50 protein-coding genes and 2 pseudogenes (1 of these 52 running past the window's edge) are annotated in these 57,671 nt (G+C 57.1%); 14 read left to right on the forward strand and 38 right to left on the reverse strand.

Going from position 1 to position 57,671, the window contains the following annotated elements; genetic code table 11:
• The first annotated feature begins 50 nt into the window (after window positions 1-50).
• The gene (locus FTE24_RS05285; protein WP_150228963.1) at window positions 51-389 is read left to right on the forward strand and encodes a cupin domain-containing protein; all 339 of its coding nucleotides are present in this window, start codon (window positions 51-53) and stop codon (window positions 387-389) included.
• Window positions 390-426: 37 nt separating this feature from the next.
• Here FTE24_RS05285 and FTE24_RS05290 read toward each other — a convergent pair whose 3' ends face one another.
• Window positions 427-1,464 carry an alpha/beta hydrolase gene (locus tag FTE24_RS05290; RefSeq protein WP_150228961.1) on the reverse strand — a complete coding sequence of 346 codons (1,038 nt, stop codon included), beginning with the start codon at window positions 1,462-1,464 and terminating at the stop codon, window positions 427-429.
• A gap of 323 nt (window positions 1,465-1,787) precedes the next feature.
• Window positions 1,788-2,138 (reverse strand): ArsR/SmtB family transcription factor, encoded by a 351-nt coding sequence (locus FTE24_RS05295; protein ID WP_150228959.1) that lies wholly within the window; start codon window positions 2,136-2,138, stop codon window positions 1,788-1,790.
• Between the two features lie 120 nt (window positions 2,139-2,258).
• On the opposite strand from FTE24_RS05295, the gene FTE24_RS05300 reads away from it, so the two are divergent.
• A complete protein-coding gene (locus tag FTE24_RS05300; protein ID WP_150228957.1) occupies window positions 2,259-3,641 on the forward strand; it encodes an MFS transporter in 1,383 nt (460 codons plus the stop codon).
• A gap of 76 nt (window positions 3,642-3,717) precedes the next feature.
• On the opposite strand, the gene FTE24_RS05305 is transcribed toward FTE24_RS05300, so the two are convergent.
• Window positions 3,718-4,557, reverse strand: a complete 840-nt coding sequence (locus FTE24_RS05305; RefSeq protein ID WP_150228955.1) for a MerR family transcriptional regulator — start codon at window positions 4,555-4,557, stop codon at window positions 3,718-3,720.
• Between the two features lie 151 nt (window positions 4,558-4,708).
• Here FTE24_RS05305 and FTE24_RS05310 point away from each other — a divergent pair, with 151 nt between their 5' ends.
• The gene (locus FTE24_RS05310; protein WP_150228953.1) at window positions 4,709-6,208 is read left to right on the forward strand and encodes an MFS transporter; all 1,500 of its coding nucleotides are present in this window, start codon (window positions 4,709-4,711) and stop codon (window positions 6,206-6,208) included.
• Between the two features lie 6 nt (window positions 6,209-6,214).
• Here the strand turns inward: FTE24_RS05310 and FTE24_RS05315 are convergent, their stop codons facing one another.
• A complete protein-coding gene (locus FTE24_RS05315; RefSeq protein WP_150228951.1) occupies window positions 6,215-6,394 on the reverse strand; it encodes a hypothetical protein in 180 nt (59 codons plus the stop codon).
• Window positions 6,395-6,795: 401 nt separating this feature from the next.
• Between FTE24_RS05315 and hcp the strand changes: the two genes are divergently transcribed.
• Both hcp and FTE24_RS05325 read left to right on the forward strand, forming a co-directional pair.
• Entirely contained in the window at window positions 6,796-8,436 is a 1,641-nt protein-coding gene (gene hcp / locus FTE24_RS05320) for a hydroxylamine reductase (RefSeq protein WP_150230632.1), read from the forward strand.
• Window positions 8,437-8,591: 155 nt separating this feature from the next.
• Window positions 8,592-10,715 (forward strand): S-layer homology domain-containing protein, encoded by a 2,124-nt coding sequence (locus FTE24_RS05325; protein WP_150228949.1) that lies wholly within the window; start codon window positions 8,592-8,594, stop codon window positions 10,713-10,715.
• 96 nt (window positions 10,716-10,811) lie between these two features.
• Here the strand turns inward: FTE24_RS05325 and FTE24_RS05330 are convergent, their stop codons facing one another.
• Window positions 10,812-11,450, reverse strand: a complete 639-nt coding sequence (locus FTE24_RS05330) for a hypothetical protein (RefSeq protein WP_150228948.1) — start codon at window positions 11,448-11,450, stop codon at window positions 10,812-10,814.
• A 135-nt stretch (window positions 11,451-11,585) separates the two neighbouring features.
• Between FTE24_RS05330 and FTE24_RS05335 the strand changes: the two genes are divergently transcribed.
• Entirely contained in the window at window positions 11,586-11,825 is a 240-nt protein-coding gene (locus FTE24_RS05335; protein WP_150228946.1) for a hypothetical protein, read from the forward strand.
• Here the strand turns inward: FTE24_RS05335 and FTE24_RS05340 are convergent.
• The 3 genes from FTE24_RS05340 to FTE24_RS05350 form a co-directional block, all read right to left on the reverse strand.
• Window positions 11,822-12,853, reverse strand: a complete 1,032-nt coding sequence (locus FTE24_RS05340) for a hypothetical protein (RefSeq protein WP_150228944.1) — start codon at window positions 12,851-12,853, stop codon at window positions 11,822-11,824. The genes FTE24_RS05335 and FTE24_RS05340 overlap by 4 nt on opposite strands.
• Window positions 12,854-12,952: 99 nt before the next feature.
• Entirely contained in the window at window positions 12,953-13,984 is a 1,032-nt protein-coding gene (locus FTE24_RS05345) for a hypothetical protein (protein ID WP_150228942.1), read from the reverse strand.
• Window positions 13,985-14,011: 27 nt separating this feature from the next.
• The gene (locus FTE24_RS05350) at window positions 14,012-14,632 is read right to left on the reverse strand and encodes a TetR/AcrR family transcriptional regulator (RefSeq protein ID WP_160441658.1); all 621 of its coding nucleotides are present in this window, start codon (window positions 14,630-14,632) and stop codon (window positions 14,012-14,014) included.
• A 207-nt stretch (window positions 14,633-14,839) separates the two neighbouring features.
• Between FTE24_RS05350 and FTE24_RS05355 the strand changes: the two genes are divergently transcribed.
• The 3 genes from FTE24_RS05355 to FTE24_RS05365 all read left to right on the forward strand — a co-directional run bounded on the left by FTE24_RS05355 (window position 14,840) and on the right by FTE24_RS05365 (window position 18,163).
• On the forward strand, window positions 14,840-16,177 hold the full coding sequence (locus tag FTE24_RS05355) for an aldehyde dehydrogenase (RefSeq protein ID WP_150228939.1): 1,338 nt from the start codon (window positions 14,840-14,842) through the stop codon (window positions 16,175-16,177).
• 278 nt (window positions 16,178-16,455) lie between these two features.
• Window positions 16,456-16,989 (forward strand): RNA polymerase sigma factor, encoded by a 534-nt coding sequence (locus FTE24_RS05360; RefSeq protein WP_150228937.1) that lies wholly within the window; start codon window positions 16,456-16,458, stop codon window positions 16,987-16,989.
• Entirely contained in the window at window positions 16,976-18,163 is a 1,188-nt protein-coding gene (locus FTE24_RS05365; RefSeq protein ID WP_150228935.1) for a DUF4179 domain-containing protein, read from the forward strand. The genes FTE24_RS05360 and FTE24_RS05365 overlap by 14 nt, the downstream gene beginning before the upstream one ends.
• Window positions 18,164-18,307: 144 nt before the next feature.
• On the opposite strand, the gene ric is transcribed toward FTE24_RS05365, so the two are convergent.
• The 3 genes from ric to FTE24_RS05380 all read right to left on the reverse strand — a co-directional run bounded on the left by ric (window position 18,308) and on the right by FTE24_RS05380 (window position 20,531).
• Window positions 18,308-19,018, reverse strand: a complete 711-nt coding sequence (gene ric / locus FTE24_RS05370; RefSeq protein WP_150228933.1) for an iron-sulfur cluster repair di-iron protein — start codon at window positions 19,016-19,018, stop codon at window positions 18,308-18,310.
• Between the two features lie 115 nt (window positions 19,019-19,133).
• Window positions 19,134-19,928 (reverse strand): RNA ligase family protein, encoded by a 795-nt coding sequence (locus tag FTE24_RS05375; protein ID WP_237401644.1) that lies wholly within the window; start codon window positions 19,926-19,928, stop codon window positions 19,134-19,136.
• 18 nt (window positions 19,929-19,946) lie between these two features.
• Window positions 19,947-20,531, reverse strand: coding sequence for a TetR/AcrR family transcriptional regulator (locus FTE24_RS05380; RefSeq protein WP_150228931.1), 585 nt, complete (start codon window positions 20,529-20,531; stop codon window positions 19,947-19,949).
• 277 nt (window positions 20,532-20,808) lie between these two features.
• On the opposite strand from FTE24_RS05380, the gene FTE24_RS05385 reads away from it, so the two are divergent.
• Window positions 20,809-22,242 carry a DHA2 family efflux MFS transporter permease subunit gene (locus FTE24_RS05385; RefSeq protein ID WP_150228929.1) on the forward strand — a complete coding sequence of 478 codons (1,434 nt, stop codon included), beginning with the start codon at window positions 20,809-20,811 and terminating at the stop codon, window positions 22,240-22,242.
• A gap of 160 nt (window positions 22,243-22,402) precedes the next feature.
• Here FTE24_RS05385 and FTE24_RS05390 read toward each other — a convergent pair.
• A pseudogene (locus FTE24_RS05390) lies at window positions 22,403-22,504 on the reverse strand (IS3 family transposase); the annotation flags it as partial.
• Between the two features lie 237 nt (window positions 22,505-22,741).
• Here FTE24_RS05390 and FTE24_RS05395 point away from each other — a divergent pair.
• Complete coding sequence (locus FTE24_RS05395; protein ID WP_150228924.1) at window positions 22,742-23,386, forward strand: hypothetical protein; 645 nt, start codon at window positions 22,742-22,744, stop codon at window positions 23,384-23,386.
• 561 nt (window positions 23,387-23,947) lie between these two features.
• Here FTE24_RS05395 and FTE24_RS05400 read toward each other — a convergent pair.
• The 4 genes from FTE24_RS05400 to FTE24_RS05415 form a co-directional block, all read right to left on the reverse strand.
• Entirely contained in the window at window positions 23,948-24,538 is a 591-nt protein-coding gene (locus FTE24_RS05400) for a GNAT family N-acetyltransferase (protein ID WP_150228922.1), read from the reverse strand.
• 136 nt (window positions 24,539-24,674) lie between these two features.
• Window positions 24,675-25,031, reverse strand: a complete 357-nt coding sequence (locus FTE24_RS05405; protein WP_150228920.1) for an MmcQ/YjbR family DNA-binding protein — start codon at window positions 25,029-25,031, stop codon at window positions 24,675-24,677.
• 12 nt (window positions 25,032-25,043) lie between these two features.
• A complete protein-coding gene (locus tag FTE24_RS05410) occupies window positions 25,044-25,193 on the reverse strand; it encodes a hypothetical protein (protein ID WP_160441660.1) in 150 nt (49 codons plus the stop codon).
• A 90-nt stretch (window positions 25,194-25,283) separates the two neighbouring features.
• Window positions 25,284-25,934, reverse strand: coding sequence for a sugar O-acetyltransferase (locus tag FTE24_RS05415; protein ID WP_150228919.1), 651 nt, complete (start codon window positions 25,932-25,934; stop codon window positions 25,284-25,286).
• A gap of 175 nt (window positions 25,935-26,109) precedes the next feature.
• Between FTE24_RS05415 and FTE24_RS05420 the strand changes: the two genes are divergently transcribed.
• On the forward strand, window positions 26,110-26,550 hold the full coding sequence (locus FTE24_RS05420) for a hypothetical protein (RefSeq protein ID WP_150228917.1): 441 nt from the start codon (window positions 26,110-26,112) through the stop codon (window positions 26,548-26,550).
• Window positions 26,547-29,006: a molybdopterin-dependent oxidoreductase gene (locus FTE24_RS05425; protein WP_150228916.1), complete on the forward strand. Its 2,460-nt coding sequence runs from the start codon at window positions 26,547-26,549 to the stop codon at window positions 29,004-29,006. Before FTE24_RS05420 ends, FTE24_RS05425 begins: the two co-directional genes overlap by 4 nt.
• Before the next feature lie 2,101 nt (window positions 29,007-31,107).
• Here the strand turns inward: FTE24_RS05425 and FTE24_RS05430 are convergent.
• From FTE24_RS05430 to FTE24_RS05480, 12 genes and pseudogenes are all read right to left on the reverse strand, one after another.
• Window positions 31,108-33,918, reverse strand: a complete 2,811-nt coding sequence (locus FTE24_RS05430; RefSeq protein WP_150228914.1) for a sugar-binding domain-containing protein — start codon at window positions 33,916-33,918, stop codon at window positions 31,108-31,110.
• A gap of 273 nt (window positions 33,919-34,191) precedes the next feature.
• Window positions 34,192-35,487 carry an arsenite/antimonite efflux transporter gene (locus tag FTE24_RS05435; protein ID WP_150228912.1) on the reverse strand — a complete coding sequence of 432 codons (1,296 nt, stop codon included), beginning with the start codon at window positions 35,485-35,487 and terminating at the stop codon, window positions 34,192-34,194.
• Between the two features lie 198 nt (window positions 35,488-35,685).
• Complete coding sequence (locus FTE24_RS05440; protein WP_150228910.1) at window positions 35,686-36,903, reverse strand: MFS transporter; 1,218 nt, start codon at window positions 36,901-36,903, stop codon at window positions 35,686-35,688.
• A gap of 77 nt (window positions 36,904-36,980) precedes the next feature.
• Complete coding sequence (locus FTE24_RS05445) at window positions 36,981-38,090, reverse strand: ROK family transcriptional regulator (RefSeq protein ID WP_150228908.1); 1,110 nt, start codon at window positions 38,088-38,090, stop codon at window positions 36,981-36,983.
• A gap of 260 nt (window positions 38,091-38,350) precedes the next feature.
• Window positions 38,351-39,532, reverse strand: a complete 1,182-nt coding sequence (locus FTE24_RS05450) for an aminotransferase class I/II-fold pyridoxal phosphate-dependent enzyme (RefSeq protein WP_237401654.1) — start codon at window positions 39,530-39,532, stop codon at window positions 38,351-38,353.
• Window positions 39,533-39,700: 168 nt separating this feature from the next.
• A pseudogene (locus tag FTE24_RS23200) lies at window positions 39,701-40,102 on the reverse strand (GNAT family N-acetyltransferase); the annotation flags it as partial.
• Window positions 40,103-40,107: 5 nt separating this feature from the next.
• The gene (locus FTE24_RS05455; RefSeq protein ID WP_150228905.1) at window positions 40,108-40,533 is read right to left on the reverse strand and encodes an NUDIX hydrolase; all 426 of its coding nucleotides are present in this window, start codon (window positions 40,531-40,533) and stop codon (window positions 40,108-40,110) included.
• Window positions 40,534-40,546: 13 nt separating this feature from the next.
• The gene (locus tag FTE24_RS05460; RefSeq protein ID WP_150228903.1) at window positions 40,547-41,032 is read right to left on the reverse strand and encodes a DMT family transporter; all 486 of its coding nucleotides are present in this window, start codon (window positions 41,030-41,032) and stop codon (window positions 40,547-40,549) included.
• A 71-nt stretch (window positions 41,033-41,103) separates the two neighbouring features.
• Complete coding sequence (locus FTE24_RS05465; protein ID WP_150228901.1) at window positions 41,104-41,805, reverse strand: Crp/Fnr family transcriptional regulator; 702 nt, start codon at window positions 41,803-41,805, stop codon at window positions 41,104-41,106.
• A 24-nt stretch (window positions 41,806-41,829) separates the two neighbouring features.
• Window positions 41,830-42,255, reverse strand: a complete 426-nt coding sequence (locus tag FTE24_RS05470) for a DMT family transporter (RefSeq protein WP_150230628.1) — start codon at window positions 42,253-42,255, stop codon at window positions 41,830-41,832.
• Window positions 42,256-42,444: 189 nt separating this feature from the next.
• Window positions 42,445-43,413 (reverse strand): alpha/beta hydrolase, encoded by a 969-nt coding sequence (locus FTE24_RS05475; protein WP_337190016.1) that lies wholly within the window; start codon window positions 43,411-43,413, stop codon window positions 42,445-42,447.
• 15 nt (window positions 43,414-43,428) lie between these two features.
• Window positions 43,429-43,893, reverse strand: coding sequence for a DinB family protein (locus tag FTE24_RS05480; RefSeq protein WP_150228900.1), 465 nt, complete (start codon window positions 43,891-43,893; stop codon window positions 43,429-43,431).
• Window positions 43,894-44,088: 195 nt separating this feature from the next.
• Here FTE24_RS05480 and FTE24_RS05485 point away from each other — a divergent pair, with 195 nt between their 5' ends.
• Window positions 44,089-45,276, forward strand: a complete 1,188-nt coding sequence (locus FTE24_RS05485) for a cytochrome P450 family protein (protein WP_150228898.1) — start codon at window positions 44,089-44,091, stop codon at window positions 45,274-45,276.
• Window positions 45,277-45,534: 258 nt separating this feature from the next.
• On the opposite strand, the gene FTE24_RS05490 is transcribed toward FTE24_RS05485, so the two are convergent.
• The 10 genes from FTE24_RS05490 to FTE24_RS05535 form a co-directional block, all read right to left on the reverse strand.
• Window positions 45,535-48,087 (reverse strand): diguanylate cyclase domain-containing protein, encoded by a 2,553-nt coding sequence (locus FTE24_RS05490; protein ID WP_150228896.1) that lies wholly within the window; start codon window positions 48,085-48,087, stop codon window positions 45,535-45,537.
• A gap of 51 nt (window positions 48,088-48,138) precedes the next feature.
• The gene (locus FTE24_RS05495) at window positions 48,139-48,744 is read right to left on the reverse strand and encodes a biliverdin-producing heme oxygenase (RefSeq protein WP_150228894.1); all 606 of its coding nucleotides are present in this window, start codon (window positions 48,742-48,744) and stop codon (window positions 48,139-48,141) included.
• Between the two features lie 272 nt (window positions 48,745-49,016).
• The gene (locus tag FTE24_RS05500; RefSeq protein ID WP_141449725.1) at window positions 49,017-49,586 is read right to left on the reverse strand and encodes a GNAT family N-acetyltransferase; all 570 of its coding nucleotides are present in this window, start codon (window positions 49,584-49,586) and stop codon (window positions 49,017-49,019) included.
• Between the two features lie 1,554 nt (window positions 49,587-51,140).
• Window positions 51,141-51,635, reverse strand: coding sequence for a chemotaxis protein CheW (locus FTE24_RS05505; RefSeq protein ID WP_160441662.1), 495 nt, complete (start codon window positions 51,633-51,635; stop codon window positions 51,141-51,143).
• Window positions 51,636-51,700: 65 nt separating this feature from the next.
• On the reverse strand, window positions 51,701-52,540 hold the full coding sequence (rhaD, locus tag FTE24_RS05510) for a rhamnulose-1-phosphate aldolase (protein ID WP_150228890.1): 840 nt from the start codon (window positions 52,538-52,540) through the stop codon (window positions 51,701-51,703).
• Entirely contained in the window at window positions 52,537-53,814 is a 1,278-nt protein-coding gene (gene rhaA, locus FTE24_RS05515; protein WP_150228888.1) for an L-rhamnose isomerase, read from the reverse strand. Before rhaA ends, rhaD begins: the two co-directional genes overlap by 4 nt.
• On the reverse strand, window positions 53,811-55,292 hold the full coding sequence (gene rhaB / locus FTE24_RS05520) for a rhamnulokinase (protein ID WP_150228886.1): 1,482 nt from the start codon (window positions 55,290-55,292) through the stop codon (window positions 53,811-53,813). The genes rhaA and rhaB overlap by 4 nt, the downstream gene beginning before the upstream one ends.
• A gap of 633 nt (window positions 55,293-55,925) precedes the next feature.
• Window positions 55,926-56,081: a hypothetical protein gene (locus FTE24_RS05525; RefSeq protein ID WP_160441663.1), complete on the reverse strand. Its 156-nt coding sequence runs from the start codon at window positions 56,079-56,081 to the stop codon at window positions 55,926-55,928.
• Between the two features lie 223 nt (window positions 56,082-56,304).
• Window positions 56,305-56,916, reverse strand: coding sequence for a hypothetical protein (locus FTE24_RS05530; RefSeq protein WP_150228881.1), 612 nt, complete (start codon window positions 56,914-56,916; stop codon window positions 56,305-56,307).
• Window positions 56,917-57,522: 606 nt separating this feature from the next.
• Window positions 57,523-57,671 carry the end of a hypothetical protein gene (locus tag FTE24_RS05535; RefSeq protein WP_150228879.1) on the reverse strand. It continues 664 nt past the right edge of the window, so 149 of the gene's 813 nt are visible here — the last part of the coding sequence; its start codon lies off the right edge, out of view — the gene reads right to left on this strand; its stop codon occupies window positions 57,523-57,525.

Genomic DNA, 57,671 nt, shown 5'->3' on the forward strand with positions numbered 1-57,671 from the left:
AGTAAAGACTTTCGTTCATAGCTGTTATCCGAATCCGGGGAGTGGATCTTATGCACCAGCAAGCGCTTCAAGCTTTTCAGGAATACCGGGAAGACCGGTTCACCAAAAAAATCGTCTTCAAGGAACAAGACCATGTCGTCTTCGTGCTGAATTTCGCGCCCGGCCAAACGCTGCCCGCGCACAACCATCCCGGCGCAACCGTCTATCTGACGGTGCTCGAAGGCCGCGGCTTCATGATCGCGGACGATCGGGAGACGCCGGTTACGGTCGGCGATCTCGTGCAGGTCGCCGGCCACGAATCGTTCGCTTACCGCGGCGGCGCCGTCAACTCCAGCTTGTCGGTCGTGCTGATCCGCACGTCGGGCGAAGCGTACGCGCAGGAAGGTTGAACCGGAACTTTCCCCGGTTCAACACAAGTATAGATGTTTATACCCGATCGGACGGGTACAGCCGAATTTGGTCGAAACTCGCGTTCGCCCAATCCGTGAATTCTTTTTTCCAATACGCGTACGGCTTGAGGCTCATCACTTTGTCCATGAAGCTTCCCCGCTCGCAGTCCCCGAATCCGTGGTCGGCGCCTTCGATCGCAAGCAGCCGGTTCGGAACGCCGTGCGCGTCCAGCGCCCGCTGATACGCCCGTACGCCTTCGCTGCCGAGCAGGTGGTCATGGTCGCCGTAACAGAGAAACTGCGGCGGGTGCCCCGCACGCACATGCTGCGCCAGCGAATAATGGTCCAGCAGCCGCTCGCGTTCCGCCGGATCTTCGGCATCTTCCCGGCTGAACATCGAGATCGCGATCGACGGAAGATCCGTGCACGAGATCAGCGGATAGATCAGCCCGGCCAGCGCGAGGGAATCGTCTGTCCGGTCGATCGAATCGGCCGTATACCCGGCGTATTCGACAGGCAAGCCGCGTCGCAGCGTAATGAGGGAAGACACCAGATGGCCGCCGGCGGAAAAGCCGACCGCTCCGATCTTGGCCGGATCGATGCCGTACCCCGGCGCATGATACCGCACGTAACGGACGGCGCGCTGCATATCGAGCATCGGGATAGGCACTTTGTACGGATTAAGCCGGTAATCGAGCACGAACGCGGAAATGCCGGCTTCGTTCAACGAACGGGCGACGCCTTCGCCTTCATGCTTGACGTCTTTGGTCATGTAGCCGCCGCCCGGCACGACGATGACCGCCCGGTCGCTGCCCGGCGCCATGTACGGGGTCAGCGTGGGTTGGTCGTCATACGTCTCCCTGCCTTCTCCGTGCCGAATCTCGGCCGCATACGTCGCCTCGTGAACCCAGTGGCGGCGTTTGCTGTTGTACTCGTCTTTTTTCAGCACCGCAAGCGCTTTGAGTCCAGACAACGCTTCGGAAGGATGCTTGTTTTTGAGCTCCAGCTCGTCGAATTTGCTTTGTCCGGTGTTGTGTGGAACGGAGTCGCCCCAAATAGGAAGTTTGATTGCCATGTTGTCAGCCTCTCTTTCTCGGTATATGCGGTGCGAGTAGGACGGGGACTCTTTTATTCCTGCGTAATCGCCTTAACCGGAGGAAGGCCCCTTGACTCATTCTGGCGAAAGCGGTTTTTACTCTTTTTATTAAACGATACATATATATTGTTTGGCGATAAAAGAGAAGCGCCCTGTTCGTATTGGCAAATCGGCTTGTGGATGGCGTGAACGGACAAATTAAAAACCCGCGTTTTCCCTGAACGGGAAAACGCGGGTTTTGCTTCTTGCGTATGATAGCGCTTACTCTTATGCTCACCGGCAGGGACGGCGCAGATAGGCAGCTACTCCGCCGCCGCGCCGGCTCTTGCGCTTTCTTCGAGCCGATCCTGCCGGTACGCCTGCATAACCGTGTCGATCAGTCCCGGAAAACGGGTGTTCAGATCGTCGGTTCGCAGCGAAAGCAGCCGCTGGGTGCCCTGCGCCCGGGTATGGGTAATGCCGGCTTCGCGCAGCGCCCGCGCATGCTGGGACAACGTCGATTTGGCAATCGGTACATCGAAGCATTTGCAGGCCTGTTCTTCGCCGCTCTCGTAGATTTGCGCAACCATCTGCAGCCGAACCGGGTCACTCAGCGCATACAAAACGGACGGAAGCCGGATGTCTTTGCGGTCCGGATGATGAAGAAGTTTCATGCGAAGTCCTCCTTACGGGCGTTCGATTGACGGATGAAGTTTCAATTGTATTTTACAGCATCGCCTGCTATACTTCAAATGTTCGTTTATGACCGAACTATAGAAAAAGGAGCAATCACCATGAACCCACCCGCAAATCCGCCTGCCGAGGAGATCTCGCAGGACTCGAACCACCCCGTTCTGGCCCGAGAAGGCCTGACCATCCTCGTGTTCAGCATCGCCATTATTCTGGTCATCATGAATACGGCCATGTTCAATATGGCACTGCCCGACGTGACCGCCGAGTTCGGCATCTCCGGCACTTCGGCTTCCTGGATCGTGACCGGCTACTCGATCATGTTCGCGATCTCGTCGATCACGTTCAGCCGCCTGTCGGACTTCGTGCCGCTGCGCCGGCTGCTCATTACGGGACTGATCGCGCTCGGCCTCGCCGGCGTCGTCGGATTTTTTAGCCAGAGCTTCGTCGTGCTGCTGCTGTGCCGGATCGTTCAGGCCGCGGGCGCAGGCGGCGCCGTCTCGCTCTCCATGGTGCTGTTCACCCGGTATATTCCGCTCAAGCGCCGCGGCGGCGCCATGGCGACGATCATGTCCGCCGTGTCGCTCGGACTCGGGCTCGGCCCGGTCGTCGGCGGACTGATCGTCGAGAACCTCAGCTGGCATTGGCTGTTCGCGATCACGGCGGCCGTGCTGCTGCTCGTGCCGTTCTTCGCCTGGCTGCTGCCCAAAGAACTTCCGCAGCGCGGATCGTTCGACGCGCTCGGCGGCGTACTGCTGGCCGTCGGCATCACCTGCCTGCTGCTGTTCCTGACGAGCCGGGCGTGGATCGTGCTGCTGATCGGCATCGTCTCGCTCGTCTTGTTCGTCCTGCGCATCCGCAAGACGCCGGACCCGTTCGTCCTGCCTTCGCTGTTCGCGAACCGCCGCTATATGCTGCTCGTGCTCGCCGGCATGACGGCCTATATTTGCAACTTCGCAACGCTGTTCCTGCTGCCGCAAATTTTGACCAAAAATTTCGAATTCACGGCCGGCTATGCCGGATTGGTCATCTTCCCGGGTTCGCTGCTCGCGATCATCGCGTCGCGCAAAATCGGACGCATTATCGACCGGCACGGCAACCACGGTATTCTGCGCCTCGGCCCGGTGATGCTGCTGCTCTCGACGCTGCTGTTCGCGCTGTTTATTGGCCATTCCTGGATCGCCGCGATGCTGACGTACATGATCCTCAGCCTGTCGTTCGCCGCGCTGTCCAGCAGTCTGTCGAACGAACTGTCGCGCGTACTGCCGGAATCGTTTATCGGTTCGGGCATGGGCTTGTTCCAGCTGCTTCAATTTTTCAGCGGAGCGTTCAGCGTCGCCATGGCGACGACCGCGCTGGAATGGCAGCATACGCTGCCGCTCGGTACCGCCTACTCCAATATCTATTGGGGCCTGTCGGTCGCCGCGGTCGTCGCGATCCTGTGCGCGCTGTGGTATCGCCGGCATGCCCGTCTGGCGCTCGGCTGAACGCGGCCGATCCCGGCCGAGCGAAGCATTTGTCACATTCGCTGATTCCAAAACAAAACCAAAGCCAAAGCCCCGTTCATGTGGGCTTTGGCTTTTTTGGCGTTACTTCGATCCATACGCGTATGACATAATCGGACGGATCCGGCTCGGCCAGGTAGCTGAGCAGGTCGATAGAATACGTATCTCCGTTCACGGCGTAACCCTGTTCTTCGATGAAAGCGTTCATCCGGGCGTACGTATCCGGCATCGTCTCGTAGGAACCCCGATGATTCGCCGCCGCGTAGAGGCCGGCCGGCTTGATCCGCACGTCCGCGTCGACATTGCGGTTCGCCAGCTTGTTGCCGATATAATCCGGATAGTATTCCCCCGCAGCAAAGCGTTCCTGCCCGATGATGCTCCAGATCGCGGATTGGCAGTCGATCTGCCGCTCCTCGCAGACTTTCCGGTGCTGGCCGAGTTTGCGGATAAACTCTTTGTCCCCGCCTTCCGGACGAATCTCGACGCCGACAAGAGTCTCTTCCCCGCACTCCTCGATCCGGATTCCGTGTTCCAGGCCCTCCGAGGCCTGTTGCGCCATCGTCAGCGTATCGGCCAGAAAATGCTGCATCCGCTCGATCTTCCGCCGTTCCTTTTCCAGATCCCCGAGCTTTTGACGGACTAACCCGATCAACGCGTCCTTGTTCCGGTTTTGCAAAAAAGTTCCGATGTCTTTCAACGGTGTTCCCGTCTGCTTGAGCACGTTGATGATGTCGAACGCGTACGTCTGGTGCACGGAATAAAATCGATAGCCTTTGTCGTTCACGAACTCCGGCTGCAGCAGCCCGATTTCGTCGTAATGAAACAGCGTATGTTTGCTTACCCCGCAGATCTCGGCGAATTCGCCGGTCGTCAGATAAGGTTCGTGCGATTCCGGCATCGGTCGGCCTCCTTGTCGGCATTCGGTCGGTTCGAGTTGCCTCTTTTTATTGTAGCCGCCAAAAAGAAGATTGACTATAGGGTAACCCGATACTTTATGCTGCAAGAGTGAATCGAAACGGATTCAAATCAGTTGGATACGGAGGATAGACATGACTGCTTTCAAACGCTGGATTATTCTTGCGATCGTCTCAAGCGCGCTGCTGCTGATCGTGATGGATATGACGATTCTGTACACGGCGCTGCCGATCCTGACTCGCGACCTCGGGGCGTCCGCTTCGGAGAAACTGTGGATCCTGAACGGGTATTCGCTCGTCATGGCGGGACTGCTGCCCGCGATGGGCACCCTTGGCGACCGACTCGGATACCGCCGCATTTTCACGCTCGGCCTGCTCGTGTTTCTCGCAGCTTCGCTTACGGCCGCGTTCTCGCCGGTTCCCGCCGTGCTGATCGCTTCGCGCGTACTGCTGGCTGTCGGCGCTTCCATGATGATGCCGGCCACGCTGTCGATCATTCGCGTCACGTTCACCGACGAACGGGAACGGGGACTTGCGATCGGCGTCTGGGGCGCGATCGCTTCCGGGGGAGCCGGACTCGGTCCGATCGTCGGCGGGCTGCTGCTGGCCCATTTCCATTGGGGCTCGGTCTTCCTGATCAATCTGCCGATCGCGCTGGCCGCCCTGCTGTTGACCTTGTGGATCGTGCCCCGACATCAAGGCGATCCGGGGAAAAAGTGGGACCTGTTCGGGTCGTTCCAGATCATGGTCGCGATGGTCGCCCTGATCTACGCGATCAAGGAATTTGCCCGGCGAGACGGTTCTCCGGCGCTTGCCGCGGCAAGCGCCGCGCTTGGGCTGGTCGCTTTAGCCTTGTTTGTCCGTCGGCAGATTCGCAGCGCAGATCCGCTGATCGACCTGTCGTTGTTCAAGATTCCGCGCTTTGCCGCCGGCTTTATCGTGGCGTTCGTCGGCATGTTCGGCCAGATGGGCCTGCAATATCTCGTAACGCAGCGGCTTCAGCTCGTCGAGAACCTGAGCCCGCTTCAGGCGGGCTGGTTCACGGTCAGCATTCCGCTGGCCGCGGTCGTCGCGGGTCTGTTCGTCGGTATACGGCTGCACCAGGCAGATCCGATCCGGCTCAAGGTGTTCGCCCTGTTCGCCGCCGCTCTCGGCACGGGTCTCTACGCCTGGCGCTTCGACGGAGAGCCCGCCTTGCAAATTGCGGGACTGCTGCTGCTCGGCGCCGGTCTCGGCGCGGGCATGACGGCGGCTTCGCATTCGATCATGAACGAAGCGCCGCCCCACAAAGCGGGCATGGCCGCTTCGATCGAAGAAGTCGCCTACGAGATGGGCGGGGCATCCGGCATTGCCATTATCGGCAGTCTGTCGGCGCTGCTCTACACGCTGTCCATGCGGATTCCGGCAGGGCTGCCTGTCCCGGCCAACGTCAGGGACAGCCTGGACGAAGCGCTGCTGGCCGCGGACAGCCTGCCGGCGGCATCGGCGGCAGCGCTGCGGGAAGCGGGACGATCCGCGTTCGATGCTTCGTTCGTCGTCGTCGTGGCCGGCATCACGGCGTTCCTCGCCGCTGCGGCCCTGACCGTGGCCGTGATCGGAGCCCGGGCGAAGTCGCGCGAACGATCCGGCTCTTGAACGTGTTCAAAAAGAAAGAGCGTCCCAGCGTTTGTCGTCACTGACAATGCGCTGCGGCGCTCTTTTTCCGTATGTCGTTGGTGTTCTCCGCTCTTGTTCATCCGGCCCTTCATCCGGTTCAAGCTTCTCGATCACCTGCCGGATGATCGGCTCCAATGCGTGTACCGCTTCGTATCTGCCGCCCATGCTCCCCCACCTGTTCTTTTGAATAGAAATAAGGTTTGTTCCTTGTGGAGGTAGACGCTGCGTCGGACGGATTAGTTGGTGGGCGGTTTTTCTTTTAATTTTTTCTGGTTTTGATTTTGGTTTTTCTATTGTGAATTTTTCATTATATTAAATATTTTTTTAAAAATCATCTTGCTCCCCTGCCTTCCCGTCTCTCCGCTCACAAAGTCGCCGGGTTTGTTGTGCGCGGAATCACAAGCCTGCCTTTTAAAACTTTTACAATGAACAATATAGGCTTACGGATACGCGCACACATCCCGTCATTTCCATACGAATCGGAGGAATTTCATCCCATGACCATCTACCCCCGCCCGGCGCGCTCGATCGCAGAGCCTGCCGCATCGGAGATTGCCCCGCCGTCCATGTTCTGTTTTCAATGCCAGGAAGCGTCCCAAGGAACGGGCTGCACCGTCGTCGGCGTATGCGGCAAACCGCATGACGTCGCTAATCTCATGGACCTGCTGATCTACACGCTCAAAGGGCTCTCTTTTCTCAGCCTGGATCTCGATCTGCCGACCGAACTGGAGCGCCGGGTGTCGCTGTTCATCATGGACTCGCTGTTTGCGACCATAACGAACGCCAACTTCGACCGGGACTATTTTGTATGCAAAAATAGCGAAGCGCTGAAACTGCGGGACGAAGTCCGGGCGCTGCGCGGCTCCCTGTTCCCCCATGCTTCCGCTTCTCTGCCCGACGCCGCCGTATGGACAGCCGACGAGCACGGCTTCGACGGCAAAGCGTGGACGGTCGGCGTGCTGCGCACGGCAGACGAAGACATTCGTTCGCTGCGCGAACTGCTGACCTACGGACTCAAAGGCATGGCCGCCTACAGCTACCATGCCGGCCAGCTGGGCGAGATCGATCCGGCGCTTGATGCGTTCGTTCGCCGGGCACTGGCCGCGACGCTCGACGATACGCTGGAAGCCGCCGACCTCGTCGCGCTCAATCTCGAAGCCGGCAAATACGGCGTCGACGCGATGGCGATGCTCGACAAAGCCAATACCGGCGCCTACGGCCATCCCGAGGTCACGAAGGTCAAGATCGGAACGGGCAGCCGGCCGGGCATCCTGATCAGCGGCCACGATCTCAAAGACCTGGAGGAACTGCTGATTCAGACCGAAGGTCAGGGCATAGACGTCTACACCCACAGCGAGATGCTTCCGGCCCACTACTATCCGGCGTTCAAGCGGTATGAGCATTTCTACGGCAATTACGGCAGCGCCTGGTGGAAGCAGACCCGAGAATTCGAAACGTTCAACGGCCCGATCCTGATGACGACCAACTGCATCGTACCTCCCAAGGGCAGCTATATCGGACGGTTGTACACGACCGGCCATACCGGCTATCCGGGCGTGGCACATATTCCAGACGGCGTGGACGGCGCACCGAAAGACTATTCCGCGCTGATCGAACAGGCCCGGTCCTGCCCGCCGCCGACAGAGATCGAGACCGGCGAGATTACGGGAGGCTTCGCGCACCATACGGTGCTCGGCGTCGCCGATCGGGTCGTCGAAGCCGTCAAAAGCGGCGAGATCCGGCGTTTCTTCGTCATGGCCGGCTGCGACGGACGGATGAAATCGCGCAATTATTACACGGACTTCGCCCGCGAACTGCCGCAGGACACGGTCATCCTGACCGCCGGCTGCGCCAAATACAAATACAACAAGCTCGATCTCGGCGAGATTGCCGGCCTTCCGCGCGTGCTCGACGCCGGACAGTGCAACGATTCCTATTCGCTCGTCGTGATTGCGATGAAGCTTCAGGAAGCGTTCGGCCTGGACGATATCAACGATCTGCCGATCTCCTACAACATCGCGTGGTACGAGCAAAAAGCGGTCATCGTCCTGCTGGCCCTGCTGCATCTCGGGATCCGAAACATTCATCTCGGCCCAACCCTGCCGGCTTTCCTGTCTCCGAATGTCGCGCAGGTGCTAATCGACAGCTTCGGAATCGGCGGAATTACGAATGTCGAAGACGATATGAAGAGATTTCTCGAAGTTTGACTGGGAAAAGAGAACCCACCCAAAAAGCGCCGGATCGGGGATGCCGATCGGCGCTTTTTAACATGTTATCTTCAAAAAAATATTATTGCTCTAAAAAATCTTTTTCCGCCTACCGATAAGAAAGGGGTAGTTTTAAAATTAAGGAGGAACAGAGATTGAATTCCAGCAAAAAAATGATAGCCTCTTTGTTAATCGCAACCAGCCTTACTTCCCCATTGACCGCGTTCGCGGCAGAGCCTGCACCGGCTTTTAAAGATTTGGACAAAGCGGCCACCTGGTCCCGGGATGCGATTACCCAAGCCAAATTATTGAACTTGTTTGCCGGAGACGTGAACGGAAACTTCCGGCCGAGCGATCAGATCACCCGGGAAGAAATGGCAAAAATTATCGTCAATCTGTTGGAACTGCCTCTGAACGAAGATACGGATACCCGGTTCAAAGACGTACCCGCTACCGCCTGGAGCGCGCCTTATATCGCAGCGGTACAGCAAGCCGGCATCATGCTCGGCACCGGCGACGGACGCTTCAACCCCAAGCAGCTTCTCACGCGCGAGCAGCTCGCGATCGTGATCGTCAAGACGCTCAACCTGCCTTTGGAAGCCAACGCTGCATCTCTGAGCCAATTCGAAGATGCCGATACCATACATGATTGGGCGGCTCGTTACGTAGCCAGCGCGATCAAGTCCGGCCTGATGGTCGGTAACGGTTCCAAGTTCGAACCTACCGTGCGCACGCAGCGTCAAGAAGCCGCTATGGTCGCGATTCGTACTTATGCGGTCAAACAAGAACAAGCGTCGGTTCCGGTACCTGTTCCAACGCCTGCTCCAACGCCCGTTCCGGCTCCCGCGCCTGTACCGGCACCTGCTCCAACACCCGTTCCGACACCGGACCCGATACCGGTCTATATCCCGGACCCGACGCCGGTTACGACGCCGGTTCCAACACCGGTCCCTGCGCCGGAGCCGACCCCGGTTCCCGAGCCTGAGAACGCCGCGCCCAAAGCGACGCATTTGAAAATCAGCGGCAAGCTCAAAGTGGGCGAAAAGTTGAGCGGAGGATATCTGTTCGAAGATGCCGAGCAGGACAAAGAACAAGGAACGTCGCTCAAATGGTATCGCGTAGACCTCCAAGGCAAACGCACCGAAGTCGGCGCCGGCCCGACCTATACGCTGGTTGCGGAAGACGCGGATCACGGCATTGCTTTTGAAGTGACGCCTGTCGACGCTGCAGGTAAAATCGGCCTGGCTTATGCGGTAAGTTCCTCCTTCACCGTGCTGCCGGCCGAACCGGTTGTGCATGCGCCGAGCGCTACCGAGGTCACGATCAAAGGCACTTTTGAAGTAGGCCAACGGATTAACGGCAGCTACTCGTTCCAGGATATCGATCTCGACCGGGAACAAGGCTCGACCTACAAATGGTACAGACAAGAAAGCGACGGTTCGAAAGTAGAGATCAGCGGGGCGACCAGTACGTTGTATATCCTGACGGTCGCGGACGCCGGCAAAAAAATCATCTTCGAAGTGACGCCGATCGACGCTTCCGGGCAAACCGGCCAGCCGGTCTTTTCCGAAGCTTTTGCGGTAACGGATCCGGCTCCCGTATTTACGGATGCGGTGCCTACGATTGCTCAACCGGAGAACCAGTTGTTTTCGCCCCGCCCTTTGACTCCGGATTCCAAAGACGGAGATCTGAAAAGCGTGATGTTGGAGAGAAATCTCGAGACAGACATTTCATATATTCAAGGACATCCTTACGAATACACTTATCCGGTAACCAATTACAAGCTGGGCAGCCCAATCACGGCAAACGGCTCTTACAAACTGACGATCATGGATTATGCCGGTCAAAAAACATCCACGTATTTTACGATCGATCAGAGACAACCTATGCTTACAGACGTGTATGTCCCACAAGACACCAGTTATAAGCCCGGACAGGGCATTACCTTAGCCTTTACTTATGGCACCGCAGTTAAATTACCTGCTGGAACTGCTCAAACCATGCAAAATTTCGAACAGGCGTTAAAAGAGGTAAATTCGAGCTATACTTTTGGAGTAGGAAGCAAGCTTGAGTTTTCGGGATATAATAGTAGCTATTCCCCGGACTTCGCGACATCCCTCATGATCACTTTGGGAGATCATGCTTTTATCCCTGATGAAGGAGTCATTCTTACCGTCAGTCCGTTCCTTATTCTATCTCCTTCCGAAATACCCGTAGGACCGATCGATACAAGTACCGGTAAATTCACCATTGCGATTCCTTCCCTTGTTCAACCTTAAATAAAAAACCAGAAAAAGAGCCGCCGAATTTTTCGGTCGGCTCTTTTTCTGGTTTTTGTTGTTTTTCTATTGTGAATTTTTCATTATGTTAAATATTTATTTAAGCGGATAAATGACTTCAACTTGCTCCAGCTTCCGCAGCTCCTCGTTCAGCACATGATTATGATCGGCTCCAACGATACACAGCATTTTCTTGCCCGGATGCCGCTTGATCGCATTCTTGATCCGCTGCATCATAATGATGTGTCTCCCCGTCCAGCGAAATACATGCGCTTCGGCGTCCAACTGCTCCAGCCATCTATATTTCAGGCTTGTCGTTTCGTCAAAAGCTGCGCAGTTGAACGCGATTTCTCCTTTTCCCGCCGCCGTAAGCTGCTTGTCCCACCATTTGTCCGACTCGGCCTCAAGGTCGGCCCGTTCTTCCCCCGAATAGTGCCGTATAGGATCGAAATCGTTCCATAGGTCGAGTTCCACCCAATCGATCGGCTCGAACGCGTATCCTTTCTCTTCGCACAATGGCAAAATCAGCTCGTAATATTCGCTCGGCGGTTCTCCCCAGTATCCCCGATCAAGCGGGTTCTGTCTGTATTTTTCCCAGCTCGCCGGCAGCACTTCCCCACAGATTACGTCCGGATCGAATTCAAGAATGAGCGCCTGAATTGTCTCCAGTGTGAGCCCGTGCTGCATCCGCAGTTCTTCGTTATGTACCACTCCCAAAATACCTATTTGGTTCATTGTTTTGCCTCCATTTACGTTTTCCTTTTTACTAATGGATAGTAAAGATTCGGTCTTTAAGTCCTTATTTTCATTTTAAACACACGATAAACTAAGTATTGGCCGTACGCCAAATTCGCAGTCGGAGGTAAACAAGTGAACAAACGTATCCTTTACGTCGCTGCAAGCGCCCTTGTATCTTTCTCCTTTTTCGCGTTTTTAGATTCTCACTCTTCCGACAAGCCGCATACCGAAACGGAAAACAAAAACGAACGCAAAGTGAAAAACGGCATAGAAATCAGTGCCACGCCTTCTCTTGAAGCGCCTTTGATCATCCCTATTCCCCGAGCCGACCCCGACGAACCTTTTGAAAAGATAAGAGGCGTAGCCTTTTAAAGCTTGATCACTTTTTCCGGCAGCTCTACGTAACCAGATAGCAGTTCGACCGTGACGCTCCCGCCAAACTCTTTATCTACCGGACCCACCATGCAGATTCGACTCTTTAACCCATGGGGTCCCAACTCCCGGTCAGGTTTGAAAAACAAGGCCAGATCACCGCTCCCCGCTACAGATCGGGGCTTTGCATCCAAATGATCTTGTGCATAAAAATTCAACTGGATATCGTCTTCGGATTCGTATTCGACCAGAACCAGCTCTTCATTTTTGGAATACGCGGATTCAAGGCTTTCCCTATATTGATCTTGGTAAGACTGCCATTCTTTGTCCGTGTATCCCTGCGGCATCGGTTTTTCGAAGGTTGCTAACGCTTCTTGCCAAATATCGTAGCGGGTCACGGCGTTGATGTAGAAGAAACGAGATTTGTCGTGAACAGAATCGTGGAACGAATACTGGATTGCTGGCTGAACCTCTCCGAATTCCAGCACGATCGGTTCGATCTGCACAGGGACGCTGCGAACGGTACCGTCGAACTTCAGCGTGATATCGAGCTCTTTGTCGAGATCAAGGTCCGGGAAAGGCAAGGACGGGTCCTGTTCGTTGACGGTCAGACACAAGCGGTTCAATTCAACGTCCGCAAAACTTGTAAAATCCGCCCCTTTTTCGACAAAATGCTGCAGCTTCATATAGGCTCCGAAGTCCTGTTCCGTAATGAAATTGGACTCCGACGAATGGAACGTCAAGGTCTGGCCTTGAATGATCATTTGGGAAATAAAATCTTCTTGATGTCCAAAATCGGTTTGCTGCTGGATCTTTTCCCGATTTGAACGGGGCTCTTCGGATCTGTACACCGTTTCTTGCGCGTCCGGCGTTTCCGGCATTCGGCTCAGCATCCACAGCTTGTGACCCTGCTGCTCCGAGGTGATCGAAATTAGCAGAACTTCGGTATTGTTGATTGTGACCAAACGGTTGAGCAGAATTTCGCGATCGGGGATTAGCATCATTTCTTGCAGTTCTTTGAGCCGCATAAAGACCTCCCTGGATAAAAATGAAGTCGTGCTTTTTGTTGCTGCTTGCCTGACCATGCCCGATAACGGAGTATACGGCTTATGTTCTGCGTTTTCAGCTTAAAGCTTAATAGTCAATTCCGGCAGCTCCAGCGAATAAGAGAGCAGTTCGACGACAAAACTTCCGCTAAACGTTTTGTCCACCATACCGACGGTGTCTACCCGACATTTTAATCCGTTGCGTCCCAACCCGCGTTCGGTTTTATAAAAAACGGAAAATCCTAAACCGCCGGTCCAGGCCCGAGGTTGTGCATCCAAATAATTTTTCGCCAAAAAATTCAACTGGATATTGTCCTCAGCTTCGTATTCAATAACAGCAAGATCTTCTCCTTTGGAACAAGCCGATTCAAGGCCTTCCAGATATTGTTGTTTGAATTCTTGCCATTCTTCTTCTGTAGAACTCTCAGGGGTAGGCTTTGCGAAGTTTTCTTCGACTTGTTTCCAAATATCATCCCGTGTTAATGCATGAATATAAAAGAAACGATTTTTCTGGTTAAAAGGATCATAAAAGACACGCTTGATTTCTTTTTGCGTATTTCCGAATTCCAGCACAATTGGCTCGGTGTCTATAGGAACACTGCAAAAAGTACTATTGAACTTCAGCGTGATATCCATTTCTTTGTTCAAGTCAAAGTTCGGGCAAGGTTCGGAAGGGTCCTGCTCATAACAAGTGAGAAACAAACGATTTAACTCAGCGTCCGCAAAACTTCCGAGCTGCAGTCCTTTTTCGATAAAATGCTGCAGCTTCATATATGTTCCGTGGTCCTGCTCCGTGCAATAATCAGACTGTGCCAGATTAAAAGTCAGGGTCTGGCCCTGAATAATCATCTTGGAGATATAATCTCCTTGACCGTTAAAAAAAATCTTTTCTTGAAAACGATCGCGGATTGTAAGAGTCTCTTCGGACTTATGAACCGCTTTTTCTTCAAACAATTGTTCGGGCAGTTTGCGCAGCGTCCACAGCTTGTGACTTTGCTGCTCCGACGTAATCGAAATCAGCAGAACTTCGGTATTGTTGATTGTGAACAGACGGTTAAGCAGGATTTCGCGATCGGGAACCAGCATGCTCTCTTTCAGTTCTTTTAGCCGCATAAAGACCTCCCTGAATAGATTATGGTTTTACGTTCGGCTCTGCGCATCCCGCACCATCCGAATCGGGCCCTGCACGTTGAGCTCGATCATCTGCCGCGTCATTTCTTCGGGCGTCTGCTGCATGCCTCCGCCGATCCAGCCGTGAATGACGCCGACGTAAGCAGAACCGATATAGCTTGCGATTACGTCTTTTTGTACGGGCAGCCGGCTCTCGTCCAGGTTCGCGAACTTCTCTTCATAGAAACGGGCAAAATAACGCTTCATGTACTGAACGAAGTCCGTCATCGCTTTGCGCTCGAACATCACTTCGAAAAAGGAGCGATGTTTTTTGACGTACGCAAAAATGCGGCCTGCGATATAGCGCTGCTGCTCCTCGATCGACAGGTCGCGCGGCTGCGACTCTCTCGCTTCGCCGAACAGGTCGTCCAGAATATGGTCGGTTACGCTGCGCAGCAGATGGTCTTTGGTCTCGTAATGCAGGTAAAACGTTTTGCGGTTCACGGTTGCCCGCCCGGTAATATCCGCGATCGTGATCCGCTCGTACGGCTTTTCTTCCAACAGTTCCAAAAAGGCGCCGTGCAGCAGCTCCCGCGTTCTCGTGACCCGCGGATCGGGGCGTTTGGGCATTTCTTGTGAGGGATCGGGCATGGGGACACGCTCCTGCTTCTGTATAGGAATGAATATTATCGGATATTTTCGCCACACTCTAACTATTTGCGAGGCATAAGCCCCGATCGTGTATAACGTGACCATTGTAGCACAGTTCAACTCGTTTTATACTGGTTATACATTGAATACAACTTAATTGTTAGAAACCAAAAACAGAAATCCCAATAGACAGGAGATTGAACTTCCATGACGACTCAACCGAACACCGCTTCTTCGACCGATTCGATTTCCGCGCACGATCTCGTTTTGCGGCAGCGCCGCTTTTTCCGTACGGGTCAAACGAAAAGCGTCGCGTACCGCATCGAGGCGCTCAAGCGTCTGCGGCAGGGCATCGAAGAGTACCAACCGCGCATTCTGGCCGCGCTGCGTGCCGACCTGAACAAATCGGAAGCCGAAGGCTACAGCTCGGAGATCCGTCTGGTTCTCGGCGAACTGGATTACACGCTTGCGAATCTGGAGCAGTGGGCCGCTCCGCGCGTCGTGCCGACTTCCGAGCAGATTGCCGGCGGCGCAAGCGCGATTCATCCCGAGCCTTACGGCGTCGCGCTCGTGATCGCACCGTGGAACTATCCGTTCCAACTCGCATTCTCTCCGCTGGTCGGCGCGATCTCCGCGGGGAACTGCGCCGTGCTTAAGCCGTCCGAACTGACGCCATCCGTCTCGAAGCTCAGCGCCGACCTGATCCGCGCCTGCTTCCCGGACGAATATGTCGCCGTGATGGAAGGCGAAGTCGAGACGAGCACGGAGCTGCTGCGCGAAAAGTTCGACTACATCTTCTTCACCGGCAGCACGCCGGTCGGCAAAGTGGTCATGCGCGCCGCTGCGGAACATCTGACGCCGACCACGCTCGAACTGGGCGGCAAAAGCCCCGCGATCGTGCACAAAGACGCCAACTTGCAGCGCGCGGCCCAAAGCCTCGTTCGCGGCAAATTCCTGAACGCCGGCCAGACCTGCGTCGCCCCGGATTACCTGCTGGTCCATGCAGACGTGCAAGAAGAACTGCTGCGCGAAATCAAGCTTGAGATCGAAGACAAATACGGCGCGGACGTAACGCAGAATCCGGACTTTCCGCATATCGTCAACGACCGCAATTTTGACCGGCTGAGCCGCTTCCTGAATGACGGCGAAGCGCTGCTCGGCGGACGCACTGTGCGCGAGCAGCGGCTGATCGAACCTACGCTGCTGCAGGGCATCGACTGGAATTCCCCGGTGATGCAGGACGAAATCTTCGGTCCGATCCTGCCGGTCATGACCTATACCGAGCTGGACCCCGTACTGGAACAAATCGTCGATCGGCCCAAGCCGCTCGCGCTGTACCTGTTCACCCGGGACCAGAAAGTGCAGGATCTCGTCCTCAATACGGTCTCCTTCGGCGGCGGCTGCGTCAACGAGACGCTGCTGCATATGAGCTCGCACGAGCTGCCGTTCGGCGGCGTCGGCGCAAGCGGCATAGGTTCGTACCACGGCCGCCAGAGCTTCGAGACGTTCTCGCACCACAAGTCGATGCTCGTGCGCAGCGTATAAGTTTCGCCTGCCGCTCTCCCTTACCTCCCCGCTTCTCTTCCCTCTCATCTTTTCCCCTTGCACCGAACGCGGTCTTTCGCCAAGCAGCGAAAAGACCGCGTTTTTTTGCGTTTTCCGCGCATAGGCCGCTCTGATTGCCGGGCCTGCCTCCTGCTGCGGCGTCTATTTTTTTATCCCATACGAAAGATCCGATGTAACCGAACAGCCGCTTCGCCCATCTAATGTCTATCTTCACTTCCCAACAAGAACAAGAAACGCCCAGAAAGGAACGATGCCTCATGGAAAACGAAGAATGGATTCGGCGAGCGAGAGACGGAGATCGGGACGCTTTCGTCGCCTTGATGCGCCAGCAGGAAGAAGCGCTGCACCGGATGGCCTGGTCCATGCTGAGAAAAGACGAAGACGTGGCGGACGCCATGCAGGAAACGGTGCTGAAAGCGTATCGGTCGCTGCCTTCCCTGCGGGAGCCGAATTATTTCAGGACGTGGTTGTTCCGCATCCTGATCAACGAATGCAATACGCTGCTGCGAGGCCGAAAACGTACGGTATCCGTCTCCGACTTCCCGATCACCGCCTCCCCTGCCAACGAGTATGACCGGGTCGATCTGCGCGACGCGGTCGACCGGCTGGACGAGAAACAGCGCACGGTCGTCATTCTGCACTATTTCGAAGACCTCAGCGTGGCGCAGACGGCGCAGACGCTGGAATTGACCGAAAGCGCGGTCAAAACGAGGTTGATGCGGGCCCGGGCCGCTCTCATGCAAAAATTCAAATCGAATCCGAAAGGGAGTATGCATTATGAATCGATCTAACGCCGAGCAGCAGTTGGAACACGAATTGAAACAGGTTGGCCGAACCCCCGCGCCGCTCTCCCCGCTTGTCCGTTCCCGCTTGGAGGCGACTTACGCGTCTCTCCCGGCTGCGGCAGCGACGAATAACAGTTCCACGGCCGCCGCGACGATGCACGGGCGTTCCGCCACGGCAGGCGGGGAAATCGAAACTCCGAAGGCCGGACGCCGTCCGGGTACGGCCCTGCGCAAAGCGGCCGCCGTCGCCGCTTCGGTCGTCGTTCTCTCGGCCGGGCTGTTCGCTTCCGGGTTCGTCTCGCCGGCGATGGCGGACACGATCCGCGACATTCCGGTCATCGGCAGCCTGTTCAGCCAAATGGAAAACGATGCGGGACTGCGCACCGCGGGCGAACGCCATCAGGGATCGCTCGTCGACGCGGCCGCCGCGTCCGGCAGCGCGCGCCTGAACGTGCGCGAGACGATCTTCGACGGGACGCGAATCGCTTTTGCTGTCGAGTTGACGGTGCCGGGCATTCAAAGCGCAAGCAAACTGGAAGAAAACATGCAGACGGTACACGTGAAGCTGGACGGCATCGGCGAATTGGACGGCGTCTTCTACGATACGCCGGAATATCAAGGCGGCGACACATACGGCGTGCTGATGAACCTGCCGCTGAATACGGATCAGATTCGGCAGCTCGGCACCCGCTTCGACGGCAAACTCTCGATTTCGATTGCCGGCCAGCCGCAGCCGCTGAGCGTGACCGTGCCGTTCGAGCGGATCGAAGGAGTCCGCGAACTGCATCTGAATCCGGGGCCGTCCGCAAGCGACGACCGCTATGCGCTGAGCATCGATGCGCTCGACGTGACGGCGTCGACGGTGCAGCTCCGCACGTCGCTCTCGCTTCGCGACCAGTCCGCTTCGGCGGCCAAGCGCGAAGCGACGCTGCTCCGCAGCGCTTACGAGATCGTCGACGATCGCGGGCAGACGCTCGACGTCGTAGGCGGCGAAGGCTCGCTCGTAGACGGCAAGATGACCTACGCGTCCAACTACGGCGCCGATCTGAGCCGGGCGAAGTTCATCGTCGTGAAGCCGTATATCCGGGGGACCGGAGCCGGCGGCGCGGGAGATACGGCGAAGATCTATCTGACAGGGCTGGAGATCCGGATCGATCTGCAATCCGCGGCCGCCAAGTAAACGCGGCGAGTGCCGGAAACTTCGGCGGCCGTCTGCCTTCACCTTCCGGGCAAGACCAAAAAGACTCCGCGAGCGCAAACTCGCGGAGTCTTTTTCGGTTTCTTTTCGCAGACAAGCTTCGACCGGCGCATATCCGAGTTTGCCTTAAATGGCTTTACGCACCTCTTCAAACAAAATGTTGTTCTCCATATGGATATGCTCGAACGTGTCTTTTTCCAGCGCTTCCAGGCGGTTCAGCACGAGGCGGTGCGTACCGCAGGCATCGATCGGAGGCACGAAATCGCCGGTGATCTCGCGCAGTTCCTTGAGCAGTTCGCCGGCCTGCGCATGTTCGCTTTCCAGTTCGTTTAGATACGGTTCAAGCGCCTGCGCGGTGTCTGCGGAAGGGCTGCGGAAATACGTTTCCAGCAGCGGGAACACGTTCCGGTCTTCGTCTTCGGTATGTTCCAGCAGCTCTTTTTTGAGCAGAGAGAAGATCTCCTGCACCCGCAGCAGATAAGGCCGACTGCCGCCGTGCACGCGCGCAAGCTTCGTCACGTAAGGCGTCAGCGCCGGCAGTTCCTGACGCAGCGCCTCGTGATACTTGCGCTGGATATGCGCGATCAGTTCCTGCGGTTCAAGCGAAGCCGGCTGCATCTCCCGGTGTTGGGCCGCCTGCTCGTCGATCTGTTCGATCCGGCGCAGCACTTGCGCGGTATCGAGTCCCCGCTGCTCGGCCGCCTGCCGGATCGGCATTTTGCCGCCGCAGCAAAAGTCGATCCGCAGCTCGCGGAACAGATCGCCCGTACGCGGCTGCCGGCTGACAATGTCCGATACCCAGGTGTCTGCGTTGAATGCGTGTTGCTTGGTAGTCATAATCGTTTCCTCCCGTATATGAAGATGAATGCCGAGGTCCGGCGTCGATTTCTTCTTCAGTATAGGCGGGCGCGAGCGGCGGCCTTGTGATTCCAAGCACTTTTTTTCACAAGTATTATTTTCTAAACGTCCGCTCGTAATCTTCGAACCGGATCTTGCGAATCCAACTGCGATCGACGGTCCGCACGATAAGCCCTTCCGCTCTCCCGGCGACTTCCATACCGACCTGCGTCTGTTCGAATCTTTGCATATACGCAAACGTATCGGCAAAAGATACAGGGAATTCGCCGCGGTCGATCTGATCCAGCAGCGGCGCCGCCTGCAGATTCAAAGTGTCGAGCAGCGTTTTTTTGGCAGATTCGTCGTAAAAAGGTTGCTTCCCGCGGTCACGCCAGCTTGCGATTTGGTCCTGGGGCAGCGCAAGCATGGCGTCCAGTTGTTCCCGGTCCAGCGAAAAAACGTCGAATACCCGGTAGTTTTGCGTCTTGTTATCCGAATAGTGTCTGGATGCTTTGGTCTTGCCGCCGTACGATTCCTGATACAGCACGGTCAGGGCCCATTCCCGGGAATCGGACTGCGTCAGCTCGCCGATAATCCGTTCGGCGACCGGCCGCAGAAATTCCGCGATATTGCCGTAGGGATTGCCGATCCGGTCTCCTTTGGCGTACAACAATTCTTCTCTTGATCCGATCAGGTAATCGATTTCGCCCGACGGTTGGCTCAGCAGAATGATTCTGGAGTTTTCCCCGTCGACCTTCTCGTAGACGTACAAGTGCTCCGCCGCGCCGAATTCGGCCGGTTCGGTCAGCGCCTCGTTCAACCGCCCTTTCTCGCCCAGCTGATGATACGTCAATATGCTCGGGTATTTGGTCAACGAATTGATTTTGTGCAAATCCATGTCCTTGTTCATGTTCCTGTCTCCTCTTCGTTACGAATTGATTCGAAACAGCAGCGCGAACTGCTTGGCCATAAACGACGGCGTATACGGCATATCGCTGCGCAGCCAGCCTCCGATCGTGCCGATCAGGGCGGCGGAACCGAACCAGACGGCAACGTCCGGCTGGACCTGGGTGTTCTTGACCGGCATGTCCCGGATTCCCGCCGTGATCTTGCTGACGAAGACGTTGAGCAGCCGCTCGTGAAAAATGGGCGCTTTGCGTGCTCCGAGAATCACTTTGTAAAAGTCGGCGTTGTCCGCGATATGTTCGAGCAGGCCGAGCAGCATCGTCTCGTTCGTGCCGCTGCGGTGCTGTTCGATCGTGCGCGTCATGACGCGCTCCACGTCCCGCGCCATCTCGTCGGCCATCGTCTCCAGCATGTCGTGAATATCCTTGTAATGGAGGTAAAAGGTGACCCGGTTGATCGTCGCGCGCTCCGCGATCCGGTTGACGGTAATCTTGTCCACGTCCATTTCCTGCATGAGTGCGATCAGGGCATCTTTCAGCAGTTGGCGGGTGCGCAGCACGCGGGGGTCGGTCCGTTTCTGTTTCGATTCGCTCTTCGGTTCAGTCATGGTTGCGCTTCCTTTTCATATGTTTTTATTTACACATCACAAACTTGTGTATATTATTCAAATTTTAAACAACATTCCGGCGGACTTGTGCAAATTAATCGACATTTACGCAAAAAGTGTAGCTTGTAAGAAGGGTCTGTCCTTGACTATAATCTGGTTTATGCAATGTCGATTATCCGACACGTTGTAAAAAAAGTCTAGCCCAGAATGAGAGGACGGAGAAAAATTGAGCAGTACCCCTACTATCGACACCGGATCGGCCAAACGAGGACCGATCATGTTCATCATGATTCTGGGTGCCTTCCTGGCGACCCTGAACCAGACGCTGATGAGCGTCGCCACGCCGGAGCTGATGAAAGACTTCGACATTACGGCCGCGACGGCGCAGTGGCTGACGACCGGCTATTTGCTCGTTAACGGCGTGCTGATCCCGATCACCGCCTACCTGATGCAGAAGTTCTCGACGCGCCAGCTGTTCCAGGCTTCGATGATGATCTTCCTCGTCGGCACGGTCGTGTCGGCGCTCGCGGGCGATTTCCCGATGCTACTGACCGGACGGTTGATCCAGGCCGCCGGCGCCGGCATCATCATGCCGCTGCTGATGAACGTCATCCTGGCCTTGTTCCCGCCCGAGAAACGCGGATCGGCCATGGGCCTCGTCGGTCTGGCCATTATCGTCGCTCCGGCGATCGGACCGACGCTTGCCGGTTACACGCTGGAACACTACTCGTGGGAAACGATGTTCTACGCCATGATTCCGCTGGCCCTCATCGTCATCGCGCTCGGCTTCATCTATCTGCGCAACGTCGGCGAACGCGTCAACGTCAAGTTCGACGCCTTGAGCGTCGTGCTGTCCACGATCGGCTTCGGCGCGCTGCTGTACGGCTTCAGCCGGGCCGGCAGCCTCGGCTGGTCCAGCGCCGAAGTGCTGATCATGATCGCTGTCGGCTTGATCGGACTGGTCGCCTTCTCTGTGCGCCAGCTCAAGATGAAGACGCCGCTGCTCGACCTGCGCGCGTTCAAATTCAACATGTTCTCGCTGACGATCGTGATCAGTATCGCGGTCACGATGATCATGTACGCGGACATGATGCTGCTGCCGCTGTATCTGCAAAGCGCACGCGGCTATACGGCGATTCAATCCGGCCTGCTTCTGCTGCCCGGCGCGCTGCTCATGGGCCTGCTCATGCCGATCACCGGACGGCTGTTCGACAAGTTCGGCGCCAAATGGCTGACGATTATCGGCATGATTATCGTCATCGCCACGACGCTCGGCTTTATCAACCTGACCGACACGACCAGCTATAATTATCTGGTCCTCATGTCCACCGCCCGCCGGATCGGCATGGCGTTCATGATGATGCCGCTTCAGACGGCCGGCCTCAACCAGCTGCCGCCACGCCTGAACGCGCACGGCACGGCGATCAGCAACACGACCCGCCAGGTTGCCGGCGCGATCGGCACCTCGCTGCTCGTGACGGTCATGTCCGACCGCGCGAAAAGCCATGCGGCCGACCTGATGCAGAGCGGCACCGATCCGTCGCAGATCGCCGTTCAGGCGCAGATCTCCGGCATCAACGACGCTTACGTCGTGATCGTCGGCATCGGCGTCGTCGGCCTGCTCCTCTCGTTCTTCATCAAGAACGTGAAGCGCGGCACGGAAGAAACGGTCGTCGTGCATGGAGACAAGAGCAAGACGGCGGAAGTTTAAGCGTTCGGACTTTCGGACTTTCGAATTGTCGGCACTATAAAAAAACGGCACTCCTGTTTAAACTGTCCCCTTTGTAAAGGACATTTAAAAAAAGTCAGGATGCGTTAAGAAGCTGTTGCCTGTATCATTCAGGCGGCAGCTTTTTTAAGTTCCGTTACCCACGTTCCCGATTGTAATACGTCATATAACGCTTGATTTCTTGCTTCATTCGTTGGAGCGTTTGGCAGGTTTTGAGGTCGGTTTCGTCTTTCAAATGACCAAAGCTCCCGTACACAGATCGCCGTCAATTTTTCCCCTTCGATTGCCGCCAACGCGTCCAAAGCCTCGCCTACGATCATGCTGCTTCCAGCGATTCCGATCTTCATCTGCCATTCCTCTTTTCAAATTAATTTTGCGAAAAGTGTAATAAATCCATGCACACTCCCGTCTAATGCATCACAAGGAACGGGACGCTTTGATTTTCCCGTTTCCCAAACCCAATTCAGAGGAGTGTTCAATCATGAAACGTACATCCAACCAACCATTCCGTAAAATCGCCGCATTGACCTTTGCTTTTTCTTTGGCCGTCCCTTTTGCAACTTCCGATAATGTTCTGCTATTCAATGAGGCGCATGCGGCAGGCACGACTTCATCGATTGCAGCTGCAAGCTCCACCTCCGCCGCCAGCAGCGTGCGCCCGGCGACCCAATCGTTTGCGCTGATGATCAAAGGCGACTATGTTAACCGCACGGCGTATCTGAAACAAGGCAACGGCTACTCGCTGTACGTGGCAAACGGCTATACCTTCAGCAAAGCCAAAAACAAAATTCATCTAACCCAATACCCGTCCTACAATGCGCAAATCGAGAAACTCCCGGCTAACTTCAATCTGCAAAAGGTAAGCAAGAATAGCCGAGCCGAGCTGAAAAAATACGGTCAAGTCCGCGGCTATAAAGGCGATCAATTATTCGAAAGCCCGATGTCTTCCGCCCGGCTGTTATTGCAGGCAAGCGATACGAAGGACAACCTGCATAACCACGTCATCTGGACCTCGAAAAAAGGTGATTCATATCTGTTCCGGATCAATGCGCCGACAAGCGAATTCGCCGGAACGTTTATCGAGACGGTTTCGAATTCGCTGACCAGCATTTTGGCCGACAAGTAAGCTCGCGACCTTTTTCTCCCAGATTGCGATTGATTATGTGTTGAACGAACGAATGGACTTTAAGCAACGCGGTGAGAAAAAAGAAAACTGCCCTGGACCGATTACCGGTTCAGGGCAGTTTTTTGCATCTATAGGATTGAAAAAAAAGGATTACTTTGAGCCTCGTTGCGCCGATCACTTGCAGTTCGCCGCGAGCAAGTACCGGTTTCAGAATGTTTCGACCTTTTCATCGAATTGACCACGCACGTCTACGCCTGCCACGAGAGAAGCGACGTCCAGCCCTGCTTTCTTCCGTCCGCAAGGCCGAGGATTCCTTTGTTCTCGCAAGCTTCCCGCCACCGTTTGGAAGCCGTCCAAATGCGCTAGGTTCCCAACACATCCTTGTAAGTAATGGCTTTGGCACTGACTTTTTTCAAAGCGTCCGTCTTGTAGGGTACAGTTTAGTTGGAGGGCCGTTTTTTTGCATGCTCTATTTTAAAAACCAAAATTTCAAAGATCAAAGTCCGAAAGCTCGGACCGACCCGAATCGCAGATTGCGCTTGCGCTTAAACGGGACGATCGCTAATCGACGGACGCCAGTTTAAGTTCCAACCCGCTTTTCACCGCTGCCCACTCTTCGTCCAAAATGGCGTAAAACACCGAATCCCGTACATACCCGTCATGCAGAATGACATGTTTGCGCAGCACACCTTCTTTTGTCGCGCCGAGACGTTCGATTGCCTGTTGGGACCGCAGATTGCGGCGATCCGTCTTGATCTGCACGCGGATCGCGCCCAGCGTCTCGAAAGCGTGCCGCAGCAGCAGAAATTTGCATTCCGTATTCACGCTTGTCCGCCAGACAGCCGGAGACAGCCATGTCCAGCCGATTTCCAGACTGCGGTTGGGCCGCGAGACGGCCAGAAAACGCGTGCTGCCCACCACTTCTCCCGACTCCCGATCGACGATGACATAAGGGAACTCGCTGCCGTCTTTTTTGGCCGCAAGCGCTTGGCGCACCAGCTCCCGCATATGTTCCGGAGAGCGGATGGACATCGGCATATACGTCCAGATCGACGGGTCGCGGCCCGCTTCGAACAACGCTTCCGCGTGCCGCTCCTCCATCGGCTGAATCCGGGCCCGCTTCCCGACCAGCGTAACCGGCGTAATCTCCATAAGGCGTCGCTCCTTTTTGAATATCAGTATATAAATAAAGAGCGCGCCGTAAAAGAGCCAGTTTGCGTTTGGAGCACGGGGGCAGACAAGTTTTAAGCGGGGTTCAAACAAGATTCAAACAAGATTCAAATAAAATTCAAAAATCCGCCGGCTGCCGCTTGCCCCGAATCTTGGGACGGGTCAGCTCGAAGCTGTGGCGGACGAGATCCAGAATGTCTTCTTCGCCAAGCGCGCCGTCCGCAATGACGGTGTTCCAATGTTCTTTGTTCATATGGTAGCCGGGCCGGATCTCTTCGTGCAGGTCGCGCAGCATCGCGGCCCGCATCGGATCGCATTTGAGATTGGCACACAGATGGCCTTCACGCTCGTAGATAAGGGCGAACGACTTTTTGTTGCCGCCGTGGCGCATCACCGTCCAGCTCTCGTCGAACGGGTAGTCTTCGTACACGCCCGGAAGTTCCAGGCAGCGTTCGATCAGTTCCTGCTTGTGCATCGTAGTCCTCCGTCAATCGTTGCCGTCGTTATTGTCGTCCATGTCGTTCATGTCGTGGTTCTCCATATTGCTGTCCATGTCGTCGTCTCCGTTGTCCGCCCCGCAGCCCATAACGACCGACAGCACGCCGACCGCAAACAGCATACCCCATCTTTTTCGCATCGGATTTCCTCCTTATTTGGCAAGCCTGATTCGTTTCTTACTGTCCATTAACCCGCACAGCAACCCTTTGAACGAGAAAAAACCGTTTCGTCAGGCTCGCTTGTATCGGCCCTGGTCCGCTTCCGTGATCTCGCGGATGACCCGGCACGGGTTGCCTGCGGCGACGACGCCCGGCGGAACGTCCCGGTTGACGACGCTGCCCGCGCCGATCACGCTGCCGGCCCCGATCGTCACGCCGGGCAGCACGACGACGTTGCCGCCGATCCAGACGTTGTCTTCCACCGTGATCGGGTACGCATACTCCAACCCCTGATTGCGCTGCTCGACGTCGAGCGGATGGCCCGCCGCGTAGAAGCCGCAGTTCGGCGCGATAAAGACGTTGTCCCCGAAGATGACTTTGGCCGCGTCGAGGATGATCAGATTATGATTGGCAAAAAAGTTCTGTCCGAACTCGATATTGTAGCCGAGGTCGCAGTAAAAAGGCTGTTCGATCACGAACGCCCCTTCGGCTCGGGCCACGATCTGGCGGATCTTTGCTTCCCGCTCGGCCAGCCGCAGCGGATTAAGCTGGTTGTGCTCGAAACAAAGCGATTTGCACAAATTGCGCTCGCGCACGAGCTGAGGGTCGTTGTTGTTGTCGTAGAGCAGCCCGGCAGCCGCTTTTTCTTTTTCCGTCTGTTTGCTTCGCTGTTCGTTCTGCTGTTCGCTGCCCTGTCCGGATACAGGCTTGGATACATTCATCGGTACGCCTCCCTCGCCGCGCAGCCGCTTCATCGGATTGGATCGGGCTGCACGGATCTTTTTCCAGTTTGTGCGTTTGTTTTTCCACTGTCAAGGTCCGCGGTTCTCCGTGTTATTCCTTGCCAAAAAGGGTATGTAAACCTGTACCCAAACATCACGCGCCAAGGAGGATCTTATGAGCGATAAGCTGCATGATCTTTTTGCAAACGTCCAGGCCGAAGTCATCTCGGTGCTGGGCGAGACGGAAGGAATGTCGCATCCTCTCGTCGATTTGTTGCGCACGTCGCTGGAAGAAGAACGCGGGGCGTTCGAGCGTATGCTGCCCCTACTCAAGGGCGGCGACGCGGAGCTCGATACGTTCAAAACGGACTGCTCTGTCATCTACCTGAACGACGAGATCGTCGAATCGACGTTCCGGGCCTGGCTCCGCGCGGTGGATTGGATGGATCACGAAGATTCGGAGGAAGCGGCGAAGCTTGAGAACCGTTTTCCCGGCATGAAAAGCACTCTAAAAAAAGCGGCGGCGGAAATGGAGCGGATCTACGGCGCGGCGAACATCAAGTTCGTCATCCCGGCGCTTTATCAACCGCAGCCGCAGACCGGAGGTTCCCGATGAGCTGGCAAAAAGAACGGATCGACATGAACATTTACAGTCAGGGCGAAGTGGATCGCTGGGTGTACAGCACGTGCAATCTGTGCTCCGTCGGCTGCGGCTGCGAGATCGCGGTCAAAGACGAGCAGATCGTCGGCATCCGCGGCAACGGCAACCATTCGATCAACCGCGGGCGCCTCGGCCCCAAAGGCGAGCATCAATGGCAGGCCAACGCAAGCCCGGACCGTCTGCTCTCCCCGCTGATCCGCAACGAGTTCGGGGAACTGGTGCCTGCGTCGTGGGACGAAGCGATGAACCTGATCGTGGAGAAAATGCAAAGCGCGATCGCGGAAAAAGGGCCGAACAGCGTCGCGATCTATTCGACGGGGCAGGCGTTCCTCGAAGACTATTACACGATCGCCAAGATCGGCCGGGCCGGCATCGGCACGCATCTGCTCGACGCCAATACGCGGCTGTGCACGGCCACGACGGAGTTCTGCCTGCTGCAATCGTTCGGCGCGGACGGCACGCCCGCTTCGTACGACGACGTGGACGAGACCGACACGCTGATGCTGTTCGGGCATAACGTCGCCGAGACCGGCACCGTGCTGCACGAGCGGATCATGGACCGCAAAGCGCGCACCGGCAAGCCGTTCATCATCGCCGTCGATCCGCGCCGCACGCTGACCGTGCGCGGCGCGGACCTGCATTTGCAGCTTCGCCCGGGCACCAACGTGCCGCTGCTGAACGGGCTGCTGCGGATCATGCTCGATAACGGCGCGGCCGACGAAGCGTTTATCGCCGCGCATACGATCGGCTTCGAGGAGATGTCCGGCGCGCTCAGCGAATGGACGCCGGAGCGAACGTCCGAAGTGACGGGCATTCCGGTCGAGACGCTGCTCGAAGCGGGCCGCATCTTGTCGGAGACGCCTTCGCTCGTCACGACGACGCTGCAGGGCGCTTTTCAAAGCGCGGACGCGACGACCGCCTGCGTGGCGATCAACAATCTGCATCTGACGCGCGGCCTGATCGGCCGGCCCGGCTGCGGACCGCTGCATATGGCCGGCCAGCCGAGTTCGTCGGCGAACCGCACCGCGGGCGGCGTCGGCACGTATCCGGCCAACCGCAATCCGATGAATCCGCAGCATCTGGACGATATGGGCCGGCTGTGGAACGTCGATCCGATGAATCTGCCGGCCGGTCCCGAGAAAGGGATCGAAGAACAGCTGGAGATGATCGAACAGGATCAGATCGACGTGTTCTGGAATATCGGCACCAATCCGCTTGTCTCCCTGCCCAATCGCAAGCGGGCCCGGGCGGCACTCGAAAAAGTGTTCGTCGTCATGCAGGACCATTTCCTGACGGAGACGTCCAAAGTCGCGGACGTCGTCCTGCCTGCCGCCATGTGGGGCGAAAAAGAAGGCACGATGGAGAACGCCGACCGGCGCATCAATCTGCTGCGCAAAGCGGTGGAACCGCCCGAAGGGGTGCGGACCGACCTCGACATCCTGCTCGATTTCGCGCGGCGTATGGATTTCCGCGACCGGGACGGTCAGCCGCTGATCGGCTACTGCACGCCGGAAGAAGCGTTCGAAGAATGGAAGACCGTCTCGGCGGGACGCCCGTGCGACATGACGGGCATGACGTACGAGAAGCTGGAGCGTCATAACGGCCTGCGCTGGCCGGCGACGGCGCAGAAGCCGGAAGGCACGGCGCGGCTGTACGAAGACTTGAAGTTTCCGACGCGGCCGGAATACGCGCAGAGTTACACAAAAAATCAATTTACCGGACGCGCGCTGACCCGGGTCGAATACGAAGCGAAGCAGCCGGACGGGCGCGCGATTCTGCACGCGACCCGCTATAACCCGCCGTCCGAACAGCCCGGCGGCGATTTCCCGATGTGGCTGACGACGGGCCGCCTCGTCTGGCATTGGCATACCCGTACCAAAACGGGCCGCTCGCCGTATCTGCAGGCCGCCGCTCCGCACGGCTATGTGGAGATCCATACCGACGACGCCCGCGAGCTTGACCTGATCGAAGGCGAAGTCGTGCGCGTCGTCTCGCCGCGCGGCTGGATCGAAGTGCCGGCGAAGATCGGCGACGCCGTGCAGCGCGGCCTGCTGTTCGTGCCGTTCCATTTCGGCAGCTGGGAAAGCAACCAGGCCGCGAACGACCTCACGGCGGACTTCGTCGATCCGCTGTCCAAGCAGCCGACGTTCAAGCAGTCCGCCTGCCGGATCGAGAAGCTGCGCAAGCCGCATCTCGTCGCAAGCGGCGAGACGCTCGGCTACATCGCCGAGCAGTACAACCTGAGCGTCGACGACCTGCTCAGGGTCAACCGCATGGACACGCCTTACGGCATCCAGACCGGCCAGCATCTGGAAGTTCCGATCTCCATGATGAACGTGCCGATCCAGCCCTATTCCCCGCAGCGAACCGACTTTAAGCGGACGGAGATGAAGGAGCAGGGCGGGGATTGAGGCGGGGACTTAGAGGCAAAATGGATTCATTGTTTAAAGGACAAAATCGGTTCATGCTGTAGGCAAATCAAAAAGGAGCGTCTGCCATAGGGGCAAACGCTCCTCTCTTTATATGCGCTATGCAGTCAGTCGCTTGGGTCGCAGATTAAGTGCGAATCTGCAGTTATTTCGGCAAACGATTTCTCGCTTCGGTAAATAACTGCGACAGTACACTTAATTAGCTCTTTCGGCGGCTCAAAAGGTGCTTTGGGCGAAAATAACTGTAGTGGCGCAGCTATTCGCTCATTCACTTCAGTTTCGGTGCAAATAACTGTCGTGACGCAGTTATTCGCCCATTTGCTCCTGTTTCGACGAGAATAACTGTAATGGCGCAGCTATTCGTCCATTCACTCCGTTTCCGGTGCGAATAATTGTCGTAACGCAGTTATTCGTGGACCAGGTCTACCCCAGCCGGCAATAGTTGCCGCTGTGTTGCCTACGCGCGGTTATTTTGGTCAACTCCCCTGCCACATAGAAGAGGGCAAAGTGGATTCATCGTGTAGTCGATCAAACAGCAAATCAAACAGCAAATCAAACAGGAGCGTCTGCCATCGGGGCAAACGCTCCTCTCTTTATGTGCGCTATGCAGTCAGTCGCTTGAGCCGGAAATTAAGTGCGGATCTACAGTTATTTCGGCGAACGGTTTCTCTGTTTGGCAAATAAGTGCGACAAGACACTTAATTAACTCTTTCGGCGGCTCAAAAGATGCTTTGGGCGAAAATAACTGTCGTGACGCAGTTATTCGCCCATTCACTCCAGTTTCGGCGAAAATAACTGTCGTGGCGCAANNNCTATTCGCTCATTCACTCCGTTTCCGGTGCAAATAATTGTAGTGACGCAACTATTCGTCCATTTATTCCGTTTCCAGCACGAATAACTGTCGTGACGCAGTTATTCGTGGACCAGGTCTACTCCGGCCGGCAATAGTTGCCGCCGTGTTGCCTACGCGCGATTATTTTGGTCAACTCCCCTGCCACATAGAAGAGGGCAAAGTGGATTCATCGTGTAGTCGATCAAACAGCAAATCAAACAGCAAATCAAACAGCAAATCGAAAAGGAGCGTCTGCCGCCGGGGCAAACGCTCCTCTCTTTATGTGCGCTATGCAGTCAGTCGCTTGGGCCGCAGATTAAGTGCGGATCTGCAGATTTCAGCGAACAGCTTCTCGACTCGGCAAATAAGTGCGACAGTACACTTAATTAGCTCTTTCGGCGGCTCAAAAGGTGCTTTGGGCGAAAATAACTGTCGTGGCGCAATTATTCGCTCATTCACTCCAGTTTCGGTGCAAATAACTGTCGTGACGCAGCTATTCGCGCATTCACTCCGTTTCCGGTGAAAATAATCGTAGTGACGCAACTNATTCGCGCATTAACTCCGTTTCCGATGCAAATAGCTGTCGTAACGCAGTTATTCGTGGACCAGGTCTACCCCAGCCGGCAATAGTTGTCGCTTTGTTGCCTCCGCGCGGTTATTTTGGTCAACTCCCCTGCCTCATAGAAGAGGACAAAGTGGATTCATCGTGTAGTCGATCAAACAGCAAATCAAACAGCAAATCGAAAAGGAGCGTCTGCCGCCGGGGCAAACGCTCCTCTCTTTATGTGCGCTATGCAGTCAGTCGCTTGGGTCGCAGATTAAGTGCGAATCTGCAGTTATTTCGGCGAACAGCTTCTCTGTTCGGCAAATAACTGCGACAGGACACTTAATTAGCTCTTTCGGCGGCTCAAAGGGTGCTTTGGGCGAAAATAACTGTCGTGACGCAGTTATTCGCCCATTTGCTCCAGTTTCGACGAAAATAACTGTAGTGACGCACCTATTCGCTCATTTGCTCCAGTTTCGGTGCAAATAACTGTCGTGACGCAGCTATTCGCCCATTTGCTCCAGTTTCGACAAAAATAGCTGCAGTGGCGCAGCTATTCGCTCATTCACTCCGTTTCCGGCGAGAATAACTGCCGTGGCGCAGCTATTTTCCGCGACACTTCGCCCAACGGCTAATTAGCTGTCGCTGCGCGGTTCTATTCGCGCCAGCTCCCGCTTCGGCCAAAACCCGCTCCGCTCGCCTACACTCTAGCGAATCATCCCCGCCAGCTCGTCGAGGCCGAGCTCGAACGTCGGAGCGAATGCGTCCGAACGCACATAGTTCGCCAGGCTGTGCAGGAACTGCCGGCCGTCCGGCGACTGAGCGGCTGCGGCCGCGTCGACGGCGCAGACGATCAGGCTGCCGCCGCCGGTCTTGCATTCGAACAGCAGGCCGAGCTTGTGGTTGCGCTCGAAGTTGTCGATCGTCTGCACGATCGGTTCCCATTCGGACGAAGTACCGTCGAGAATGATCGAACGCGAATTCATGACGACGTTCCACCACGCATACGTCGAATGGGTCGCCGACGGGAAGTCGCGCAGAGCCGGATGTTCGCTGCGGATCAGCAGGCCGTGCGTGCCGACCGGCACTTTGCGCTCCATGCTTTCCGAGATCGAGCGGAACATCGGATAGCACCAGAAGTCCGACGCGTACGTGCCTTCGATCGCGTTCTCCAGCGCAGCCGGATTCGGCATCAGCAGCACTTTGCCGCCGGCCGCAAGCACCGCTTCGGCTTCGGCCGTCAGCGTCTCGAAGACCTGCACGCCGCCGAAGTCCGCCTGAACGCCGGACGGATAAATCCACAGTTCGTACTGTTTGTACACATTTGTGCCTTTGATGCGCAGCGACAGCTCGGCTCTTTGCATCGTCTGTACCGGTGCAAGCACAAGCTGCACGCTGCCCACTTCGAACACGTCGCCGCTTTGCGTCAATTCCGCCGACAGCGTGCCTTCGCCCAGCGTCTCACCCCCTGCAGCCAGCGTCCACTCCACGCCAAGCTTGCCCGGCGCTTCCTGACGGTACCAGCTCAGTTCGACAGCCGCGCGGAACTCTTCGCCGCCGACCAGATTGTACGACGGGAAGCGGGCCAGCAGCACCGCGTCGGCGCAGAACGAACGCCAGTCTTCCGGCGTGATCAGCCCTTTGGAATCCATAAAGGCGTCCAAAGCGCCGACAAGAGCCGTACCCTGTCCGCTGAAGTCCTGCAGGTCAAGCAGTTGGAAGCCGGCCAGTTTGCGCGAACGCAGCGCCGCTTCCAGTTCTTCCTTGTAGCAGTCCATCGCCAACTTGCCGGAATTTTCGAAATAGGCGCGGGCCAGATGGCCGAGACCTTTTTCCTCCAGCCGCTCGCGGAAGATCTTGAAATTTTCCGCCTGCAGCGGTCCCGTGTATTTGTCGATCTCGTCGAAGTTCGGGAACGTGCCGTACTGCCCGATCTCGTGCGAGACGACCGGAAGCGGCGAGATCCAGTCTCCGCCGTCGCCTTCGGCTTCGACCGTTTTCATCTCCGTGCCGTATTGAATCTGGATCGTTTTCGCGCCGCCGTCTTCCCCGTCTGCGCTTTGCAGGCGCGAAGGCGAGATCGGCTCGTCGTAATCCGTCATCGTGCCCGGAGGCGCAAGCTGCACATGGCCCTGAGGCGCGTCGCACATCGCGTACGAACCGCGGAACCGGCGTTCGCGCGAGAACCGCACGCCGCAGAAGAAATCGTCATGTTCAAGCAGTTCCGGCACCCACTGGTGATTGTTCGATCCCTGCGTATACAGCGGACGGCCGTCGAATTGTTTGTAGCCTTTGAGGATCGAATCGATCTTCGGGCGGCTGCCCCACAGCTCGTTGCCGAGCGAGAACATGACGAACGAAGGATGGTTGCCGAACGCTTTGAGAATGGCATACCCTTCTTCGATCAGGTAATCCTGCTCCGCCTGGTCGTGGTTCTCGTCGCCCGGCTCCGTCACCGTGCCCCAAAACGGCAGTTCCGGCTCCATGTAGATGCCCAACAGGTCCGCCGCGACGAACGCCGCTTCCGGCGGGCAGGCCGTATGGAAGCGATAATGGTTCATGCCGTACGATTTGGAAATGTTCAAGATCCGTACCCACTCGTCCACGTCGGTCGGCGCATAGCCGGTCAGCGGGAAAATCAGGCCGTCATGCTTGCCGCGCAGAAACGTGCGATGTCCGTTGATCTCGAACTTGTCGCCGGCCGGGCGGAACTTCCGCAGGCCGAAGACGCTTTCCGTCACGTCGAACACGCCGCCGTCTTCGCCCAGCAGTTCCAGCTTGAGGCGGTAGAGCTCCGGCGTCCATTCGCTCCACAGCCGGGCGTCCGCGCCAAGCGGATATTCCGCGTCGATGTCGCGCCCTTCAAGCTTCAGCTCAAGCGTCTGCGCGCTGTGCACCGTCTCGCCGTTGAAGCTGACCGCCGACAGGCGCAGCACCGAAGCTTCGTTTCCTTCGACCCGCGCCGTGACCCGCACGCTGCGCTCGTCGACGTTCGGGTAGGTGCGCAGACTTTCCAAACGGGCCGGGCCGTAAAACTGCAGCTCGATCGCGCCCGTGATTCCGTTCCAGTTCGTCTGCGTGTCCGGGGACGTCATATGGCCGCCCTTGGTCGGATAATCCGTATTGTCCACGCGGATCGTCAGCGTCGCCGGGCCGGCGCGCAGCTTGCCCGTCAAGTCGTATACATGCGGCGCGTTGAGGCTGTTACGGCTGCCGAGTTCTTCCCCGTCCAGCCAGACCGTCGTGACGCGCGTGCGCTCCAGATGCAGCCGGGCCGTGTGCGACGCCCACTCTGCCGGGATTTCGATTTCTTTGCGGAACCAGGCATAGCCTTCGAACTTGTAGGCGTCCGTGAGCGAGCCGATCAATTTCTCTTCGTTGCGCTTGCCTTTGCGGGCATGCGAAGTCGTGCCGGGCAGCTCCATCGCGTCGTTGAACGCCTGCGTTTGCGGCTGTCCCTGTTTGTGTTCGTCCAAAGCCAGCTCCCATGAGCCGGACAGATCGATTCTGTTCAACATGGTTCATCACTCCTAATTTGAATACGGTTTCGTTAAGATCCGGACGCCTTTTCCCCTGCTTCGAACATGGGGACGGCGCGGTCTCCCTTTATGACTATAACGTTTTCGGAAAAGTTCGGCAATTGCTTTATGAATCGTTTTCGGTATAAAAATACGGGGGCTCGACCTGCAACGCCGCACGTGTGGGACTCCTGCTTCGAGCGGGTGCCGCCTGCGACAAAAAGCTCCGAATCATCAGGATTCGGAGCTTGCGCCGCTGCGTGAACGACTTTTTTATAACCAGGATAACCAGACGTACAAGCCCAGCAGCGTGATGAACAGCGTCGGAATCGTCAGGATCACCCCGATGCGGAAATATTGTCCCCACGTGATGCGGATGCCTTTGTTGTTAAGCACATGCAGCCAGAGCAGCGTCGCAAGCGAGCCGATCGGCGTCAGCTTAGGTCCGAGGTCGGCTCCGATCACGTTCGCGTAGACGAGCGCTTCGTGAATCCGGCCGCCCATGTCCGCCGAATCGATCGCGAGCGCCCCGATCAGCACCGTCGGCAGATTGTTCATGACCGACGACAGAACGGCGCTCAGGAAGCCCATGCCCATCGTGGCCGCGAACAGTCCAAGACCCGAGAACGCCCGGATGCCTTCCGCCAGCAGGTCGGTCAGACCCGCGTTGCGCAGGCCGTACACGACCACGTACATGCCGACGGAGAAAAAGACGATCGACCACGGCGATTCCTTGATCACGGCCGACACCGAAATCGCCGGGCTGCGCCGCGCCAGGATCAGGAACAAAATCGCGATGACCCCGGCGGTCAGCGACAGCGGAATGCCGACCAGTTCGCCCGCGAAGTAACCGCCAAGCAGCAGCACGATCACGACCCACGAAATGCGGAACAGCTTGAGATCGCGGATCGCCGTCGCCGGCGCTTTGAGCTGCGCGTCGTCGAAGCGGCGGGGAATGCTTTTGCGGAAAAAGAAATACAGCACGCCGAGACTCGCGCCCAGCGCGAACAGATTCGGCACGAGCATCACTTGCGCATAACGCAGGAAGCCGATACCGAAATAATCCGCCGACACGATATTGACCAGGTTGCTGATCAAGAGCGGCAGCGAAGTCGTATCGGCGATAAAGCCGCCCGCGATGATGAACGGAAACACCTGCTTCTCGTTCAGGTCAAGCGCCCGCACCATCGCCAGCACGATCGGCGTCAGGATCAGCGCGGCTCCGTCGTTGGCGAACAGCGCCGCGACGACCGCCCCGAGCAGGATCAGATACACGAACATCCGCGTGCCGCTGCCGTGCGAAGCCCGGGCGACATGCAGCGCCGCCCATTCGAACAGCCCGACGCGGTCGAGCACGAGCGAGATCAGGATAATGGCCACGAAAGCAAGCGTCGCGTTCCAGACCACGTCCGTCACGTCCCGCACGTCCTGAAGGTCGACGACGCCGGTCAGCAGCGCGAGCGCCGCCCCGCCGCAGGCGGACCAGCCGATCGGCAGCCCCCGCGGACGCCGGATCACCAGGAACAGAGTCAGAATAAAAATCAGGGTCGGCCATAGCGCAGCGTACACACGTCATCCTCCAAATAGTCGAAGATCCCGCGGGATCTTCTCACGAATCAACCGTAGAGCCGTTTATATCTTAGTCTCTTCCCTGCGGCGAAGCAAGTCTATCGGCCGATGCGCCGCATCCCGGGCTTCAAACGCGCAAAAAAGCGCCCAAGAGCGCCTTTTTCCGGAAAAATAACGCGGTTCATCCAGTCTTTGCCGTCAGACGGCCGCACGCTTGAGTGCCCGGATGACCTGCTCCGAACAGAGCAGCATCATGACGACGAAGATCAGCGTCACGATCGGGAACAGCCCGATACTCGCCCGCGAAGCCAGCACGCCGAACAGCGGCGGCAGGAACGTCGTGCCCGTATAGGCGACGGCCATCTGGTAGCCGATCAGCTTGGCCGAATTCGCGCGGCCGAACCGCGCCGGCGTCTCGTGGATAAAGCCCGGGTAGACCGGGGCGAAGCCGAGGCCGATCAGCACGAAGCCTGTCAGCATGACGAAGTCCGGCAGCGGGAGCAGCAGCAGGCAGGCGCCCAGCGCCGAGATGAGCTGCCCGGCCAGGATCAGCGTGCGGTTGCCGATTCGCATCGTGATAAAGCCGGTAATAAGCCGGCCGACGGTGATGCCTCCGTAATAGAGCGAGATCCAGCCGGCGGCCGTCACCGGCGAGATGCCGCGCGAACCGACGAGGAAGCTGGCGCCCCACAAGCCGACCATCGTCTCGACGCCGCAGTAGAACAGAAACGCCAGCAGCGTCATTTTGACGCCGGGCAGGCGCAGCGCGCGTTCGGCCGGCGGCGCTTCCGCTTTGCGGACGAAGTCCGGACCGGCGGACGCAGTTTTGGCGGCTTCGCGCTCTACCGCGAGCGCGGTGCGCTCCGCCGACACTTTTTTCCACAAGGGCAGTGTGACCAGCAGCACGATCACGAGCGCGAACTGGATAACCGCGACGGCCGTGTACCCCGCTCTCCACGAATCGTGCTCTTTGATAAAGTAGGACATGAGCAGCGGGCTTCCGGTCGCGCCGACGCCCCAGAAGCAGTGCAGCCAGCTCATATGATGCGCTTCGTAATGCGTCGCCACGTAATGGTTCAGCGCCGAATCGACCGCTCCCGCGCCGAGCCCGAGCGGAATCGCGAGCAGCGCGAACCAGAGCAGCGACGGAGCGAACGAGAAGCCGAGCAGCGCGGCCGCGGTCATCAGGCAGCTGAGCAGCGTCAGCGGCCCCGTGCCGAGCTTCGCGATCAGCTTGCCGCTGAGCAGGCTCGACACGATCGTGCCCGCCGCGACGATCATCGCCAGCAGGCCGGCCGATTCGAGCGGCGCGCCGAGATCCGGGCGCATGACCGGCCAGGCCGCGCCGAGCAGCGAATCCGGCAGCCCCAGACTGATAAAAGCCAAATAGATGACGATCAGAAACATCGTTGCCATGAATATCTTCCTTTCGCGCAGCGCGCGTAAAATGGGGTCGGGCTTCGGACGCGGTCCGGTGAGGCTTCGGTCGGGCTTCAGTCGCCCGATTCCTGTCCGATCTGCGCGTAAGGCAGCTTCGGTTCAAGCGCCTTCAGCGCAAGTTCGCGCATGCCCGCGGCGAAATGTTCCGCGAACTGCCCCGACCACCGGAGGTCGGGTTCCGCCGGCAGCGGATGCCGGTCCACGTACGCCTTCCAGACGCCGCTCCACGAGGCTTGCTCCGTCCGCGTGCCGTACAGTACAATCCGTTCGGGCGCGAGCAGGACGGCGGCCGTATGGGCGAGCTTGCAGGCCGCTTCGTCGAACGCGGCCCCCTGCGGCGGCCGGCTCCAGTCGATGCCGAGCGGCAAATATTTGATCTCGCCCGCCATGCCCTTTTTGCCCGCTACCGTTCTGCCGTCGATCGAGATTGCCAGGCCCGGCGGGTATTTCTCGGGAAAATAAAGTCCCAGCACGATGCCGGACCCGTTTTCCGCTTCATCCGCTTCGTCCGGTGTGTCGGCTTCGTTCGCTTGATCTGCTTGGCCCGTTTCTGCCGCCCGGCTTGCTCCGGCTTCCGACTTGTCGGCCAGCCAGCCTTGCAGCGCCGCGTTGACGTCGTTCTCGAGCTGTACGGGCAGGCCGAAGCGGTCGCCGATCAACTGCGCGGGACGGAGCCCGATCAGCCGCTCGTGGCTGCTGACTTCGATCGTGCCGTTCACCGCCTGACCCGGAATGCCGATCGCGACCGTTCGGACGCCCGGCCAGGCGAGCAGCAGCCCTTCGATCCAGTCGAGAGCGGATGCTTCATCCAAGTCGTCGAACACTTGCACGTCGCGGCCCAGCTCTTCTCCTCGCAGGTCGACGACCGAAGCGAAGACCGTATCGACGCCGCCCTGCTCGTGCAGATGCATAACGAGCGCCAGGCTGTGCTGGTAATCGTAGCGGTAGACGGTCGCCGGACGGCCGCCGGTAGACGGTCCCGTTTCTTCTTCCGTCAGTTCGCCCCGCTCCGTGAGCTCGCGGACGAGCGCGGCGACGGTGACGACGCTCAGACCCGTCTCCGCGGACAGCTGCGGCTTGGTCGCGCTCTCTTTTCGCTTGAGCGTCTGCCGCACCGCGTTCAGGTTGATTTCTTTCATCAACATCGTATCCGCCCTTTTCATGCTGGCCTCCTCCGGTAGTTAATAAATATGCTTTATAAAGTATCCGTATTTATATTGCCCTGTTGCAAAACGTTTGTCAATGCCCTTCTCTTTTCGAAAAAAGAAAACAGCAAAAAACCTTCGCCCACACAGGGCGAAGGCCGGGTTTGCCGAGAAACAGAGAAACACTATTCTCCGCATGCAAAGCAGAAGGCGTTCTGGAAGTTTGAAAGCTGCGGGCTTCCGGAGCGATTCAAAAACGATCTCGGCGGCAAATCGCGTCAAGCTTCCGCGATCTCTCCGCGGATAAACCGGCCGATCCGCCGCGCGGCTTCGCGCAGCGTGTCTTCTTCGCGGACGAGGGCGATCCGCACGAAGCCTTCGCCTTCCGCCCCGAACGCTTCGCCCGGCACGACCGCGACGCCGGTCGCAAGCAGCAGTTCGCCCGCGAACACGCTTGCACTGCCCGCACGGCCGCCGCGCAGGAAGCGCTCCGGCAGCTCCGCCCAGATAAACATCGTCGCGGCCGGCTTATCCACGTGCCAGCCTTCGGCGGCAAGCGCCGCGCAGAACACGTCGCGGCGGCGTTCGTACAGCGGGGCGACGCCCCGGTCGCCGGCCGGCGCGGCCATCGCCAGCCGGAACGCTTCGATCGCCGCTTCCTGCACCGGCTCGAACACGCCGAAATCGATATGCCCTTTGAGCTCGTGCAGCGCGCCGATCGCTGCGGCGTTTCCGGTGGCGAAGCCGACGCGGCAGCCGGGCATGTTGAAGCTTTTCGAGCAGGAATGCAGCTCGACGGCCTGCTCTTTGGCGCCGGGCAGCGCCAGAATGCTCATCGGACGATAGCCGTCGAAGCCAAGCTCCGAATAAGCAAGATCGTGCACGATCAGCACGTTCCATTTGCGAGCGAGCGCGAGCAGCTGCGCGAAGTCCGATTCGTCGGCGCGAGCGCCGATCGGATTGCCCGGGAAGCCGACGAGGATAAAGCGCGCGCGCGACCAGACCTCGTCCGGCACGGCGGACAGATCCGGCAGGAAGCCGTTCTCGCGCCGCAGCGGCAGCAGATGCGGCGTCACGCCCGCAAGGCGCAGCGCGCCCGCGTAGATCGGGTAACCCGGATCGGGCACCAGCGCCAGATCGCCGGGATCGCACAGCGCCTGGGCCAGATGCGCAAGCCCGTCCTGCGAGCCCATAAGCGGCAGCAGCTCAAGCTCGGGGTCGACGCTTGCGCCGAAGCGATGCGCCATCCAGGCCGCGGCCTGCTGCCGAAAAGCGATGCTGCCGCGCGTGCCCGGATAGCCATATGCGTCTTCGCGCAGCGCCGCTTCACTCAGCGCGCGCCGAATCTCCGGAGCCGGCGGCCGATCCGGCGTGCCTATACTGAGATCGATCATTTCGCGTCCCAGGCGCACCGCTTCCTCTTTCCAGGCGAACACTTTGGAGAAGACCGAAGAGCCCATCCCGTCTACCCTGCGGGACTTCCAACCTGCCTGATTTTGACCGCTCTGCGTCCGATCGGTCTGCTTCGGATCGATCTGCTTCGGATCGGTCTGCAGCGGACGGATATACCACGCGTCGCAGGCGAAATGCTCCGAGCCCGCGAGCGGCGCGCCGAGTTCCCGGAAGCCGTGCTTGCGGTAGAAGCGGTTCGCCGCTTCCATCGTGGCCAGCGTCTCCAGATAACATTCACGGTAACGGGAAGCGGCGAAATCAAGCGCCGTGCGCAGCAGCTCGCCGGCCGCTCCGGTTCCCCTCGCTTCTCCGATCAGGTACATTTTTTGCAGTTCGCACACGTCCGCCAACCCGGCGAACGGCGCGATGCCGCAGCCGCCGAGCAGACTGCCGTCTTCGTTCACGGCGACCCAGTATTCGCGGTCTTCGCCCGCGTAGAAAGCGGACAGGGCCGACAGGCTGTCGTCCTGCCAGGCCAGACCTTCCCGGTTGCCGCCGAATTCGATCAGGCATTGCCGAATGATGGTCTCGATCGCGGCGTCGTCTGCCGCGCGCAGCGTTCTGATGTGCATCTGCATCGGCTTCACCCATAGATCCGGTCGAACACGAGCAGGCTTGCCGCCGAGATCCGCTCGCGATCGCCGTTATCGAGCCACGCCAGCTCTTCGATCTCCGCCGCCGGCGCCAAATCCCCTTCGTATTCGGCCGTATAGCCGGTCATACGCACGAGCACGTCGCCGCCTTTGCCGTCGGCCGGCGCTTCGAACACGCCGAACAGCCGGGCCGTTTCGCGCTTGATCCGTACCGTCAGCTCTTCTTCGATCTCCCTCGCCAGCGTGTCGACGTCGCTTTCGCCCGCTTCGCGTTTGCCGCCGGGGAAATAGAACAGCTCTTTGCCTTTGGAGCGTGCGCTCAGTACCTTGCCATCCTGTACAACAATCCAGGCGACTTTGTCGATTACGATCGGCTGCTTGTCTGCAGCCTGCGACTTGCCGATTTGATTTTCCATTATTATAGGCCTCCTAAAGCGTTTTGATCGCCGAAGCGGGACGCTCCGGCGTTTGCGTTTTGCGTTTGCCGCCGAACTTGAACACGTAAATGCCGGCCACGATGATCACGACGCCCGCGAGCTGCTTCCAGTTAAATTCGACTTTTTCCAGTCCGAGCCAGCCCATCGTATCGAACAACAGCGCAAAACCGAGCTGCGACGTGAGCGTGACCGAGACCGAGAAGGTCGGCCCGAGTATTTTGACGCCCAGCACGAGGCAGATTACGACACCCACGCCGATCATGCCGCTGAACGCGTACCACAGCTTCATGTTGTGCAGGTCGAACGTGCGCCCTCCTTCGAAGATCAGGCTGCACGCCAGCGAAGCGATGAAGCCCATCGCCAGCACCCACGTCGTCGTCGCCCAGGACCCCATATGCACGTCTGTCCGGTTGTTGAATATCGTTTGCAGGGCGACCATCGCTCCCGCGAAGGCTGCCAGTAGAAGTCCCATGCCCATCGATCCGTCTCCTTTTCCCTTATCGCCCTTTGCTTCTGTGTATCTTCGATCTTGCGGAACGTACTGCGGCTTTACCGTTCGTACACGTTCCGTCCCGCCAACTGCGCCAGTCCCTCCCGGTCGCGCACGTGCACATAACCGCCGCTGCGCTCGATCAGACCGTCTTCGGACAGCTTGCGGATCACGCGGTTGAGATGGCGATAGCTGGTGCCGATCAGATTGGCCGTATCGGTCAGCTCCGACGTTGCCAGCCGGCCCCGAAAAGCCGCGTCGCTCTCGTCGTAACAGACGGACAGCAGATAGCTCGCCAGGCGCATTTCGACCGGAACCATCAGATTGAAGCTGAGAAAGTCCGATTTGACGTAGAACTTTTTGGTGATGACGTCGAGCATGAACCGCAGCAGCGGCGCATGATCGTCTCCGTGCCGCCTGAGCTGCTGGGCCGAGATGCCGATCACCGCAGCCGGCGAGACGACTTCGACCGTATTGATGATGTCGATCCCGCGGAAATATTCGATATCCCCGATGATCTCGGGCGGATGCTTGAACGAAATGACCAGCGTGCGCCCTTCGGGGGACGTCGTGTAAATTTTGACCTTGCCTTTGACCAGCACGTAGAGCATGTCCGCCTGTTCGCCCTGCGTGCACAGCGCCTCGCCCGGCTCCAGCTCATACAGGCTCAAGTGCGGGCGCAGCGGTTCGTGGAACGCGGTTTGCAGACCATGCTGCTCCAAATACGCTTCGAGCTTACCGGGATCTTTGATCTCTTTCATGCGGCAGTAACTCCTTCTTCGTTTTTACAGCTTCATGACCAGCACGCCGCCGATCATCAGCGCAAGACCGATAAACTGCGGCGCGCCCATTTTGCTTTTCGGCCGGCCGAACCAGCCGAACGTGTCGATCAGGAACGTCACGAGCAGCTGCGCGATCAGCAGCGCCGAGATCGTGAACGTGACGCCGATATGCTGGATCGCCGTTACTTCGCTGTAGATGATCACCGCGCCGAACGCGCCGCCTGCCAGGTACAGCGGCTTTACTTTGCGGTAGCCGCCCAGATCGCCGTCGCGGACGAACGCGTAGATGAGCAGCGCCATCAGAAATCCTGTCAGCTGCGTCACCGTGGCCGCCTGCCACGTTCCGATATCTTCGCTGATGCGGGCGTTGGCCACGCCCTGCAGCGTAATGCATGCTCCGCCCAGAAAAGCGAATAGTATTCCTCTTATCACCGTTGCCTGCCTCCGTTTCCTCGTTCGGCGAATCCCGATCGGGCCGCGCCGAATGCCTTCCCTATTATACGGACAGAGCGGCGCCTGCGGGGAAGGACATATGTCCCGCTTTGCAAAATTCGCATGAAAAAAGCTTTTCTCCGTCAAAAAACGAAGAAAAGCTGGTGGACCAGACAGGCTGCCCGCTCAATCGGCTGCGGCGGGTTCGGTCAGGCGGCCCTGCAAAAATTCGGTCACTTTGCGCGTGTAGCCGGCTTTGTCGATCAGGAACGAATCGCCGTGCCCGGCGCCTTGAACGATCAGCAGGTCCTTCTCCGACGGACACGCTTCATACAGCTCGTGCACCATCGAAGTCGGCACGAACACGTCGTCCGATCCGTGGATGAACAGCATCGGCGTCCGGCAGCGGCGCACCTGATTCAGCGCGGACGCTTCGGTGAACGAATACCCGGCCTTGATCCGCGTCAGCGCTTCGGTCGCCGGAAGCATCGGGAACGTCGGCAGCTTGTACATGCGCTTCATCTGATGCGCCAATTCGTCGCGCACCGACGTGTAGCCGCAGTCTTCCACGATCGCTTTGACGTGCGGCGGCAGATCTTCCCCGCTCGTCATCATGACGGTCGCGCCGCCCATCGAAATGCCGTGCAGCACGATCTGCGCATGCGGTCCGTCGTGGCCGATCACCTGGCGGATCCAGCCGAGGTAGTCGACGCGCTCGGGCCAGCCGTAGCCGATATAAGCGCCTTCGCTGCGCCCGTGGCCGCGGGCGTCGGGCACGAGAATATTCATGCCCAGGTCTTCGTGGTAGAACCGGGCGACTCCGCTCATGATCGAAGCGTCGCCGGAATAACCGTGCGCCAGAATCGCGGTGCGCTTGCTCGGCCGCTTGGCCGGCAAATAATACGCGTGCAGCTTCAGCCCGTCGCCGGACAGCAGCGTCCGGTGCTCGAACGGCTGCGCCGCCCACCAGGCGCGGCTCGACGCCGTCTCCGTCTGCACGTCGGGGTTCGGCTGGAGACCGGGATCGGCCGCCAGAAACGATTTCGGCGCCCGCGCGACGGCCATGCGGTAGAAATAGAAGCTGCCCGCGACGACGGCCGCCGCCGGAACGGCGGCGACGCCGAGTACGGTCCATAACGCTTTGGATGTTTTCACGGAAATCTCTCCTTTTCAGTTCCGGGTGACGCGCGTCAGCGCGTTCATGATGCCCAGATGCTGATTCATATGCGAGACGTTCAGCAGCAGCAGGTCGCCGAGCGTCTCCGCTTTGGCAAAATTGTCCGTATTGGCGAGCGGCTCGCCCTGCTTGCCCGCGTACGAATCGCGGAAGCGCTGCGGCAGCGTGCGCAGTTGTTCGATCAGTTCGTCCCAGGCGGGCGGTTCGCCCTGCCATTCGGAAGGGCGCGTGCCGGGCGCGAAATAAGTCGCGTACGCGGCGGGCAGCACCGGTTCGCGTCCGGACAGTCCGTTGACGACGCGGTCGCTGACGGCGAGAATATGGCCCAGATTCCAGTGCAGGTTGTTGCTGAAGCCTTCCGGGATGGTCGATCGGGACTCTTCGGACGCGCTCTCGGCGTACTTCAGAATGCCGGCCTGTGCCCGGTCCATCAGTTTGAATACGAATTCGTCGGTCATGTCCATTCCTCCGTGCCGCCCGGCAGCCCCCGGTAACGGGCTGGCGCAAAGCGGCGTTTTTTTGTAAAGGCTCGCTTTTCCAGTATACAATGACCGCTTCGGGGCAGGCAATGCGGCACGTCTTCGTCCAGCTGGGTAATAGTACAGGGAGTTTCCGTTTTTATTCGATTTTGAATTTTGAGAGGAGTTTTACGCTTGAATTCCAACGAATCGTCGAAAAATGCGCTGTTCACGCCAGAGTTTACGCAGAACCCTTACCCGGTCTATGCGCGCATGCGGGAAGAAGAACCGATTGCCAAGCAGATGTTTCCCGACGGGCAGTTCGGGTGGATGATTACCCGCTACGAAGATGCGGTCGAAGTGCTCAAAGACAACCGTTTTATCAAAGACATGAAAAAAATTTACGGTCCCGGCAGCCAGAGCGTATTCACGAACAACATGCTGTTCGCCGATCCGCCCGACCATCGCAGACTGCGCGGCCTCGTGCAGCAGGCATTCACGCCCAAGCTGATCGAAGGCATGCGCGACCATATCCAGCAGATCGCGGATAAGCTGCTTGACGCCGTCGAAGGACGGGACCGGCTGGAACTGATCGACGACTACGCGTTCCCGCTGCCGATCATCGTGATCAGCGAGATTCTCGGCGTGCCGATCGAAGATCAGGACAAATTCCGGACCTGGTCGAACTCGATCGTCGGCGCGTCGAACTCCCAGGGCGGAGACGATGTGCACCGGCATATGCAGGAATTCACGCAGTATCTCGGCGACTGGTTCGAGAAAGTGCGGCACGACCCCGGCGACGACTTGATCAGCCAACTGATCGTAGCCGAGGAATCCGGCGAACGCCTGTCCGAGCAGGAGATCTACGGCGTCGTGTCGCTGCTGATCATCGCCGGCCACGAGACGACCGTCAACCTGATCGGCAATGGCATCATCTCGCTGCTTCAGCATCCCGATCAGCTGCGCAAGCTGCAGGAGCAGCCCGAGTTGATCAAAGGCGCGATCGAAGAAATGCTGCGCTACAACGGCCCGGTCGAGTTCAGCACGTCGAGATGGGCCGGCGAAGACCTGGAATTCCGCGGGCATGCCATGAAAAAAGGTGATCTCGTCATCGTGGCGCTCGATTCGGCCGACCGGGACGGGGCGCAGTTCGACGATCCGGACCTGTTCGATATTACCCGCGAACGCAGCCGCCATTTGGCGTTCGGCCACGGCATCCATATGTGCCTCGGCGCACCGCTGGCCCGCCTCGAAGGCGAGATCGCCGTGAACACGCTGCTGCGCCGCTTCCCGAATATCCGCCTGCGCGAAGATGCCGGCGAACTGGAATGGCGCCCCGGCATGATCGTCCGCGGCGTGAAGGAAATTCCGCTGTCGGTCTAACGGCCTCCGGCAGCTTGGCAGGCGATCGCCGGGCGATTAGCCGGGCGAACACAGCCGGATCGCGGCAAAGCGCGAAGGCTGGAAAACGCCGAGCCGAAACCGGAAAGCACCAAATCGAAACTGGAAAATACGAAGCCGAAAAGCCTTTCCCCGTATCGGGGAAAGGCTTTTTTTGAACAATAGATTTTGTTCGCCGGAAAGATCGGCACAAACGCAGACGATAAGCCGTTAAGCGGCAGCAGTCCGCCTGTTCGCCGTCTATTCCATAAAGACGACGCGGTTTTTGCCTTCGCGCTTCGCTTTCATCAATGCGCGGTCAGCCTGCGCGACGAAGTGCGTGAACCGGTGGTCGAGCGTCGGGCGCATGACCGCGCCTCCGATGCTGACCGTCACGTAATCGAAGCCGGAGCCGTCTTCGCCGCGGCGAATCTGCAGGTCAACGACGGCCTGGCGCAGCTGCTCGGCCAGTTCTTCCGCCCGGTAAGCATGCTCGCCGTCCAGGCGGAGCATGAACGTGCCGCCGCCGGTGCGCGAGACGCTCGCTTTGCGCTGGCGCCCGAACAGGTCCAGCACCTGCGCGACGTTCTGGATGCACAGGTCGCCGCCCTGAAGCCCGTAGACCGCATTGTAATTGCGGAAATCGTCGATATCGATCTCCAGCAGCGCGATCGGATGTTCGTCGGATCTGGCGGAAGCATCCCAGTCTTCTTCGAGGCGCTGCTCGAACGCCCGCCGGTTCGGCAGGTCGGTCAGCGGATCGGTCGTCATGTAATTGCTGAGCTGGTCGGTAATGCTCGTGTACTCCGTCTGCTGCTCGGCCGTTTCGGCGATTTTGCGCGCAATCAGCATGATCGAAGGCCGGCCGCTGTGCGAGACGGCGGCAAGCGTGATGTCCAGGTTCAACGGCTCGCATTTCACGTTGACGAAAGCCTGGCTGCCCGACACAAGCAGCGAAGAATCGTGTTCCAGCTGCTTCAGCAGATCGCCCATCGGCTTGCGCGAATCTTCCAGCACGAACGGCAGGAAGTCCCGTCCGATCAATTTGTCTTTGTCGGGTTCGCCGAGCAGGACAGCCGCCTGCTCGTTGCAGTACACGATATGCCGGTCGGTCAGCGTGAAGAACGCGACCGGGGAAAATTCCATCAGCTGCAAATACCGCTGTTCGTTCTGCCGCAGCACGCGCGAATTTTGCAGCGCCTGCTCTTCCGCCCGCTGCAGGTCGCTTTTGGTCTGGTTGTCGACGACAGCCCGAAGCTCGAACAGGGCATTCAGTTCTTCGGTCTTCCAATCGAACGCGGTCGACTGCACGACCTGGCGCCATTTCTCGAACGATTTGCGCGGAGACAGGCGCATGCCGTCGTTGTCCTGGATAACGGCCTTGGCCGGATCGCCGGCCCAGTCCACGATCTGAAGCACTTCCGGACGGAACCAGATGATATAGTTCTGCTGTCCGGGCGAGAGAGCGACGTAGAGCGCGCCGGAAGCTTTCTCTTTATAGGAAACGGCCGGCGGGAATTCCAGACTGAGCCGGTCCGTGCGGTACGTGTAATTCGACGTTTTACCGCCCATCCAGCCGGCCAGTTCGCGAATGTCTCCGGGCGGAGGCGTCTCTCCGAACAGGAGCAGCTTGTCGTTGTAGCTGACGGCGGCGCCCGAAGCGCCCATCAGGTCGAGCAGGCGGCGTTCGGACGCGTACAGTTCTTCCACGACCTGGAACGGGCTGGAATTGCCGATAAAGATCTTGGCGATCTTCGACGCTTCGGTGCGCAGCTTCAGTTCCGCCTGGTATTCGTCAAGCTGCTGACGCTGGTACAGCTCGTTCGAGAAAAATGCGCCCAGAAAATTGCACAGATTGCGAATGCGGTGCGAGACGTACTTGGGCGAATAGTGATGGCATGTAATCATGCCCCACAGCTGGCCGTCGTGAATAAGCGAGATCGTTACCGTCGCGCCCACGCCCATGTTGTGCAGGTATTCGACATGCAGCGGCGAGACGCTGCGCAGCACGGACAAGCTTAAGTTAAGCGGCCGGCCGGTGAGCGGCTGCACGGTCGGCACGATCTCGACCGGCGTGTAATTCACGTCGACGATCGTCCGCAGCCAGTTGCGCAAATACAGTTCGCGCGCCTGCTTCGGAATGTCGGAAGCCGGATAGTGATGACCGAGGAACGGTTCGAGCTCCGGTTCTTTGGCTTCCGCGATCACTTTGCCGTTCCACTGCTTGTCGAACTCGTAGATCATGACCCGATCGTAACCGAGAATCTCTTTAACTTGTTCGGCCGCGGCCTGGCTCGCGGTGTACCGGTTCGCGCTCTGCTTGAGCTTGACGAAAAAGGTCCGGATCCAGCGGAAATCGTCGTCGCCTTCTTCATCGTCGGTCTCAAGTTCAAGTTCCAGAATGAGCAGCCCTTCGCTCTCGTGGGCCACGGTCGTAAAGCGGACCGGCAGCCCGTCCACTTCGATCTGCAATTTGAGGTACTGCAAATCCGAAGAAGCCGCGGCGTTCAAATCGCGCTCAAGCAGATCGTTCATCGCTTCCTGCCCGATCAGGTCGGCGAGCGAACTGCCGAGCAGCTCGTCCGGCGTCCGTCCGAGCAGGTCGTTCGAGTTGTGGCTGCATTGCACGATTTTGCCCGCCGACGTTCGCCGGGCGGCAAGCAGCACGCCGTTGGGTTGGATCATGCCGGGAATATGAATCGGTTCTTTGTCGCAGTTGGTCAGGTCGATCGGTTCATCGGTAACGAATCCGTCACCGGTAATCAACGACCGGTTCAGGGGTTCGTTATCGGGATTCGGGTGTACTTGTGCCATGTAGGGAATGAAACCTCCTGTTGTGTAATTCGTGCTGCTGTTTCCGTTGACCTAACGCGACGCGGTGAGATCGGCGTCGATCCACCGCTGAAGCAGACGGAACGTGGAGATCGCCGCTTCGGTCATCTCGTCGCTGCGGGATTCGTCCGCGCCCGCTTCCGCCAGACGTTCGCGGAACGCGCTCCACCGTTCGCGCGTCTGGGCGCCGTAGGCGTTGAAGTAACGCAGTCCGGCTTCCGGGCTGACCGCAAGCGTCTTGGACAGCTGGCGGGTAATCATCTGTCCGCCCATCGTGGACCCTTCGATGACGTAGAAGCAGCCGAGCAGCTTCCCCGGCGTCGACACGTCGGGCAGGTCCGAGCAGCGGGACAGGTCCCGGATCTGCTCGGGGCTCAAGCCCAGATGCCGCAGGTCCTGCTCCAGCATCGGGGTCTTACGCCGCTCCGCCAGATCGTAACCGGAAGCGTCCAGCGCGCCCGAAGCTTCCGCGCGCTCTTCGAGCGGAGCGATAAATCCGTAAAACAATTCCAGGTAATGCGTGTATGCGTGCAAGTCCAACGTGCCCGCCATGATGCCCGCGGCGTATGGATTCGACTCCACCTGATCGTGGTAAGGCGCGCTTTCGGCTTTGAGCCGTTCCAAAATATGAAGTTTCATTCTGTCTGTTCTCTCCTTACGGTCGCAACGAAACACAAAACGACAGCCCGGGAGCCGCCATACCTCGCCCCAACTATCATGAATTTAATTAAAAGTTTGAAAGTTCTGCCGTATCATTAAGAATAACCGATTTATACGTTGAAAAAAAGAGTACTTTGCACAAATTATTTGCACAACGCCGGTTTCTTTTTTATACCGTTTTTATAAAAAGAAAAGCCTTTTGAATGCCGAAAACGTCCGGTCTTCAAAAGGCTCGCAAAAAGGCGGTCGGCTCAATACTCGTGCCACACGTCCCGATATTCGTCATTTCGTTTGAACTGCGCTCTTACGTACGAACAGACCGGGAAGATGCGCTTGTCCTGCAGGCGCGCTTCTTCCACCAGACGGTCGAGCAGCAGCTTGGCGACGCTGCCGCCGCGGTATTCCGGGTCGACGTACGTATGGTTGGCCATCCACGTGTCCGGTTCCGGACCTTCCGCATACGTGATCTCGCCGATCGTCTCGCCTGCGCGCTTCAGCTTGAAGCCGTCGGCTTCGCGCACGAACTGCGCGCCCGCGATGATCGAACCGGCCGGCTCTTTGTCTTTGCCCGCGTCCTTGATCCCCGCGACGCCCTGCTTGATTCCGGTTACCTCCGATTTGAGGTCGCCGATACCCAGTTTCAAATAAGACAGGGACGCCTTGAATTTCGCCGGCTTTTCTTTGACCTGCGTCTGCACCTGTTCCATATTGCCTTTGAGCGTATCCACTTCCGTTTTCAATCCGTCCATGGACGCTTTGATGCCGTCGAGCGCCTGCTTCGTATCGCTGATGCTCGTCTTGATCGTTTTCAACATGCTCATTTCGTTCGCCCTCCTCCGGATCTAACACTTGGTGCCCTTCTTGTTGCCCATGTCGCTTATTACCCACTTGGCGTCCTTTTGGAGCTGTCTCGCTATCAAGAACGAGCAAAACCGAAAAATAAAGCGCTATTTTGCGTCTGAGGAAGATTGAAAGAGGTGGCTCTCCCAGAGCTCCGTTTACAAACATCTTCATCTTTTTACAGACGTTTTACTTTTCTCCCGCCCGGGTTAATATGGGATCAACACCAGCGACGCTTCGCAGCTACACAACACAAAACGAAGAACGCGCCGGTGCCAATCCAAGACTTTTTCCAACATCCGTAAAGGAGGGACAAGTCCGATGGACTAGGGTAAGCGAAGCATATCCGTGAAGCTCTTCCTTAATAAGAAAGACGCCCGTGAAAACGTCTTTCGGAGAATCCGGTATGCGGGACACTTCGGTACTCGCCGTAGACCATTGTCAAGGACGGAAGAATGAAGACCGGTCAAACGAGATGTAAGGTAATCATCTTGGATGAAGGGAGCAGGATTCCGATGAAACAGGTTAGCGAAGCGTATCGATGACCGATTTTCACGCATGAAAAACGTACGTGAAAACGTTTTTCGTGAGATCGAGGATACGCGGGAACTCAGAAGCTTGAACGTGATGACGGAAATGTCCGCAAAGCAGAAGCGAAGTTTGGATCTGCGAAAGGAGAAGATTCCGATGACACAGGTAAGCGAAGCATACTGAGTGGTTTTACGTCTAGGAGGCGTACGTGACAGCACCTTCCTGTAAAATCAGGTATGTGGGAAACTCAGAGCCGCCCGTCGCAATTCGCAACGATTGAAGACCGACCGTTTCATGCAGCACCCAAGCAAAAAGCAAAAGAAAGATTAACAAAAAGCATAAAGGTTAAGGTGACGACTTGAAGAAAACCTGTACAATTGTAGAAGGAAGCGCGATTTCGAGCAGGCATAGAAGCCTTGCAAAAAAGGAGCATGATTCCAATGCAATAGGTCAGGCAGGCAGGCCGTTGTCGTCGCATACTGGACAAGACGATCCAGAAGACGCTTAATGCGAGCCATCAGGCTGTCAAACCAAAGGGAAACTATTGTTCATCGGAAGAAGCCGTTTCGAGCAGGATTAGGCCTCGCGTAGAGAGGAGCAGGATTCCAATGCAATAGCGTAAGCGAAGCATACTGCAACGATTCTCACCCGGGAAAAACTTACGTGAAAAAGTTTTTCGTGAAATCGATGTATGCGGGAACTCACCCCCCATATGCAAGACGACATGGTACGACCGCGAATATGCGGTAAGCTCCGATGAGACGGAGTTCGGATGTACGACCCGGGCCATACAAATTTTAAATATCGAACCGCTAAACGATTGACGACAGCTGTGAAGCAGCCGGCAATCGGCAAGACTGGAACACAAGTTAGTTGTTCACCATGTCAAGCATGTGGATTGGATGTTCAGGAGGAACGAACAAAATTGAATACGAATGATAACGAATAATCCCCCGCAGTCTTGTTAATTCAAGGATGCGGGGGTATTTGTGTGCGTACTTTTTTCAGTCCACGTTCAGCCCTTCTTCTTCGAGCATCTCCTGCAGATCGAACAGCATGACAATCCGGTCGTTCGTCTTGTACATCCCCGTGAAGAAAGTGCCCGCCCGCTTGCCCCGGCTGCGTCCGTCGGAGATTTGCGGCGCCTGTGCGCCGGTCTGCAGCACTTCCGTCACTTCGTCCACGATCAAGCCCACGTGAAGCCGGCCCAATTCGACGATCAGCAGCCGCTGCTTGGGATCGGCCGGCGCTTCGTCGAAGCCGAACGCAAACCGGACGTCGAAGATCGGCATGATCTTCCCCCGGATCTTCATCATGCCGCGCACGGCCGAATAATAATCCGAGACCGGCACTTCCGCGGGCACGGTCAAAATTTGCAGCACGCTGCCGATCGGCAGACCGTACTCTTCCCCTTCGATTTTGAACACGACAAACGGCTCGGCGTTACCCTGGAACATCGTCGCAGCCCCTTCCTTCGCTTGTTTGTCCTTAGTGTACACGATTCGCCCGGCTCCGCATACGGGAACCGGGCGAATGAACAACATCTGCGCCGTCAAATTCAAAATCACAAATCCAGAATGCCCGGACGCGGCGTAACGCCGAAGGCGGAAGCCAGATCGGACAGCTGCCGCTCGGTAATGCGCTGCTTGATCGGATGATGCGCGACCAGCATATAGATTTGGGCCGCTTTTTCGATCGTCTCGATCAAGCCGAACGCTTCGTCGATCGACGTGCCTGTACCGAAGATGCCGTGCTGCGGCCATATGACCGAATGATATTCCCGCATCTTCTCCGCCGTGGCCCGGCCGATTTTGTTGGAGCCGGGCACCATCCACGGAATGATGCCGATCCCGTCCGGGAACACGACGATGCATTCGGTGCACATTTCCCACAGCGTCTTCGTGAACTTCGCTTCGTCGAGCTCATGGATAAACGTCATGGCCAGCACATGCGTCGCATGGTTATGGATAACGACGCGATGGTCGGAGTCGACTTTGAGCCGTTCGATATGGCTCATAAAATGCGACGCCAGTTCGCTCGTCGGCCTGGCTCCGTTCTCCAAGCCCCAGAGCAGTTCGAGCAAGCTTCCGTCCGCCGACACGCGCAGCAGTCCGAGATTGCCGGCCGGGTCGTGCAGCACGTTTTTGAAATATTTGCCGGAGCCGGTCACGATAAAATAACGGCCGGCCAGTTCGCCGATCGGAAAAGCCGGTTCGATCACGCGAATGACCCGCTCAAGATCGAAATAAGGGGCGACTTCGGCTTCCTCCAACAAATAACTGACGTTGCCGCCGTTGCGTTCGTCCCAGCCGTTACGCCACATATGCTGCGTAATCTCGGACATCTCCCGTATAAACGGCACTTCAAGCGACTGTGCGGCATTCCCGGCGTTGATCGTACTCATGGCGTTCCCCTCCCCGCTTCTCTTGGATGAAGCACTTCTTTCTCGTGGCGCTTGACCTCGTCCAACCATTGTTCGCGCACCGGCACGCCGGCCTGTCGGCAAAATTGATCCCAGATCGCGCCGAACGGATACGACTTGAACTCTTCGACGAGCGCCAGGCGCGACGTGTAATCCCGCTCAAGTTCGATCCGCTTGAGCGGCTCCACCGGTTCGAGCAGCGCGCGCAGCAGCGCTTTCTGCATATTGCGCACGCCGATCACCCAGGCGGCGACATGGTTGAGACTGCCGTCGAAGAAATCGAGCCCGATATGCGTACGGGGCAGCAGGTCGCCGCGGACGAGTTCGCGGGCAATCTCCAGCAGTTCGTCGTCCATCGTAATGACGTGGTCGCTGTCCCAGCGTACCGGGCGGCTCACATGCAGCAGCAGCCGGTCGGCGAACATCAGAATCGAGGACAGCTTATTCGAGATCACTTCCGTCGGATGGAAATGGCCCGCGTCGAGGCAGATCGTCTTGCCCCGGCTCATGGCATAGCCCATATAGAATTCATGCGAGCCGACGACATAGCTCTCCGAACCGATGCCGAACAGCTTGCTTTCGACCGCATCGATGTTATATGTTTCGTCGATTTCGTCGGCGAAAATGTCGTCCAGCGCGTCTCTCAGGCGGGCGCGCGGCGACCAGCGGTCGACCGGCGTATCTTTGTACCCGTCCGGCAGCCAGTGATTGGTGACGCACGGCTGCCCCAGCTCGCGGCCGAAACTCTCCCCGATGCGGCGGGACGCTTTGCAGTGGTCGATCCAAAATTGCCGAATCGCCGGATCGGGATGGCTGAGCGTGAACCCGTCTTCGGCTTTGGGATGCGAGAACAACGTCGGATTAAAATCGAGGCCAAGCCCGTTCGTCTTCGCCCAATCGATCCAGCCCCGGAAATGGCGCGGCTGAAGTTCGTCCAGCTCGACGTCTTCGTCCGTATCGGCATAGATCGCGTGCAAATTGACTTTGTGTTTGCCCGGAATGAGCGACAGCGCAAGTTCCAGATCGGAGCGCAGCTCGCCCGGCGTCGACGCCCGGCCGGGGTAGCTGCCGGTGACGGCGATGCCTCCGCCCAGCGCGTCGCCGCGCCGCAGAAAGCCCCGCACGTCGTCGCCCTGCCAGCAGTGCAGCGAAATCTTGATGCCCGCAAGCTTGCGCAGCGCGGCTTCGACGTCCACCCCGTGCTGTTCGTACAATTCTTTGGCTTCCAGATAAGCCGTTTCGACCTTGTCCCTCATCGCAAGCTCTCCTTCGGATTCAATTGGGTCAACGTTCTCCAGCGCCGCTCAAGCGTCTCCCTGCCGGGAACGGGGTTCGGGCGGTACTTGTCGGACGGAAAAGAATCGGCGATCACGCGCCGCGCTTCCGCCACGTCCGCGAGCGCGCCGGACGCGATCAGCTGCACGGCAATGCTGCCGATCGCGGTCGCCTCCGACGGCCCTGTGCGGACTTCGATGCCCAGCAGATCGGCGGTCAGCTGCGACAGCAGCCGATTGTTCGACCCGCCCCCGACGATATGCAGCACATCGTACGAGACGCCCGTCAGTTCTTCCAAGCGCACCAGGGCATCGAGATACGTAAAAGCGAGGCTATCGAAGATACACCGGGCCAACCGGCCTGTATCTTCCGGCACGGGCTGCCCGCTATCGCGGCAAAAATGCCGGATCTCTTCCGTCATGCTCGCCGGATTCAGAAACCGTTCGTCGTTGCACGGAACGAGGCTCCGGAACGGTTCTTCCTGCGCGGCCCGGTCCGCAAGTTCCGCAAAGCTGCAGCCGCTCCCTTCTTCGCGCCGGACTTCCTGAATCATCCACAGCCCCATAATGTTCTGCAGAAAACGAAACGTGCCGTAAGCGCCCCATTCGTTCGTATACCCGGCCTGCCGCGCCGCTTCGCCGTTCAGCGGCTGCGCCAGCTCGGCTCCGAGCAGCGACCAGGTGCCGCTGCTCAGATACGCCCAGCTCCGGTCCGGCTCAGCAGCCGGCACGCCGACGACGGCGGAAGCCGTATCATGCGTCGGCACGGCGATGACCGTGCAGTCCGGGTAACGTCCGCTCTCCGCAAGCTCCGCCTTCAAGCCGCCGAGCGTCGTCCCCGGCTGCGTCAATGCCGCAAATTGTTCGCGTCTCAGCCCGAGCAGGCCGAGAAGCTCGTCGTCGAACTCCCGCGTATGTATGTTCAGCAGCTGCGTCGTGGACGCGTTCGTCGCTTCGTTGATCGCCCGGCCGGTCAGACGGTAATACAAATAGTCCGGCACGAGCATAATTTGCCGCGCCTGCCGAAGCTGCTTTCGATCGTGTACGTACAGCTGATACAGCGTATTGAAGCTCATCTCCCGAATGCCGGTCTTGCCGTACACGGTCTGCCGATCGAGGTGCTCGCGGTGAAACCGGTCCGGCGCTCCTGCCGTCCGGGCATCCCGGTACGCGTAGATCTCGTGCAGTCTCTCCCCCGCTTCGTCCAGCAGCACGTAATCGACGCCCCACGTGTCGATCCCGAGCGTGCAGGCGTCGATACCGGCGAGCCTGGCCCTGTTCAATCCGGTCAGCAGTTCGTCGAACAAAGCGTCGACTTCCCAGTAATCATGCCCGTTCTTGCGTGTAAAAGCGTTTTCAAAACGATGCAGCTCCTGCAATTCCAACTTGCCTTCGATCAGGGTACCCGCAACCAGCCGGCCGCTGGAAGCCCCGATATCGACGGCGATCGCCTGCGCCATGTCCATTCCTCCGCTTATCGCTTATTAGGTTGAAATCGGATAGCTTCTGCTTCTATCGTACCTGCGTTCTTCTTTTCAGTCAACAACATCCCTTCTATAATCTGTGGTTTTTCGTGGATTATTTCTTTTTTTCAGACATTTAAAAGGTGAATATGTATGTAAAAAGCGAACACGCGCAAAAAGAGAGCAGCTGAAGCTGCCCTCCTGGTTGAAGATATAGATTGATGCTGCGGGTGGGTCGTACAGATCGCGATATTTTCTTTACTCGTCTGCGCACTGTCCAAGCAGGAAACCTTTCGTGTGCGGTAATCAGCCCGGCCATCGAAGAAAAGACCGTTCGGATTCAATACGCATAGACTGAGGAACTCCTGTTATTCGTATTCTACAGCCGTAACGATCGCTGCGCGCGAATCGCTTTTGAATTCGCCACCTGGCTTGCCGTAGCTCTGGTAATGTACTAGGCGGAGCGGGTCACTTCTGTTGGATGCGCGGGGGATACTCTTGAATGGCGTGCCGATCGCTGTACCCGCTCTGCGCGCGGCCTGAGCAACCTTGTCGGTCGTTTGAATCATGTACTGCTTCGAGCGCATCAACCTTCGTTTGCAGCGTACGCGCTGCTTTCTGGTCTTCCAATTAGATCAGTCTATTTTTCAGCGCATCCATCGCTTCTTTGGCACTGTCGTAGGATCGTTGGGTGGCGAGGCGGATCTTACGGTAGGTCAGCGCCGTTGCTCCGCCCAAATCCGTGACGCTTAAGCTTGATTCCTCATAGATCTTTTGTATCAACATCGCTCCTCATCGATCTTTTTTATGGCAAAGTGGTTAGGAAAAATGCTTACTTTTGTGCCCCGTGAGCTTTGGTCGGCAGCGTGGCTTTCGTTTGCTCAAAAACACAAAAAAAGGCACGAGGGAAACTTTCTCCCTTTGCCTTTTACTTTATGGGTAAACCGCCGCCATATTACCGTCAACTCTACTAAGCAAAGTTTAAATGTGATTATTTTTAAAAAAATATTCAGTATTCGTCATCTTCATATGCTGCATAACCATCACATACTTCCAAAATCTCATCTAGCCAATAAGCTGAATCGAAAACAAATTTATTACAATCTTTAAATTTAAGTTCGAACGTTATTGTTTTATCTTTTTTCTCGTAACTTACATTCATTTTATCAAAATCGCTTGCTTTCGGTGCTCCTCTCATATAATTATCTATAAATGAATATCCTACATGAACTATATGATTTCTCAAACTTCTCCATGCATATATATTATCGAGCAAATCATTTTTTAATACATTGTAATCTTCTACCTGAAATTGTTCTTGTATACTTAAATATTTAACTGATTGATCTATTACTCCGCCTCGAAAATCAGTTGCTTTTAGAGAACTCCCGTTATCTTGTCCAACATAATTGGATAACTGACTTACAGCATTTTCTAAAAAGCTATGTATTGTCACAATCAACGAAGAGAGAATACTATTTTTGTATTTTTTATACTCTGGTTTAGATTTAATAAAACTCTTATTCGATTCTATCAATTCTTCAAAAAAAGTTAATTCTTCTTCTATCCAAGTAGCATATTCTTGCAAATCTCTGTTTACAATACGACATTTAAGTTCCATTAATACAGGCACCTCTTTCTTATTTTGTTTTCATTATGATTTAAAATAGAATTGCATCAAGCTATTATTACTTCTATGGCAATAAACAAATCACAATATAAAATAAAAATTGTATACAAAATACATTTTAAAAAAATCTATTTTACCGTCTAAGTTATAAATCTGCAATATGATTTTTATATTATCGGATAATAGTAAAAATATATAGTTCAATTTAAGATTAATCCGAAGTATTTACTTGACACTTTTCCAAAAGATTCTGTTGCTAAATTTTTGATCCTTGAATAATTAACTTGCTTCTTCTTAAATCCGAGAACATACCTTTTAAACACCATCCTCATACGTGGGAAATTGCTGTCTTATTATTCGCCACTGAAAGCATTTATAGTGATTGACGGCTTTGTTAACAGCGTCTCTACCATATGCGACTTTTTTTGAAACTATTTGTGTGTAGTTAATCCTTTTTGGAGTCGAAGCTTTAGATTGCTAATACCATTTCGCAAGAAGCTTTATCTACCGATTGAATCGTACTGATTTTGATTTCTATTTCTCCACCTTCGTTCTGCACAATAAAAAAGTACTCGATTAAGTGCTCTGACTTTGTTCCTATTCAGAAGATTTCTCTGAATGTCGTATCGTATCGGATTGCATTTTCATCTCTTCCCATAAAGACTTGAGCTCAGGGAAGCGATCTTTTTCAGCAACTGCTGCTGCAGTCGAATATCCGAAGTCATTATCTTTATATTTCAGTCGCA

The organism is Saccharibacillus sp. WB 17, assembly GCF_008634075.2.
GTDB classification, from domain to species: domain Bacteria; phylum Bacillota; class Bacilli; order Paenibacillales; family Paenibacillaceae; genus Saccharibacillus; species Saccharibacillus brassicae.

What these genes read in the sequence shown, in the direction of transcription:
- FTE24_RS05530 (WP_150228881.1), bottom strand. Translation starts at nt 56,916, where the DNA reads ATGGAACTTAAATGTCGTATTGTAAACAGAGATTTGCAAGAATATGCT.
- hcp (WP_150230632.1), top strand. Translation starts at nt 6,796, where the DNA reads ATGTTCTGTTTTCAATGCCAGGAAGCGTCCCAAGGAACGGGCTGCACC.
- FTE24_RS05450 (WP_237401654.1), bottom strand. Translation starts at nt 39,532, where the DNA reads ATGGGCTCTTCGGTCTTCTCCAAAGTGTTCGCCTGGAAAGAGGAAGCG.
- FTE24_RS05305 (WP_150228955.1), bottom strand. Translation starts at nt 4,557, where the DNA reads ATGCCGGAATCGCACGAACCTTATCTGACGACCGGCGAATTCGCCGAG.
- FTE24_RS05430 (WP_150228914.1), bottom strand. Translation starts at nt 33,918, where the DNA reads ATGTTGAACAGAATCGATCTGTCCGGCTCATGGGAGCTGGCTTTGGAC.
- FTE24_RS05315 (WP_150228951.1), bottom strand. Translation starts at nt 6,394, where the DNA reads ATGGGCGGCAGATACGAAGCGGTACACGCATTGGAGCCGATCATCCGG.
- FTE24_RS05340 (WP_150228944.1), bottom strand. Translation starts at nt 12,853, where the DNA reads ATGCGGCTCAAAGAACTGCAAGAAATGATGCTAATCCCCGATCGCGAA.
- FTE24_RS05375 (WP_237401644.1), bottom strand. Translation starts at nt 19,928, where the DNA reads ATGAACAAGGACATGGATTTGCACAAAATCAATTCGTTGACCAAATAC.
- FTE24_RS05455 (WP_150228905.1), bottom strand. Translation starts at nt 40,533, where the DNA reads ATGGAAAATCAAATCGGCAAGTCGCAGGCTGCAGACAAGCAGCCGATC.
- FTE24_RS05360 (WP_150228937.1), top strand. Translation starts at nt 16,456, where the DNA reads ATGGAAAACGAAGAATGGATTCGGCGAGCGAGAGACGGAGATCGGGAC.
- FTE24_RS05295 (WP_150228959.1), bottom strand. Translation starts at nt 2,138, where the DNA reads ATGAAACTTCTTCATCATCCGGACCGCAAAGACATCCGGCTTCCGTCC.
- rhaA (WP_150228888.1), bottom strand. Translation starts at nt 53,814, where the DNA reads ATGAGGGACAAGGTCGAAACGGCTTATCTGGAAGCCAAAGAATTGTAC.
- FTE24_RS05480 (WP_150228900.1), bottom strand. Translation starts at nt 43,893, where the DNA reads ATGACCGACGAATTCGTATTCAAACTGATGGACCGGGCACAGGCCGGC.
- rhaD (WP_150228890.1), bottom strand. Translation starts at nt 52,540, where the DNA reads ATGAGTACGATCAACGCCGGGAATGCCGCACAGTCGCTTGAAGTGCCG.
- FTE24_RS05400 (WP_150228922.1), bottom strand. Translation starts at nt 24,538, where the DNA reads ATGGAGATTACGCCGGTTACGCTGGTCGGGAAGCGGGCCCGGATTCAG.
- FTE24_RS05345 (WP_150228942.1), bottom strand. Translation starts at nt 13,984, where the DNA reads ATGCGGCTAAAAGAACTGAAAGAGAGCATGCTGGTTCCCGATCGCGAA.
- FTE24_RS05395 (WP_150228924.1), top strand. Translation starts at nt 22,742, where the DNA reads ATGAAACGTACATCCAACCAACCATTCCGTAAAATCGCCGCATTGACC.
- FTE24_RS05365 (WP_150228935.1), top strand. Translation starts at nt 16,976, where the DNA reads ATGAATCGATCTAACGCCGAGCAGCAGTTGGAACACGAATTGAAACAG.
- ric (WP_150228933.1), bottom strand. Translation starts at nt 19,018, where the DNA reads ATGACTACCAAGCAACACGCATTCAACGCAGACACCTGGGTATCGGAC.
- FTE24_RS05290 (WP_150228961.1), bottom strand. Translation starts at nt 1,464, where the DNA reads ATGGCAATCAAACTTCCTATTTGGGGCGACTCCGTTCCACACAACACC.
- FTE24_RS05445 (WP_150228908.1), bottom strand. Translation starts at nt 38,090, where the DNA reads ATGAAAAGGGCGGATACGATGTTGATGAAAGAAATCAACCTGAACGCG.
- FTE24_RS05425 (WP_150228916.1), top strand. Translation starts at nt 26,547, where the DNA reads ATGAGCTGGCAAAAAGAACGGATCGACATGAACATTTACAGTCAGGGC.
- FTE24_RS05285 (WP_150228963.1), top strand. Translation starts at nt 51, where the DNA reads ATGCACCAGCAAGCGCTTCAAGCTTTTCAGGAATACCGGGAAGACCGG.
- FTE24_RS05415 (WP_150228919.1), bottom strand. Translation starts at nt 25,934, where the DNA reads ATGAATGTATCCAAGCCTGTATCCGGACAGGGCAGCGAACAGCAGAAC.
- FTE24_RS05525 (WP_160441663.1), bottom strand. Translation starts at nt 56,081, where the DNA reads ATGTTGATACAAAAGATCTATGAGGAATCAAGCTTAAGCGTCACGGAT.
- FTE24_RS05330 (WP_150228948.1), bottom strand. Translation starts at nt 11,450, where the DNA reads ATGAACCAAATAGGTATTTTGGGAGTGGTACATAACGAAGAACTGCGG.
- FTE24_RS05300 (WP_150228957.1), top strand. Translation starts at nt 2,259, where the DNA reads ATGAACCCACCCGCAAATCCGCCTGCCGAGGAGATCTCGCAGGACTCG.
- FTE24_RS05355 (WP_150228939.1), top strand. Translation starts at nt 14,840, where the DNA reads ATGACGACTCAACCGAACACCGCTTCTTCGACCGATTCGATTTCCGCG.
- FTE24_RS05440 (WP_150228910.1), bottom strand. Translation starts at nt 36,903, where the DNA reads ATGGCAACGATGTTTCTGATCGTCATCTATTTGGCTTTTATCAGTCTG.
- FTE24_RS05380 (WP_150228931.1), bottom strand. Translation starts at nt 20,531, where the DNA reads ATGACTGAACCGAAGAGCGAATCGAAACAGAAACGGACCGACCCCCGC.
- FTE24_RS05410 (WP_160441660.1), bottom strand. Translation starts at nt 25,193, where the DNA reads ATGCGAAAAAGATGGGGTATGCTGTTTGCGGTCGGCGTGCTGTCGGTC.
- FTE24_RS05420 (WP_150228917.1), top strand. Translation starts at nt 26,110, where the DNA reads ATGAGCGATAAGCTGCATGATCTTTTTGCAAACGTCCAGGCCGAAGTC.
- FTE24_RS05465 (WP_150228901.1), bottom strand. Translation starts at nt 41,805, where the DNA reads ATGAAAGAGATCAAAGATCCCGGTAAGCTCGAAGCGTATTTGGAGCAG.
- rhaB (WP_150228886.1), bottom strand. Translation starts at nt 55,292, where the DNA reads ATGGCGCAGGCGATCGCCGTCGATATCGGGGCTTCCAGCGGCCGGCTG.
- FTE24_RS05385 (WP_150228929.1), top strand. Translation starts at nt 20,809, where the DNA reads ATGTTCATCATGATTCTGGGTGCCTTCCTGGCGACCCTGAACCAGACG.
- FTE24_RS05310 (WP_150228953.1), top strand. Translation starts at nt 4,709, where the DNA reads ATGACTGCTTTCAAACGCTGGATTATTCTTGCGATCGTCTCAAGCGCG.
- FTE24_RS05495 (WP_150228894.1), bottom strand. Translation starts at nt 48,744, where the DNA reads ATGAAACTTCATATTTTGGAACGGCTCAAAGCCGAAAGCGCGCCTTAC.
- FTE24_RS05500 (WP_141449725.1), bottom strand. Translation starts at nt 49,586, where the DNA reads ATGAGCATGTTGAAAACGATCAAGACGAGCATCAGCGATACGAAGCAG.
- FTE24_RS05405 (WP_150228920.1), bottom strand. Translation starts at nt 25,031, where the DNA reads ATGCACAAGCAGGAACTGATCGAACGCTGCCTGGAACTTCCGGGCGTG.
- FTE24_RS05350 (WP_160441658.1), bottom strand. Translation starts at nt 14,632, where the DNA reads ATGCCCGATCCCTCACAAGAAATGCCCAAACGCCCCGATCCGCGGGTC.
- FTE24_RS05490 (WP_150228896.1), bottom strand. Translation starts at nt 48,087, where the DNA reads ATGGCACAAGTACACCCGAATCCCGATAACGAACCCCTGAACCGGTCG.
- FTE24_RS05460 (WP_150228903.1), bottom strand. Translation starts at nt 41,032, where the DNA reads ATGGGCATGGGACTTCTACTGGCAGCCTTCGCGGGAGCGATGGTCGCC.